Annotated in this window: 55 protein-coding genes and 1 riboswitch; of the genes, 24 read left to right on the top strand and 31 right to left on the bottom strand. The window is 63.0% G+C overall.

Annotated elements, in window-relative coordinates; all coding sequences use genetic code 11:
* Window positions 1-53 precede the first annotated feature (53 nt).
* Window positions 54-683 carry an NAD(P)H-dependent oxidoreductase gene (locus PXK01_RS14245; protein WP_274860610.1) on the bottom strand — a complete coding sequence of 210 codons (630 nt, stop codon included), beginning with the start codon at window positions 681-683 and terminating at the stop codon, window positions 54-56.
* Between the two features lie 305 nt (window positions 684-988).
* On the bottom strand, window positions 989-1,186 hold the full coding sequence (locus PXK01_RS21955) for a hypothetical protein (protein ID WP_342456198.1): 198 nt from the start codon (window positions 1,184-1,186) through the stop codon (window positions 989-991).
* Window positions 1,187-1,210: 24 nt separating this feature from the next.
* A riboswitch (cobalamin riboswitch) is annotated at window positions 1,211-1,418 on the top strand.
* 157 nt (window positions 1,419-1,575) lie between these two features.
* Here PXK01_RS21955 and PXK01_RS14235 point away from each other — a divergent pair.
* The 5 genes from PXK01_RS14235 (at window position 1,576) to PXK01_RS14215 (ending at window position 6,694) form a co-directional block, all read left to right on the top strand.
* Window positions 1,576-3,441, top strand: coding sequence for a TonB-dependent receptor plug domain-containing protein (locus PXK01_RS14235; protein ID WP_274860608.1), 1,866 nt, complete (start codon window positions 1,576-1,578; stop codon window positions 3,439-3,441).
* A 76-nt stretch (window positions 3,442-3,517) separates the two neighbouring features.
* The gene (locus PXK01_RS14230; protein ID WP_274860607.1) at window positions 3,518-4,300 is read left to right on the top strand and encodes an ABC transporter substrate-binding protein; all 783 of its coding nucleotides are present in this window, start codon (window positions 3,518-3,520) and stop codon (window positions 4,298-4,300) included.
* Window positions 4,300-5,280, top strand: coding sequence for a FecCD family ABC transporter permease (locus PXK01_RS14225; protein WP_274860606.1), 981 nt, complete (start codon window positions 4,300-4,302; stop codon window positions 5,278-5,280). The genes PXK01_RS14230 and PXK01_RS14225 overlap by 1 nt, the downstream gene beginning before the upstream one ends.
* Window positions 5,277-6,035, top strand: coding sequence for an ABC transporter ATP-binding protein (locus PXK01_RS14220; protein ID WP_274860605.1), 759 nt, complete (start codon window positions 5,277-5,279; stop codon window positions 6,033-6,035). Before PXK01_RS14225 ends, PXK01_RS14220 begins: the two co-directional genes overlap by 4 nt.
* A complete protein-coding gene (locus PXK01_RS14215; RefSeq protein ID WP_274848084.1) occupies window positions 6,032-6,694 on the top strand; it encodes an adenosylcobinamide amidohydrolase in 663 nt (220 codons plus the stop codon). Before PXK01_RS14220 ends, PXK01_RS14215 begins: the two co-directional genes overlap by 4 nt.
* 21 nt (window positions 6,695-6,715) lie before the next feature.
* On the opposite strand, the gene PXK01_RS14210 is transcribed toward PXK01_RS14215, so the two are convergent.
* From PXK01_RS14210 to fghA, 6 genes are all read right to left on the bottom strand, one after another.
* Window positions 6,716-7,633: an ornithine cyclodeaminase family protein gene (locus PXK01_RS14210; RefSeq protein ID WP_274860604.1), complete on the bottom strand. Its 918-nt coding sequence runs from the start codon at window positions 7,631-7,633 to the stop codon at window positions 6,716-6,718.
* Complete coding sequence (locus PXK01_RS14205; RefSeq protein ID WP_274860603.1) at window positions 7,630-8,250, bottom strand: HAD family hydrolase; 621 nt, start codon at window positions 8,248-8,250, stop codon at window positions 7,630-7,632. Before PXK01_RS14205 ends, PXK01_RS14210 begins: the two co-directional genes overlap by 4 nt.
* Before the next feature lie 26 nt (window positions 8,251-8,276).
* On the bottom strand, window positions 8,277-9,239 hold the full coding sequence (locus PXK01_RS14200) for a DMT family transporter (RefSeq protein WP_274848087.1): 963 nt from the start codon (window positions 9,237-9,239) through the stop codon (window positions 8,277-8,279).
* A gap of 92 nt (window positions 9,240-9,331) precedes the next feature.
* The gene (locus PXK01_RS14195; protein WP_274860602.1) at window positions 9,332-9,787 is read right to left on the bottom strand and encodes a YaiI/YqxD family protein; all 456 of its coding nucleotides are present in this window, start codon (window positions 9,785-9,787) and stop codon (window positions 9,332-9,334) included.
* On the bottom strand, window positions 9,784-11,247 hold the full coding sequence (gene sthA, locus PXK01_RS14190) for a Si-specific NAD(P)(+) transhydrogenase (RefSeq protein WP_274860601.1): 1,464 nt from the start codon (window positions 11,245-11,247) through the stop codon (window positions 9,784-9,786). The genes PXK01_RS14195 and sthA overlap by 4 nt, the downstream gene beginning before the upstream one ends.
* A 21-nt stretch (window positions 11,248-11,268) precedes the next feature.
* Window positions 11,269-12,102 carry an S-formylglutathione hydrolase gene (gene fghA / locus PXK01_RS14185; RefSeq protein WP_274848090.1) on the bottom strand — a complete coding sequence of 278 codons (834 nt, stop codon included), beginning with the start codon at window positions 12,100-12,102 and terminating at the stop codon, window positions 11,269-11,271.
* A gap of 227 nt (window positions 12,103-12,329) precedes the next feature.
* Between fghA and PXK01_RS14180 the strand changes: the two genes are divergently transcribed.
* A complete protein-coding gene (locus PXK01_RS14180) occupies window positions 12,330-12,671 on the top strand; it encodes a cupin domain-containing protein (RefSeq protein ID WP_274848091.1) in 342 nt (113 codons plus the stop codon).
* A 24-nt stretch (window positions 12,672-12,695) separates the two neighbouring features.
* Here the strand turns inward: PXK01_RS14180 and PXK01_RS14175 are convergent, their stop codons facing one another.
* From PXK01_RS14175 to mbfA, 3 genes are all read right to left on the bottom strand, one after another.
* Window positions 12,696-13,619 carry an AEC family transporter gene (locus tag PXK01_RS14175; protein WP_274848092.1) on the bottom strand — a complete coding sequence of 308 codons (924 nt, stop codon included), beginning with the start codon at window positions 13,617-13,619 and terminating at the stop codon, window positions 12,696-12,698.
* A gap of 258 nt (window positions 13,620-13,877) precedes the next feature.
* Complete coding sequence (locus PXK01_RS14170) at window positions 13,878-14,354, bottom strand: hypothetical protein (RefSeq protein ID WP_274860600.1); 477 nt, start codon at window positions 14,352-14,354, stop codon at window positions 13,878-13,880.
* Between the two features lie 215 nt (window positions 14,355-14,569).
* Window positions 14,570-15,544, bottom strand: a complete 975-nt coding sequence (gene mbfA, locus PXK01_RS14165) for an iron exporter MbfA (RefSeq protein WP_274848094.1) — start codon at window positions 15,542-15,544, stop codon at window positions 14,570-14,572.
* Between the two features lie 166 nt (window positions 15,545-15,710).
* On the opposite strand from mbfA, the gene PXK01_RS14160 reads away from it, so the two are divergent.
* On the top strand, window positions 15,711-16,328 hold the full coding sequence (locus tag PXK01_RS14160) for a TetR/AcrR family transcriptional regulator (RefSeq protein ID WP_274848095.1): 618 nt from the start codon (window positions 15,711-15,713) through the stop codon (window positions 16,326-16,328).
* Between the two features lie 51 nt (window positions 16,329-16,379).
* Here the strand turns inward: PXK01_RS14160 and PXK01_RS14155 are convergent, their stop codons facing one another.
* On the bottom strand, window positions 16,380-16,865 hold the full coding sequence (locus tag PXK01_RS14155) for a c-type cytochrome (protein WP_274848096.1): 486 nt from the start codon (window positions 16,863-16,865) through the stop codon (window positions 16,380-16,382).
* Window positions 16,866-17,038: 173 nt separating this feature from the next.
* On the opposite strand from PXK01_RS14155, the gene PXK01_RS14150 reads away from it, so the two are divergent.
* From PXK01_RS14150 to PXK01_RS14135, 4 genes are all read left to right on the top strand, one after another.
* Window positions 17,039-18,730, top strand: coding sequence for a Y-family DNA polymerase (locus PXK01_RS14150; RefSeq protein ID WP_274860598.1), 1,692 nt, complete (start codon window positions 17,039-17,041; stop codon window positions 18,728-18,730).
* Between the two features lie 88 nt (window positions 18,731-18,818).
* Complete coding sequence (locus PXK01_RS14145; protein WP_274860596.1) at window positions 18,819-19,553, top strand: ArsR/SmtB family transcription factor; 735 nt, start codon at window positions 18,819-18,821, stop codon at window positions 19,551-19,553.
* Window positions 19,546-20,013 (top strand): hypothetical protein, encoded by a 468-nt coding sequence (locus tag PXK01_RS14140; protein ID WP_274860595.1) that lies wholly within the window; start codon window positions 19,546-19,548, stop codon window positions 20,011-20,013. Before PXK01_RS14145 ends, PXK01_RS14140 begins: the two co-directional genes overlap by 8 nt.
* 31 nt (window positions 20,014-20,044) lie before the next feature.
* Complete coding sequence (locus tag PXK01_RS14135; protein WP_274860594.1) at window positions 20,045-20,389, top strand: DUF2794 domain-containing protein; 345 nt, start codon at window positions 20,045-20,047, stop codon at window positions 20,387-20,389.
* Window positions 20,390-20,399: 10 nt separating this feature from the next.
* Here PXK01_RS14135 and PXK01_RS14130 read toward each other — a convergent pair whose 3' ends face one another.
* From PXK01_RS14130 to PXK01_RS14120, 3 genes are all read right to left on the bottom strand, one after another.
* Window positions 20,400-21,143, bottom strand: coding sequence for a C40 family peptidase (locus tag PXK01_RS14130; RefSeq protein WP_274848101.1), 744 nt, complete (start codon window positions 21,141-21,143; stop codon window positions 20,400-20,402).
* The gene (locus tag PXK01_RS14125) at window positions 21,140-22,540 is read right to left on the bottom strand and encodes a leucyl aminopeptidase family protein (protein ID WP_274848102.1); all 1,401 of its coding nucleotides are present in this window, start codon (window positions 22,538-22,540) and stop codon (window positions 21,140-21,142) included. The genes PXK01_RS14130 and PXK01_RS14125 overlap by 4 nt, the downstream gene beginning before the upstream one ends.
* Before the next feature lie 142 nt (window positions 22,541-22,682).
* Complete coding sequence (locus tag PXK01_RS14120) at window positions 22,683-23,042, bottom strand: hypothetical protein (protein WP_274848147.1); 360 nt, start codon at window positions 23,040-23,042, stop codon at window positions 22,683-22,685.
* Window positions 23,043-23,219: 177 nt separating this feature from the next.
* Here PXK01_RS14120 and PXK01_RS14115 point away from each other — a divergent pair, with 177 nt between their 5' ends.
* From PXK01_RS14115 to PXK01_RS14100, 4 genes are all read left to right on the top strand, one after another.
* Window positions 23,220-23,870, top strand: a complete 651-nt coding sequence (locus tag PXK01_RS14115) for a carbonic anhydrase (protein WP_274848103.1) — start codon at window positions 23,220-23,222, stop codon at window positions 23,868-23,870.
* A gap of 143 nt (window positions 23,871-24,013) precedes the next feature.
* Window positions 24,014-25,198, top strand: a complete 1,185-nt coding sequence (locus PXK01_RS14110) for an MFS transporter (protein ID WP_274860593.1) — start codon at window positions 24,014-24,016, stop codon at window positions 25,196-25,198.
* A 112-nt stretch (window positions 25,199-25,310) separates the two neighbouring features.
* Window positions 25,311-26,333 carry an aspartate-semialdehyde dehydrogenase gene (locus tag PXK01_RS14105; protein ID WP_274848105.1) on the top strand — a complete coding sequence of 341 codons (1,023 nt, stop codon included), beginning with the start codon at window positions 25,311-25,313 and terminating at the stop codon, window positions 26,331-26,333.
* A gap of 141 nt (window positions 26,334-26,474) precedes the next feature.
* Window positions 26,475-26,834: an aspartate-semialdehyde dehydrogenase gene (locus tag PXK01_RS14100; RefSeq protein ID WP_274860592.1), complete on the top strand. Its 360-nt coding sequence runs from the start codon at window positions 26,475-26,477 to the stop codon at window positions 26,832-26,834.
* A 799-nt stretch (window positions 26,835-27,633) separates the two neighbouring features.
* On the opposite strand, the gene PXK01_RS14095 is transcribed toward PXK01_RS14100, so the two are convergent.
* From PXK01_RS14095 to PXK01_RS14035, 13 genes are all read right to left on the bottom strand, one after another.
* The gene (locus PXK01_RS14095) at window positions 27,634-28,704 is read right to left on the bottom strand and encodes a branched-chain amino acid ABC transporter permease (protein ID WP_274860591.1); all 1,071 of its coding nucleotides are present in this window, start codon (window positions 28,702-28,704) and stop codon (window positions 27,634-27,636) included.
* The gene (locus PXK01_RS14090) at window positions 28,701-29,732 is read right to left on the bottom strand and encodes a branched-chain amino acid ABC transporter permease (RefSeq protein WP_274848148.1); all 1,032 of its coding nucleotides are present in this window, start codon (window positions 29,730-29,732) and stop codon (window positions 28,701-28,703) included. The genes PXK01_RS14095 and PXK01_RS14090 overlap by 4 nt, the downstream gene beginning before the upstream one ends.
* Window positions 29,733-29,801: 69 nt before the next feature.
* Entirely contained in the window at window positions 29,802-30,524 is a 723-nt protein-coding gene (locus PXK01_RS14085; protein ID WP_274848108.1) for an ABC transporter ATP-binding protein, read from the bottom strand.
* Entirely contained in the window at window positions 30,517-31,296 is a 780-nt protein-coding gene (locus PXK01_RS14080) for an ABC transporter ATP-binding protein (RefSeq protein WP_274848109.1), read from the bottom strand. Before PXK01_RS14080 ends, PXK01_RS14085 begins: the two co-directional genes overlap by 8 nt.
* Before the next feature lie 125 nt (window positions 31,297-31,421).
* Window positions 31,422-32,594, bottom strand: a complete 1,173-nt coding sequence (locus PXK01_RS14075) for a substrate-binding domain-containing protein (protein ID WP_274848110.1) — start codon at window positions 32,592-32,594, stop codon at window positions 31,422-31,424.
* Between the two features lie 176 nt (window positions 32,595-32,770).
* Entirely contained in the window at window positions 32,771-33,541 is a 771-nt protein-coding gene (locus tag PXK01_RS14070; protein WP_274848111.1) for an HpcH/HpaI aldolase family protein, read from the bottom strand.
* A 28-nt stretch (window positions 33,542-33,569) separates the two neighbouring features.
* The gene (hpaH, locus tag PXK01_RS14065; protein ID WP_274860589.1) at window positions 33,570-34,370 is read right to left on the bottom strand and encodes a 2-oxo-hept-4-ene-1,7-dioate hydratase; all 801 of its coding nucleotides are present in this window, start codon (window positions 34,368-34,370) and stop codon (window positions 33,570-33,572) included.
* Entirely contained in the window at window positions 34,367-35,224 is an 858-nt protein-coding gene (locus tag PXK01_RS14060) for a fumarylacetoacetate hydrolase family protein (RefSeq protein WP_274860588.1), read from the bottom strand. Before PXK01_RS14060 ends, hpaH begins: the two co-directional genes overlap by 4 nt.
* The gene (locus tag PXK01_RS14055) at window positions 35,224-36,660 is read right to left on the bottom strand and encodes a pyridoxal phosphate-dependent decarboxylase family protein (protein ID WP_274860587.1); all 1,437 of its coding nucleotides are present in this window, start codon (window positions 36,658-36,660) and stop codon (window positions 35,224-35,226) included. Before PXK01_RS14055 ends, PXK01_RS14060 begins: the two co-directional genes overlap by 1 nt.
* A gap of 104 nt (window positions 36,661-36,764) precedes the next feature.
* Window positions 36,765-37,745, bottom strand: a complete 981-nt coding sequence (hpaD, locus tag PXK01_RS14050) for a 3,4-dihydroxyphenylacetate 2,3-dioxygenase (protein WP_274848115.1) — start codon at window positions 37,743-37,745, stop codon at window positions 36,765-36,767.
* Window positions 37,746-37,771: 26 nt separating this feature from the next.
* Window positions 37,772-38,623 carry a 3,4-dihydroxyphenylacetate 2,3-dioxygenase gene (gene hpaD / locus PXK01_RS14045; RefSeq protein WP_274848116.1) on the bottom strand — a complete coding sequence of 284 codons (852 nt, stop codon included), beginning with the start codon at window positions 38,621-38,623 and terminating at the stop codon, window positions 37,772-37,774.
* A gap of 46 nt (window positions 38,624-38,669) precedes the next feature.
* Window positions 38,670-40,178, bottom strand: coding sequence for a 5-carboxymethyl-2-hydroxymuconate semialdehyde dehydrogenase (hpaE, locus tag PXK01_RS14040; protein ID WP_274860585.1), 1,509 nt, complete (start codon window positions 40,176-40,178; stop codon window positions 38,670-38,672).
* Complete coding sequence (locus PXK01_RS14035) at window positions 40,178-40,570, bottom strand: 5-carboxymethyl-2-hydroxymuconate isomerase (RefSeq protein WP_274860584.1); 393 nt, start codon at window positions 40,568-40,570, stop codon at window positions 40,178-40,180. Before PXK01_RS14035 ends, hpaE begins: the two co-directional genes overlap by 1 nt.
* A gap of 116 nt (window positions 40,571-40,686) precedes the next feature.
* On the opposite strand from PXK01_RS14035, the gene hpaR reads away from it, so the two are divergent.
* Complete coding sequence (gene hpaR, locus PXK01_RS14030; RefSeq protein WP_274860583.1) at window positions 40,687-41,121, top strand: homoprotocatechuate degradation operon regulator HpaR; 435 nt, start codon at window positions 40,687-40,689, stop codon at window positions 41,119-41,121.
* Here hpaR and PXK01_RS14025 read toward each other — a convergent pair.
* Both PXK01_RS14025 and PXK01_RS14020 read right to left on the bottom strand, forming a co-directional pair.
* Window positions 41,118-42,374, bottom strand: a complete 1,257-nt coding sequence (locus PXK01_RS14025) for a glycerate kinase type-2 family protein (RefSeq protein ID WP_274860582.1) — start codon at window positions 42,372-42,374, stop codon at window positions 41,118-41,120. The genes hpaR and PXK01_RS14025 overlap by 4 nt on opposite strands.
* Before the next feature lie 93 nt (window positions 42,375-42,467).
* Entirely contained in the window at window positions 42,468-44,015 is a 1,548-nt protein-coding gene (locus tag PXK01_RS14020; RefSeq protein ID WP_274860581.1) for a sulfatase-like hydrolase/transferase, read from the bottom strand.
* Window positions 44,016-44,201: 186 nt separating this feature from the next.
* Between PXK01_RS14020 and PXK01_RS14015 the strand changes: the two genes are divergently transcribed.
* From PXK01_RS14015 to PXK01_RS13980, 8 genes are all read left to right on the top strand, one after another.
* Window positions 44,202-44,999 (top strand): DeoR/GlpR family DNA-binding transcription regulator, encoded by a 798-nt coding sequence (locus tag PXK01_RS14015; RefSeq protein WP_274860579.1) that lies wholly within the window; start codon window positions 44,202-44,204, stop codon window positions 44,997-44,999.
* Between the two features lie 12 nt (window positions 45,000-45,011).
* Window positions 45,012-46,688 (top strand): Na/Pi cotransporter family protein, encoded by a 1,677-nt coding sequence (locus PXK01_RS14010; RefSeq protein ID WP_274860578.1) that lies wholly within the window; start codon window positions 45,012-45,014, stop codon window positions 46,686-46,688.
* 70 nt (window positions 46,689-46,758) lie between these two features.
* Window positions 46,759-47,598, top strand: a complete 840-nt coding sequence (locus PXK01_RS14005; protein WP_274860577.1) for a DMT family transporter — start codon at window positions 46,759-46,761, stop codon at window positions 47,596-47,598.
* A 289-nt stretch (window positions 47,599-47,887) separates the two neighbouring features.
* On the top strand, window positions 47,888-49,012 hold the full coding sequence (locus PXK01_RS14000; protein ID WP_274848125.1) for an extracellular solute-binding protein: 1,125 nt from the start codon (window positions 47,888-47,890) through the stop codon (window positions 49,010-49,012).
* 158 nt (window positions 49,013-49,170) lie between these two features.
* On the top strand, window positions 49,171-50,283 hold the full coding sequence (locus PXK01_RS13995; RefSeq protein WP_274848126.1) for an ABC transporter ATP-binding protein: 1,113 nt from the start codon (window positions 49,171-49,173) through the stop codon (window positions 50,281-50,283).
* 12 nt (window positions 50,284-50,295) lie between these two features.
* A complete protein-coding gene (locus PXK01_RS13990; protein ID WP_274860575.1) occupies window positions 50,296-51,216 on the top strand; it encodes an ABC transporter permease in 921 nt (306 codons plus the stop codon).
* Window positions 51,213-52,484 carry an ABC transporter permease gene (locus PXK01_RS13985; RefSeq protein WP_274848128.1) on the top strand — a complete coding sequence of 424 codons (1,272 nt, stop codon included), beginning with the start codon at window positions 51,213-51,215 and terminating at the stop codon, window positions 52,482-52,484. The genes PXK01_RS13990 and PXK01_RS13985 overlap by 4 nt, the downstream gene beginning before the upstream one ends.
* A gap of 114 nt (window positions 52,485-52,598) precedes the next feature.
* Window positions 52,599-53,018 carry a VOC family protein gene (locus PXK01_RS13980; RefSeq protein ID WP_274848129.1) on the top strand — a complete coding sequence of 140 codons (420 nt, stop codon included), beginning with the start codon at window positions 52,599-52,601 and terminating at the stop codon, window positions 53,016-53,018.
* Window positions 53,019-53,169: 151 nt separating this feature from the next.
* Here the strand turns inward: PXK01_RS13980 and PXK01_RS13975 are convergent.
* Window positions 53,170-55,479, bottom strand: a 2,310-nt coding sequence (locus tag PXK01_RS13975; protein ID WP_274860574.1) for an Ig-like domain-containing protein, incomplete at its 5' end; no start/stop codon positions are given.

The raw sequence follows: 55,479 nt of genomic DNA, 5'->3' as shown, positions 1-55,479 counted from the left end.
AACGGGCAGCAGGTTCCCCTGCTGCACGCGTCGTTTGACCAAATCTGCGGCGATCAGTTGATTTCAGTGACCAGTGTCTCTTTGGCCTTGCGCACTTTCTTTAGCGGCAGAAGCCAGTCGCCTTCCTCAGCGCGGTAGCCTAGCGGCAGAATCACGACGGATTTGAGGCCCTTTTCACTCAGGCCCAGGATCTCGTCGAATTTGGCTGGATCGAACCCTTCCATCGGGGTGCAGTCCACCTCAAGCTCCGCAGCGGCGATCATAGCAAAGCCCAGCGCGATATAGGCCTGGCGCGCGGCGTGCTCAAAGTTCACCTGAGGATCACGCGGCAGATAGGCCGCCTTCAGATTCTCATAATAGGTGGTCAGCAGCTCATTGGTGCCGCCCCGCTCCTCGGCCATCTGGGTGACCACGGCGTCGATGCGTTCGGCCGTATAGTTGTCCCAGGCCGCAAAAACCAACAGATGCGAGCCATCGGTGAGCTGCGCCTGATTCCACGCATGGGGCTGCAGTTTGGCGCGCAGTTCCTTGTTGCGGATGACAAACAGTTCGAAAGGCTGCGTCCCGCTTGAGGTCGGCGCAAGGCGCACCGCCTCCACAATCTTTGCGACCTTGTCTTCGGGGACCGATTTTGCGGGGTCCATTTTCTTGGTGGCATATCGCCAATTCAGCTTATCCAGCATTTCAGCCATCCTTCCAGTGATGGGAGAGTCCATTGCCAGCACAGAAAGCAAACTAAACGGTTCAGTTCAAGTGCGGAAAGTCGATGAAGCCAAGAGTTACGCGGCGTTCAAACGGTTTCGCACAGCGCAAAAGCAAGTCCAAGCCCAAGACATAGCCAAACCGCACACAGCCACCGTGCAGACATGCAAGCTTTTGCCGCCCACACAGGGCAGCAGACTCAGTCTTGATTTTCCTTGATTGCGCCGATGGCTGCTGCAGCGGCGGCCTTGATGCTCAGATCGCTGGTGTCGATGCCAACCGCATCTTAGGCTGGTTTCAATGGCGCTTCATGACCGGCGGGCAATAAGCTGCGCTGGAAATCGACCAGAGCCTTCCGAACCTCACCGATCACCGCCACCTTGGAGGCCAGCTGGGCAACCTCGGCTATACGCAGGACATCGACCTGCAGACCCTCGGCCACCAGGGACGGCATGTTTTCCCGGCGGCTCCCTTGAATATTCAAGATTGACTTCTACGGGCGGCTCAGTCTTTTTCGGTGCGACCTGGTTTGGATGGGATTCCATCCAGCAAAAAGGGAACGGGGTACGGCACCGGCTGTCAAATCCCCGACTGCCCCCGCAACTGTAGGCGGCGAGCGAATTCGGAAGATGCCACTGTCCCGGCAAAAGGGATGGGAAGGCCCGCATGAGCTATGACCCGCAAGTCAGGAGACCTGCCAGGTTGTTCACCCTGTCCGGACGCGGGGCGCGTCACGGACAACGGACCTTCCGGAGTGGTGGCATATGCTTCACCGTCTGCGGAGACAGCCTCTCCAAGGACAATCTAGAATGGACGGCCTGACAGGGGCCTGTTTTGGGGAGTCGCAAGACCGGCTTCCGCGAAGGATCGAAAATGAAAACCACTCTACTGCGCGCCACCAGTGCGTTCGCGCTCCTGGTTGCACACCCCGCCCTGGCGGAGGACATCGTATATCTGGACGACATCATCGTCAGCGGCGGTCTGACCCCGATTGCGGAATCGGAATACGGGCGCTCGGCCAGTGTAATTACCGCAGCAGAGATCGAGGAGCGTGGCATTCTCACCGTGCAGGACGCCCTGCGTGCGGTCCCCGGCGTTTCGGTGAGTGGCGCGGGCGACAGCTTTACCCAGGTGCGCATTCGCGGCGGCGAGGGCAACAACACTTTGATTCTGATCGACGGTGTTCCGGCGGCTGCGGGCAACGACGAGTATTTTTTCTCGGGCCTGGAGACTGCCAATATCGAACGGATCGAGGTTTTGCGTGGTCCGCAATCGGCCTTTTACGGCTCCAGCGCCTCGTCCGGGGTTGTCAGTATCATCACCAAGAAGGGCGACATTGGCCAGGAGGTCTTTGGCAAGATCGAGGGTGGAGATGCCAATTCCGTGTCGGCGCGCTACTCCACCCGGACGCAACGCGGCGGGCTGGCGCTTGGTCTCTCCTATCTTGATGACGAAGGCTATGACTTCTCCGGCAGTGGCGGCGAAAAGGATGGTATCCGGCGCAAGACCATCAACCTGACCGGTGACTACCTGCTGACGGATGATCTGAAGTTGGGTTTCACCTTCCGCCACTCCGATGAGGATTACGACACGGATACGCAGAACTACGCTGCAACCACGGTGCAGCAATCGGTGACTGATGATCCCACCGGCACCGTCGACCGGTCCGAACGTTTGGGCAGTCTCTATGCGGAATACCTGATGATGGGGGGCCGCATGAAGCACCGGCTGACCTTTGAAAACAGCGATTTCGAAAGCACCCCCGGCGGCGGAGCCACCTCGCAGGCGGACCGCAAGACCGGGCGCTACCTGCTCAGCTATGCGCTGGACGGTGCCATGCTGGAGGATGCCGATCACATCGTGAACGTGATTGCGGAACATACGCGCAAACGCTCGAACACAAATGCAGGCTATCGGCCGGATCGCGACTCCTACGCCGTGGAGTATCGCGGATCCCTTGCAAACGGTCTGAACCTGCAAGCGGGCCTGCGCCGGGACAACAACAGCACATTCGAGGATGACACCACCTGGAACATCAGCGGCGCCTATACCCTGGCCAACGGTGTGCGGCTGCATGGCTCTGCCGGGGAAGGCAGCGTCGATCCCTCGTTCTTTGAACTGTTCGGAAGTTCCTTTGGCACTTTTGGCAACCCCAACCTGACGCCTGAAAAGAACAGGAGCATCGATTTCGGGGTCGAAGTCCCCTTCCTGCAGGGACGCGGTATTGTGGATGTCACGCTCTTTTCCGAAGAGCTGACCGACGAGATCGAATGGTATTTCGATGGGGCGCTTGGCTATAGCACCTATCGCAACCGGGCGGAGAAATCGAAACGCGAAGGGGTGGAGATCTCGGCAACCCTGGAGGCCACTGACAGCCTGGATCTGCGCCTTGCCTATACCTATCTGAACGCCTCAAACGCCAATGGATCGGTTGAGGTGCGCCGCCCGGAACACGAGCTGCTGCTGAGCGCACGCCAGGCATTCCTGAACGGGCGCGGCAGCGTGAATGCGGATCTGCGCTATGTGGCGGGCAACTATGACACCCAGTCCTTCGGCACCTTCCCGGTGGTGCAACTGCCCGATTACACGACCGTCGATGTCGCCGCACGCTATGCGCTGTCGGATCGCGTGACTCTGACCGGGCGCGTCACCAACCTGTTCGACAAGGACTATTCCGATGTCTGGGGCTTCGCCAAGCGCGGACGCGCCTTCTACGTCGGCCTGGAATCGACCTTCTGAGGTGCGTCGCGCTTTCTGGATAGCTTTTGCAGCGGCCCTGTCTTTGTGCGGGGCCGCTGTCGGGAAGGAGAGGCCGGTGCCACCTGCGCCGCCCGCCCGTGTGGTGTCGATGAACCTCTGCACCGATCAGCTGTCGATGTTGCTTGCGGGCGCGGATCAATTGGTGTCGGTCTCCTTCCTGGCGCGGGATCCACGCAGTTCGGCGATGAGCGAGGAGGCCGAGAGCTACATCATCAACCATGGGCGCGCGGAAGAGATCTACCTGCTTCAGCCCGACCTGGTGATTGCCAGCGCCCATAGTCGGCAAGCCACGGTCTCTATGCTGCGCCGGTTGGATATTCCGGTGGCTGTGGTGGAACCGGCGCGCTCCCTCGAAGAGGTCAGCGAGCGGATTGCCGAGGTCGGCGCCCTGCTGGGCCGCGAGAGGGCGGCGCAGGCGATGATCACCCAGTACGAGCGCGACCTGACCCTCTTGCGCGCAACCGGCACTCGCAGCGTTCGAGGCGTTCTTTATGCAGCGCAGGGATGGACCGCTGGTGATGCAACGCTTGCAGGCCAGATCCTTCGGGCGGCCGGTCTGCAGAACGTGGCGGATGAGTTGGGCTATGACTATGGCGGCGCCCTGCCGTTGGAGCAGCTGGTCATGGTGGCCCCCGATATGATCGTGCCCTCCACCCCCTATGCCGGACATTCCCGCGCTGAGGAAATCCTGCTACACCCCGTGATCGACGCCTATCGTCACGGCGGCGCAAGTGCCGCCATGCGCGACGCCGACTGGGTTTGCGGAACGCCGCATGTGCTGCGCGCGGTGGCGCGTCTGAGCGACGATCGCAAACGGTTCGAAACGGGAGACAAGTGATGCGCCTGGAACTGGGCCTGCTGGGCGTGATGCTTGGGCTTTTTGCGCTTTCGCTCACGGTGGGGCCCGCCGATGTGACCGCCATCGACAGCCTGCGGGCACTGTTTGATGACAGCTATGGCCCGCTGACGCTGGTGATGCAGGAGATCCGCCTGCCGCGCGCCCTTCTGGCGATCATCATAGGGGCGGGGCTGGGGATGGCCGGGGCGGCTATGCAGGGCTATCTGCGCAACCCCTTGGCGGAACCGGGGCTGATCGGGGTCTCCGGCTCGGCGGCGCTGGGGGCGGTGCTGGCGCTGGCAACCGGGTTTGCCGCCAGCCTGTCGCTGGGCCTGCCGATTGCGGCCCTGGCAGGCGCCTTGGTTGGCGTGTTCCTGGTGATGACATTGGCCGGGCCGCGTGGCGGATCTCTGACCCTGATCCTCGCGGGCATTGCGATTTCGGCGCTGGCGGCAGCCTTGACGTCCCTGGTGCTCAACCTCTCTTCCAATCCCTTTGCCGCCAATGAGATCGTGTTCTGGATGATGGGATCCCTGTCGGATCGCTCGATGGTGCATGTCTGGCTGTGCCTGCCCTTTGTCCTGATCGGGGCTGCGGCCCTTGCGGTCACCGCGCGGGGGCTGGATGCGCTGACCCTGGGGGAGGATGCCGCTCAGACCATGGGGGTCGACCTTGGCCGCCTGCGGCTGCTGGTGGTGTTTGGCACCGCGGCGATTGTCGGCGGATCAACGGCCGTGGCCGGGGCCATCGGCTTTGTCGGGCTGGTGGTGCCGCATATCCTGCGCCCGCTGGTGGGCGCGCGCCCGTCGCGGCTGTTGTGGAGCTCGGCCATTGGCGGGGCGATCATGGTGCAGCTGGCGGATATCGCCGTGCGCCTGATCCTGCCCGAACGCGATCTGAAGCTGGGGGTGGTCACCGCCATCGTCGGCGCGCCCTTGTTCCTGCACCTGATCTACAAGACCCGGAAGGAACTGCCATGAGCCTTCTTTCCGTAACAGACATGAGCGTGACCCTGCGCCAGCGCGAGGTGTTTAAGGGCCTCTCCTTTGACGTGGAGCCGGGTGAGGTGATTGGCCTGATCGGTGCGAATGGGGCAGGCAAAACCACCCTGATGCGGGCCTGCCTCGGGCTGTTGCCCCACACGGGCCGCAGTACGCTGGCCGAACTTGGCGCAGGCGCGCGGGCCCGCGCGGTGGCCTGGATGCCTCAGGCGCGGGAAATCGCCTGGCCGATCTCTGTCGAACGCCTGGTGGCGCTGGGCCGTTTGCCGCATCTGGCGATGGGGCAGAAGATGCCGCCGCAGGATCAGGCCCATGTGGATGCAGCCATCGCTCGGCTGGATCTCGACGCCTTTCGCGAGCGCGCCGCCTCGCGCCTGTCCGGTGGCGAGCAGGCCCGCGCCCTGATTGCCCGGGCCCTGGCGCAGGACACGCCGCTCCTGATGGCGGACGAGCCGATTGCGGGCCTCGATCCCGCGCATCAGATCGCGACCATGAAGGTCTTTGGCGACCTGGCGGCAGAGGGGCGGTCGGTGATGGTCTCGCTCCACGATCTGGGCCTTGCGGCGCGTCACTGTTCGCGGGTGATGCTCTTGGCAAAAGGCAGGCTTCTGGCGGACGGGGCGCCGCGGGATGTGCTGACCCCGCCGCTGATGGCAGAGGCCTTCGGGATCTCTGTCTGGCACCAGGATACCGATCAGGGACCGGTGTTTCAGGCCATGGAGGTGGTGTCTTGAGCGCGGTCCAGCTGGATGCGCCCTGGCTGAGTTTCGATCTTGGCGCCGAGATGCAGGTGCTGAGCTGGTCGATCAATGCACCGGGATTGACCCGCGCATCGCGGATCCTTTGGCGGGAGGTTCACAACAGCGACCTGCCGCCTGACCTGGATGTGGGGGAATGGGTCGACCGGGAGCTGGCCGCAAAAGGGGCGGCGCAGACCGTGCTCATGCTGACCTCGCGGGATGTGCGCCGTTTCGAACATCGGCGCAGGCAAGTGGGCGCGGTGACGGTAGAGGCCCTGGCCACGGTGGGCCTGGCCAATGCCGAACGGGTCGGCAGCCGGGTGGATTACGCGGGACGGGACTGGGGCACCATCAATATCGGCGTTCGCATTGATCAAGGGCTGACCCAGGCGGGCCTCTTGGAAGCCATGAGCATTGCCGTGCAGGCGCGCACCGCCGCAGTCATGGACGCGCGGGTGCAATTGCCCACGGGGATAGCGACCGGCACCGGAACCGATTGCGTGGCGATCGCCGCGCCCGAGGGCAGCGCCATGTATTCCGGTCTTCATACTGAGCTGGGCGAGGCTATCGGAGGTGCCGTCTATGATGCGGTTCTTGCCGGTGCCCAGGTCTGGATCCGCGAAAACCAGCACAGGCTGCTGGGCAGGGCGTGATCCCCTTGGCTCAGGCCTGGGTCAGCTCCCGGCGCGCCATTTTTCAAGGATGTGGCGGCTGGTCATCAGGTCGAGATGGGCGCCGCCGCCGTTCTTGAACAGGGTGATGGCGGCTGGATCATAGGCGGGGAAGGCGTCCAGCTTGTAGAAATCCGCCAGCACATCGCCGCGCTGGATGATGCCCTCGGCCAGCGGGATCTTGAATTCGCCGATGTGATCCAGCGTGGTGTCGAAACTGTCGCAGTAAAGGCGGGCACGGCACAGCGCCTCGTCATCGGTTTCGCGCATGTCGGGGCGGTAGGCGCCAATGAGGTTCAGGTGCTGGCCGGGCTTGAGCCAGGCGCCCTTGACCACCGGGGTCGAGGACATGGTGGAGGTCACGATGATATCGGCCGACCGGACCGCGCGCTCCAGATCGTGGGCGACTTCGATCTGCGGGTAGGGGACCTTCATGTCCTCTGCCTTGGACTGGGTGCGGTTCCAGACCCGGATCTGGGCGCTGGGGTAGGCGGCGCCAAAGGCCTCGACCAGGGATCCGGCAACCGTCCCGGCGCCTACGATCAGGATGTCGCGACTGTCCGGGTTCGCGAGCCGCATGGCACCAAGCAGGCTGTCGCCCGCCGTCTTCCACTTGGTCACCAGATGGAAATCCACCAGCGCATCCAGGGTGCCGTCCTGGTCGGAGTACAGACAGACCCCGCCGTTGACCATCGGCTTGCCTGCCTCTGGGTTGTCGGGAAAGATCGTTGCGGTTTTCACGGCCAGCCCCAAGCCATCAATCCAGGCCGAACGGCTGAGCAGCGTGTCGGGATCGCGGTAGAGGAAGGTATCGCCGATCTCGGCCTTGGGCAGGTCATGCCCCTTGGCCAGCGCTTCGGTGAAGTCGATCCAGTTTAGCAGGGCCTCGCCTTCGGCAAATCCGATGGATGGAATGGTCATGCGGCCTCCTTGGGGGTCAACAGCCCCTCTGCCACCAGGCGCTTGGCCCAGGTTTCGGGTGTGGTGAAAAGATGGGTGTTCCAGCCGCGCTGGGCGGCGGCCTCGATGTTTTCCGGGCGATCGTCGGTGAACAGCAGCCGATCCGGCGCCACGCCGGTGTCGCGCTCCAGATGATCGTAGATCGCAGGCTCGGGCTTGATGGTGCGCAAATGTCCCGACACGAAGGCACGGTCGAATTCATCGAAGAAGGGATAGGTCTTGCGAGCAACCTCGAAGGTGCCGATGCCGAAATTCGTGAGCGCGAAGACCGGCGTGCCCCGGGCCTGCAGGGCGCGCATCAGGCGCACCGAATGGGGGATCTCCGGAGAGGCCATCTTGATCCAGCTGTCGTGCCAGTGGCGGATCTCCTCGGCCCAGTCCGGGTGGCGCTCGGCCAGGGCATAGACCGAGGCGCGGAAATCATCGCCGCGATCCACGCCCAGGTTCATCTCGTGAAGATCCACCTCAGCGAACAGCTGCTTGCGCCGTTCCGGGCCAAGGCGGGCGTCGAAGAACCCTTCTGGGTTCCATTCGATCAGCACGCGGCCAATGTCGAATACGACGGCGTCGATGGGCATCTTGTCGGTCCCTGTCCTGTCTTCGTTCACCCGGCCGAGCGGGGGCGCGGGCGGGGCACCGGGCGGCTGCGCCGGGTTTCCCGCCAGACTGAAACAAGGCCCGCGCCAATGATCAAGGCCGAACCGGCCCAGACCGGCACATCAGGCCATTCATCGAAGACAAGAACGCCCCAAAGCACCGCCATGGGCATGGCGACATATTCAAAGGGCGCGGCCAGACCCGCCTCGTTCAGCCGATAGGCCTGGCTGACCAGGTAGCCGCCGATGGATCCGGCAAGGCCGACGCCGACGAACAGTCCCCAATCCTGCGGCGCGGGCCAGACCCAGGCGCGCAGGATGTAGTCAACGGCTGCGCTGTCACCACTGGCAAAGCGCCCGTCGCCGGTGGTGAGGCCGACCAGCGCGCTGACCACCAGAAAGCCAAGCGTGGGATAGAAGGACAGGGTGGAAGCTTTCTCGGCGCCGCCTGCCCGCCGGGTCAGCACATGCAGCGTGGCATAGCCGCAGGCGCCCAGAAAGGGCAGGATCGCGGCGGCCTGAAAACTGCCGGGGCCAGGGCGCATGATGATCAGAACACCCAGGAACCCCGCCGCCACCGCGCCCCAGCGCCAGGGGCCGACGCGTTCCTTCAGCACCACCACCGACAGGGCGGTGACGATCAGCGGCGTGGCAAAGGCGATGGCGACCGCCTCGGCAATCGGCATGATGGCAAGGCCGGTGAAAAAGCAGATATTGGCAAAGAGCACCGCGCAGCAGCGCATCAGATGCAGTTTCGGCTGCCGGGTGCGCAGGATGTGAAAGCCGCCCTCCAAGGGGATGATCACAGCGCCCAGCACCACGAGGGCAACGATCGAGCGCACCATGACCACCTGATACAGCGGGTAGTCGCCGGACAGGAACTTGAAGATCACGTCGATGACGGAGAAACAGACGGCAGACCCCGCAGCGGCCATCAGCCCCAGAACACTGACTTTGATTTCCTGGCTCATGGGCACCTCTTCACGCTTGACCGATCAGTGACGCAGTTGCTCCGCTTTCGCAAGGCTCGGAGTGAGACAGAACTGCCCGAAGCGGATTGCGCTCAGGCCTGCTTTGCCGCCCTGATTTCCCGTTCCAGCGCATCCAGAAACCGCGAGCGGTCCGCCTTGGTGAAGCCCTTGCCGCTGCCACCTGCGCCAAGCGGGTTGGCGGCGCGCAGGTCCGCCATCAGGTCGCGCATGGCCAGTTGCTGGCCGATATTGGCTTCGGTGAAGCGCTCGCCGTTGTGGCGCAGCACGCGGGCGCCCGCTTCGATGCATTTCGCGGCCAGCGGGATATCGCCCGTCACCACCACATCGCCGACGCCGCAGCGCTCGGCGATCCACATATCCGCCACATCGGCCCCTTCGGAGACGATCACCGTTTCCACCAGCGGGTTCTGGGAGGGGCGCAGGCCGCCGTTGGAGACCACGAACATCTTGATCCCATGCCGGGTGGCGACCCGCTCGGCCTCGGCCTTTACCGGGCAGGCATCGGCATCGATGTAGAGCGCGCTCACTTCGCCGCCTTTTTCGTGTCAGGTTTTCGCACCTTCTTTGCCGGGTGTTTCACCTTGAACTCTTCCGGAATCGGCATCCGGTTGAAGGCATCGAGACCTGCGATCTTATAGGCTTCGGCCAGGGTCGGGTAGTTGAAGGTGTTTTGCACGAAGTATTCCACCGTGCCTTTGAGGTTCAGCACCGCCTGTGCAATGTGAATGAGCTCGGTGGCGCCTTCGCCGACGATCTGCACGCCCAGCACCCGGCGGGTCTTGAGGGAGAACAGCATCTTCAGCATGCCATGTTCCAGCCCCATGATATGCCCGCGCGAGGTTTCGCGGAAGCGGGCGATGCCCACCTCGTAAGGTACGCCGCGCTCCTGCAGCTCCTCTTCGGACATGCCACAGGTGGAGATTTCCGGAACCGAATAGATGCCATAGGGGAACCAGGGGCTTTCGGGCACGGTTGGGGTTTCCAGCGCGTGACAGGCGGCGACGCGGCCCTGCTGCAGCGATGTCGAGGCGAGCGAAGGGTGCCCGATCACATCGCCGGTGGCATAGACGTGCGGCACGGCGGTTTGATAGGTCTTGCGCTCGACGCTGATGCGGCCGCGGTGATCGGTCTCCAGCCCGACCGCCTTGAGGTTCAGGCTGTCGGTATTGCCCATGCGCCCGGCGGCGAACAGCAGCATTTCCCCGCGCACGTGGCGGCCATTGGCCATGCTGACCTCGATATGGCTGCCTTCGTCTTCGATCTTCTCGATGGCCGAACCCAGCCGCAGATCGACGCCGTTCTCGCGGATCTGGTGGGTGAAATCCTGGATGATGGTCCTGTCGATGAAATCGAGGAAGGTTTCGCGCGGCTCGATCAGGGTGACGCGCACATCCAGCGCCGAGAACATGGTGGCATATTCCACGCCGATGACGCCGGCGCCCACCACGATCAGCGAGCGCGGGATCTCTTCCATTTCCAGGAATTCATCGCCATCCACCACGGTCTTGCCGTTGAAGGGCACGTCATCCGGGCGATAGGTGCGGGTGCCGGTGGCGATCAGGAATTTCTCGGCCGTCACGCGGGTGGTATCGCCCGCCTCGGTTGCGACCTCGACCTCGTTCGGGCCGGTGAAGCGCGCCAGCCCCGCCAGCCACTCCACGTGGTTGCGGTTGAACTGATGCTCCAGCACGTCGACCTCGTGATCCAGCGTCATATGCAGGCGCGCCTTCAGATCCTCGGCATCGATCTGGTCCTTCACCCGGTAGGCGCGGCCATAGAAACTGCGCTCGCGCCAGCCGGTGAGGTTCAGCACGGTTTCCCGCAGGGTTTTCGAGGGCACCGTGCCGGTATGCACCGAAACGCCGCCCAGCCGGTCCTTGCGGTCGATCACCAGCACGCGGCGCTTGAGCTTTCCGGCCTGGATGGCGGCGGTGCGCCCCGAGGGGCCGGATCCGATGATAACGAGGTCGTAATCGTACTGGCTCATGGTGGTTTGGTCCTTTCGGGATCAGTCGCGGTAGAGCGCCTCGGCGTGGAAGGAGACGTGATCTTCCATGAAGGTGGAGATGAAGAAATAGCTGTGATCATAGCCCGGCTGCAGGCGCAGGGTGGCCTGCTGGCGGCGCTCGTTCACGGCCTGTGCCAGCGCTTCGGGGCGCAGAAGGTCGATGAACTGGTCCGCAGTGCCGGTGTCCACCAGAACGGGGCCGTCAAAGCCTTTTTCGCGCATCATCAGCGTGGCGTCATGCTTGGCCCAGGTCGTTTCATCGCTGCCCAGATAGGCGGTCAGCTGCTTGCGGCCCCAGTCGCTGGCGGTCGGGTTGCAGATCGGCGCGAAGGCAGAGACCGAACGGAAGCGCCCCGGCAGGTTCATCGCCAGCGTCAGCGCGCCATGTCCGCCCATGGAGTGACCGCAGATCGCCTGCCGCTCCAGGTCCACGGCAAAGTTTTCGCCCAGAAAGGCGGGGAGTTCCTCGGCGATATAGCCCCACATCTGGTAGTGCGGCGCCCAAGGCGCTTCGGTGGCATTCACGTAAAACCCGGCACCCTTGCCAAGGTCGTAGTTGTCGTCGTCGGCCACATCATCGCCGCGCGGCGAGGTGTCGGGAAAGACGATCGCGATACCCTGTTCGGCGCACCAGGCCTGCGCACCCGCCTTGGTCATGGCGTTTTCATGGGTGCAGGTGAGGCCCGACAGGAACCACAAGAGCGGCACCGGGCCGTCCTTGGCCTCTTCCGGCAGGAACAGGCCAAAGGTCATCTCGCAATTTGTTGCGCTGCTCTTATGCCGGTAGACGCCCTGTACGCCGCCAAAGCATGTGTTCTCGGAAACGGTTTCCATGGTGAGGCTCCCTTTTTTGTGGTTGGCCTATCAGCTACCCGTCGGCGCAAGGCGGGTCCAGTGTTGCGGCGCCCTGTCGCAGCCTTTTTGCGCCAGAAGGCTTGAGAAATGGCAAATAGGGGCGGGATCGGGCTGGTCCCCGGCGCCGCGTTGTGGCGTGTCGGGGGTAGACTTGGCCTGCGAAACGGGGGACAGATTGCGCCACGACATGCAGCGAAGGACAGCCGATGACCACGTTCCAAAGACTGACACCCGAAGCCGCCGAACCAGAGATCGAGCGCCCCGATCCGGCAAAGGTCATTTCCGGTGACCCCGTCTTCACCACCTGGAATGCGGAAGAGGTGGACGGGCTCTACTGCGGGATCTGGCAGTCGACGCCCGGCAAGTGGCGGATTTCCTACGATGAATGGGAATACTGCCGGATCCTTGAAGGGCGTTCGGTGATCACTGCGGAGGATGGCACCGAATATCCGCTGGCGGCAGGGGACAGCTTCATCCTGCGCCCGGGCTTTTCCGGCACCTGGGAGGTGATCGAGACCACCCGCAAGGATTACGTGATCCGGCTCTAGGTTCAGGCCTCATTCATCCTGTGCCTAGGAAACCCAGGCGATCGCCAGCGGCACCGTCAGGATCGACACCGCGGTCGAGATCAGGATCGCGGCCGAGACGCGCTGCGGGGCGATGCCGTAATGCTGCGCCAGCATATAGACGTTGCCTGCCACCGGCAGCGAAGCCGCCGCAATCGCGACCGAGGCCGGGAAACTGGCAACCGGCACCAGCCACAGGACCCCGATGGCGACAAACAGCGGGTGCAGCACCAGCTTGGCAAAGCTGAGCCAGGCGGCCACTTCGATGCGCTCGGCGGATTTGGAGGCGAGCGAGGCGCCGATGGCGAACAGCGCGCCGGGCGTGGCCGCCCCGCCCAGGATCGACAGGAAGTCATTGACCGGCGCCGGGATCGGCTGCGTCGAGGCCGACCAGGCAAGCCCCGCCACGATGGCCACGATCATCGGGTTACGCAGCAGGCCGAGCGTAACCATTTTCAGGGTCTGCAGCCCCAATCCCGAACCACGCCCGGCGTTGATCAGGATGACGATGAGCGAGGAAAAGACCACGAGGTCCACGCTCAGCACCACCATCATCGGCCCGATCGAGGCTTCACCGAACAGGATCGCCATCATCGGCAGGCCCAGGAAACCCACGTTGCCGATGGCCGCGCATTGCGCCTCGACCGCAGCTGTGGGCACATCCAGCCCCCTCAGCGCCGCGACCGCCGTGGCGACAAGGTAAACCGCCACGGTTCCGGCCAGGTAGCCGAGGATCAGGTTCGGATCAAAGACCTCCGCGAAGGAGAGATTGGCCGCAAAGCGGAAGATCATCGCCGAAAGCGGGAAGAAGAACACGAATTTCGTGAGATAGGCGGTTGCCTCATCAGTAAAGAACCGCGTGCGACCGGCCCAGTATCCTAGGCCGATGATTGCAAAGAAGGGCAGGGTTCTGAAGAAAATGTCAGCCATCGCAGGATTGGTAACCTGATTTGACCAAAACGAAAAGCCTGATTGCGCGGGGTTCTAGAAAGCGATGTCCTCCCGCCCGTCGCCGCTGCATGATACATGCAGGGCTCCCGTTGGGCCGGGCCGCGCTGGCGCGCGGCGGGCGCATGGCGCAGCCTTTCAGCTTTCCCTGCAGGCTGTGCCGAGTGGTTTCCAGCAGAATACAGGTTCTGGTTCTTGGAGGGGCCTCAGCAGAGAGGCCCAACGCCAAGCGCTATGCCGCTAAAGATCGCCCAGCATCTGAGACGCCTGAGTTTTAAGATGCTCAACCCGTTTCTGTGCCTGATCCGCATAGCCGCCCAGTTTCAGGATCTCTTCCCGAAGAACGGTCAAACGCTCACCACTTGCGGTGGGGAGTTCTTCTAGAAGGTCGAAAAGCAGGTTGCTGGCGAGCCGCGCTTCCTTCCTGCGGTTTTCCATTTCGCTTTCGGTGCCGACCAGCTGAATGACGGCTCGGAAGGCTTCGTAGTCGCTGCCCTCCAGAGGGATTTGCTCGGCGTCCGACATTGCGAACAGGGAATGCAGCGCGTCTTTGCGGCTGAGATGCTGCACGCTGTCATAAAGCGCCCGTGCCTTGGAGGAAGGGGCTGTCGCCACATCCCGATCCGAGGGGAGCCTGCTTGTTTGCGGGATCTCTGGTGCCGCGAGGTTTCGGGCCGCAGCGGCGGATTGCCCGACATTCTGTTGGGGGGAAATCATCTTGGCCTGGTCCTTTCTGGTTACAGGCGCAGTGTCGCACTGAGAGGTGTGTATTGCGTAAATACCCTCGCCTCGGCTGTCCTATCGCGCGCTAACGCTTTGTCCCCGCCGCGCGTCAGCGCGGCGCCAGGCCCAACGGGAGGGGGTGGTTCCTTGAACCGCCGCCGACGGGCGGGAGCGCTCCTAGTCACGGAACCCCGTCAAAGACGCAGAGATCAACCGCTGCCGATCAGGGCGCCGGCCCCCAGCACCAGCGCGCCGCCTAGGACCACCTGCAGCGTGGCGCGCCAGAACGGCGTCTCCATGTATTTGTTCTGGATCCAGGCAATCGCCCAGAGCTCCACAAAGACGATGAGGAAGGCCAGCGTCGTCGCCGTCCAGAACTCAGGGATCAGATAGGGCAGCGCATGGCCCAGCCCGCCAAGGGTGGTCATCACCCCCGAGGCCACGCCCCGTTTCATCGGCGAGCCGCGCCCGGACAGTTCCCCGTCGTCCGAGGCGGCCTCGGTGAAGCCCATCGAGATCCCGGCGCCGACAGAGGCGGCGACGCCCACCAGGAAGGTGGTCCAGGTGTCCTGGGTGGCAAAAGCGGTGGCAAAGATCGGCGCCAGGGTTGACACGGACCCGTCCATCAGCCCTGCCAGCCCCGGCTGCACCCAGGTCAGCACGAACTGGCGATGGGCGGTGCGGTCTTCCTCGGATCGGGCATCGCCGGTGAGATGCGCCTCTTCCAACTCGGCGGCGGTGTCGCGGTGGCCGGCCTCTGCGGCGGCGAGATCGCCCAGCAGCTTGCGGGTCTCGGCGTCCTTGGTGCGGGCGGCGGCAGCCAGGTAGAACCGTTCGGCATCCGCCTCCATCGCCTTGGCCTCTTCGCGGATACGCTCCAGGCTCAGGTTTTCCATCAGCCAGATCGGGCGGCGCGCATAATAGCCCGCCACATGTTCGCGCCGGATCAGTGGAATGGCGGGGCCAAAGCGTTTCTCATGCAGAGCGATCAGCCGGGCGCGATGGGTGTCTTCCTCGGCGGCCATACCGTCGAACATCGCGGCTGTCGCCGGGAAATCATCCTGCAGCCGAGCCGCATAGCCGCGATAGATGCGCGCATCGTCCTCTTCCGAGGAAATCGCCAGGGCCAGGATTTCCTGGCCTGTGAGATCGGAAAACCGTTTCCGCTGAGTGAGAAAGCGCATGTGGATTCCTACATATTTAGAATAGTTCTAAACTATACTCTTCGGGCAAAAGTGCAAGGCCATTGTCCATGGCAGCGACGGCAAGGGCCATAGCAGTTGTTGAATGCAGCGGCGGTAGGCTAGGGTGGCACGGTCATCCAGATAGCCAGCGCCATGAGGACGGATCATGAACCAGCAAGCCACTATCCTCAGGACCGGACGGAAGTTCGATCAGGTTCTGACGGGCGCACGCGAGGTGTTCATGGCGGATGGCTTCGAAGGCGCGAGCGTCGATGATATCGCCCGTGCGGCCGAGGTCTCCAAGGCGACGCTTTACAGCTATTTTCCGGACAAGCGGCTGTTGTTCCTGGAGGTGATCCGGAACGAATGCGCGCGACAAGCGGATGCGCCGATGGATCTGTCCGGGGCCTGCTGCACGCCGCGTGATGTGTTGACGGCAGCCGGTGGTCATATCCTGTCGGTCAGCCTGTCGGAATTTGGCCGCCGCATGTTCCGCATCTGCGTGGCAGAGGCGGACCGTTTCCCGGATCTCGGCCGCCAGTTCTATGAAAGTGGGCCCATGGTGGTGCGCGCTCGGCTGCGTGAGTATCTGCGGGACGCGGTCGGGCGGGGAGAGCTGCAAATCGAGGATTTCGATCTCGCGGCGGACCAGTTTGCTGAACTCTGCCGAGCGGATCTGGTGCCGCGCCTGGTGTTCAATATCGACACTGATTTTTCCCAAGAAGAGCGCGCGCGGGTGATCGCGGGGGCCGTGGAGATGTTCCTGGCCCGCTACGGTGTCTGATCCGGCGCGGCGGCAACGCGGGGCGCGAAGACGGGGTGCCCCAGCCTGCGCTCAATGGGTGATGAAGTCGTTGGGCGTGTCGCGATAGGTCTCGTGACAGCTGAGACAGGCCTGCATCATGTTGGGCACCGTGCGCAACAGGCCGTTCATCGTATGAGCGCTCAGCCCCTTGGCGGCATCTTTGGCCCGGGCGGCGCGGGTTTCGAAATCCCGCCACTGTTGCCAGATCAGTGGCCGCGCGTGTGAATTGGGGTCCATGCGCGGTTTCTTGAACCGCTTGCGGATGTCTCCGGTGCTTTTGATCAGGGTGCGCCGGGCCGCCTTGGCCTTGGACGCGTCAAACACGATGCGCCCGGCCATCATGTCGGCCAGGGTTGTGAGGGCCGCCTTTTGGGTCGCCATCAGTTCCACCCGCCGTTTGACATGCTTGTCTGCGATCGGAGCGGCGGCATCCAGCTGTGCGCCCACAAGGGCCAGGATCAGCACCAGAAGCGCGGGCAGAAGGCGCAGATGGCGCAAGGAGATCAGGGATGTCATGCGTGTGCTCCCGTCATGGACAGAGGTATGGCCAGAGATATGGACCGAGCCAGTGGCAGGGTCTGTGCGGGCAATAGGATTGACCGAATCGAAGAGTTGGAACAAATATAGAACATCGGTAGTGCTGGCTGCTGGTTTCCAAAAATTTTCAGGCCTTCGAATCGGATCGCGCCATGTCCCATCGCCGCATATTGTCGCTATGGTTTCCACGTCTGGGCGCGGAGCGGGTGATACGCGCGGGGCAGGGCAGCCTGTCCGAACCTCTGGCCATTGTGGAGGAAGTTTCCAACACGCAGGTTATTTCTGCGTTAAATACGGCGGCCGAGGATGCGGGACTTTTTGTCGGCCAGCCGCTGCGCGATGCGCATGTCCTTTGTGCCAATCTGGTGACCCGTGGTCGTAGCCCCCCGGCCGAGACCGCCTTTCTGGCCGCGCTTGGGCGCTGGGCCGGGCAGTTCAGCCCCTGGGTCGCGCCCGAGCCGCCGGACAGCGTCACCCTGGACATGACCGGTTCGGCGCATCTGTTTGGCGGAGAAGAGATGCTTTTGCAGCGGATCGAGGAGGAGTGCGCGCGGATGGGGCTCACCGTGCGGATGGGGCTGGCCGATACATTGGGCGCGGCCTGGGCGCTGGCGCGTTACGCGGGGGAGCAGGCGCAGCTACCGCCCGCGCGCTCTGGCGACGCCATCGATCAGGAGGCCCGCGCCACCCGCGCCCGCGCGGCCCGAGTTCAGCAGAAGGGCCGCGCGGGGCGCAGGCACTGGACGCGGGGCGGGGCGGCGCCGCAGCCCATGGGCGCAGAGCGGGTTGCGGCGCGGATCGCAGCTGTGGGGCAGACCCGTGCGCTCCTGGCGCCTCTGCCGGTGGCCGCGCTGCGGCTGGAGCCGGGAACCGTGGCGCAACTGGGCCGTCTTGGCCTGCGGCAGATCGGCGATCTCCTGGAGCAGCCCCGCGCCAGCCTGGCGCGACGCTTCGGGCGCGGGCTGATACTGCGTCTGGATCAGGCCATGGGCAGCACGCCCGAGCCGGTCTCTCCCGCCGGGGAGGACGACCGTTTCGCAGTGCGCCTGACCCTGCCGGAGCCGATCGGATTGCTGGAGGATCTCATGGCTGGGATCGACCGGATGCTGCCCCGGCTTTGCGCCCGGCTGGAAGAGCGCGGCAAGGGCGCGCGGCTTTTGCGGCTGGAGACGCACCGGGTGGATCAGGCGGCGCAGAGCGTCAGTGTGGGTCTGGCCCGGGCCAGTCGCGACCCGGACCGCATGCGCCCGCTACTGGAAATGAAGCTGGAAGGGATCGATGCCGGTTTCGGGATCGAGATGCTGCGCCTTGAGGTGCTTCGGGCGGAACCGATCCATGCCCGCACCCAGGCCGGGCATCTGGAGGCCAGCACTGCGGCCCGCGCCCGGCAGGCGGGGGGGCAGAATGTGGTCCTGGAGGATCTGATCGGGCGGATCGGTGCCCGCATCGGCCTTGAGGCGATCACCCGGCGCCACCCGGTCGACACCCATATCCCGGAAAAGACGGCCAAGGTGCTGGCGGCGGCCTGGTCGGATGCGGCGCGGGATTGGCCGCCCGCGCCGCATCCGCGCCCCTTGCTGATGTGGCGGCCCGAACTGGTGACGGCGCCGGATGTCCCCAGCGTGCCGGAACGGTTCCGCTGGCGGGGCCGCGACTGGCAGCTGGCCGAGGCCGAAGGCCCCGAACGCATTGCCCCGGAATGGTGGCTGGAGGATCCCAATTGGCGCAGCGGGGTGCGCGATTACTGGGTGGTGGTCACCGACTGCGGTGCGCGGCTGTGGCTGTTCTTTGCCCATGGCGCGGCGCTGTCGCGGGGCTGGTTCTGCCATGGCAGCTTTGCGTGACGCCCATGCCGGAGGTAGACGCAACCCTTCGCTCCGTGGCGAAGTCTTTCCCCTATGGCGCGCCGCTGACAGGGCCTAGGATCGGCATATGACTATATCTCATCCCCACGGACCGCCCTGCACCCCGCGCTTTGACATTCTGGGCCAGGCTATCGGCGATGCCAGCCGCACCCGCATGCTGTGCGAATTGATGGAGGGGCGTGCCTATACCAACAAGGAACTTGCCTCGGCTGCCGGGATCACACCGCAGACCGCCACCGCGCATCTGCGCCTGTTGTGCGATGCCGGGATGGTTGTGCCCGAAAAGCGCGGGCGCTGCGTCTATCACCGATTGGCGGGCTCGGAGGTGGCGCAGGCGCTGGAACAACTGGCGGCGATTGCGCCCATGGACAGCCTCTACCTGGCGCAGCGTCGCAAGGCGGGCGGGCTGGCCGAGGTGCGCAGCTGCTATGATCACCTGGCGGGCCCCCTGGCTGTGGCGATGACGGATGCCTTTGTGCAAAAGGGCATGCTGGTCGAGCGTGACGGCGGCTTTCACGCGACCCCGTCCGATCAGTGGCAAAAGTTGGGCGTTCGCCTGCCCGACCTCGGCACACCGAGCCGACAGCCCTTTGCGCGCCCCTGCCTGGATTGGACCGAACGGCGCCTGCATGTGGCGGGCCCGATGGGGCGGCAGCTGCTGACCCACGCGTTGGAGCGCGGCTGGATGCAGCGCCGCCAGCACAAACGCGGCCTGACCCTGACTGCACCGGGGCGCAGGGCACTGGAGCAGATCCTGGGGCTGGAGATCTCGCGCATCACACAGGAGACAGATCATGCCTGAAACAGCTTCCCCTCGATATACCACCCAAGCCGGTACCCGGCTGCTGATCCAGGTGCCCCAGACCGAGGCCGACAGGGTGCTGGCGGCGATCCTGTCCGTCACGTCTCTGCCCTGGGGCGATTACGACCAGGTGGCCTTTTGGACAGCCCCCGGTGTGCAGCAGTTTCGCTCCTGCCCCGGCGGGGTCAATCGGGCCAGCGAGAGGGCGGTGGAGGTTCCTTGTGTCGAATTGCAGGTCTTTATCGGTGCCAGCGCCGAGGACCTTGATCCCGTTTTGCGCGCGATCTACGACAGCCACCCCTATGAGGAACCGGTGATTCAGATGATCCCGGCAGTTCGCAGCCTGCATATCCGGGGGCTGGATGAGGGCAATCCAAACCGCTTCTGGAACAGGCCCGCCGCAGATTGGGTGCCCGCCATCCATCGGGACACTGCGGGCGCGGGAAGCGAAACCGCTTGATTCGCGCGCGGTTTGGCGCGAACCTTGATCCATGACATTCCAGAACTCCGCGTCTTTCCCCGGCTCCGGCATTCCCGAACAGGTCTCCTTCCATCGCACGGAGCTGTCGGTGATCCTGTCCCTATACGGTCGCATGGTGGCGGCGGGGGAATGGCGGGACTACGGGATCTCCTCGCTGCGGGATATGGCGGTTTTCTCGGTCTTTCGCCGCACCGCCGAACATCCGCTCTACCGGATCGAAAAACACCCCAAGCTGCGCAACCGGCAGGGGCAGTATTCGGTTGTCGGCATGGACGGGCAGATCCTCAAGCGCGGGCACGATCTGAAGACCGTGCTGCGGGTGCTGGAGCGCAAGCTGATCCGCGCGGTGGAGTGAGCGCCCGCGCCTAGCCCAGCCTTTTGTGTGCGGTGACCGGGCCATCGCCTTGTTCGAGAATACGGAGAATGGCGGCTTCCAACGGCTCGATTGCCACGGCCATGTCATGGGCATTGGCATGGATGATGTGGTCTGGATCACGGACCAGCGCCACATGGCCCTTCCAGAACAGAAGATCGCCGCGCTCATAGCCGCTGGCTGCGGGCAGGGCGGTGCCGAGCTCCCGTTCCTGCGGGCCGCTGTCGCCGGGGCAGGGAATGCCGCAGGCCAGAAGTGCGGCCTGTACCAGTCCCGAACAATCGATGCCAAAGCGGCTGTTGCCCCCCCACAGGTAGGGCGTGCCCAGGAATTTCTCGGCAACGGTCACCGGATCGTTCAAGCCTGTGCCGATGGGGGAGAGATGCACCTTCGGGATATGGCCCAACTCGGTTTCGGCAAAGCGACCCGTTTGCGCGCTGACCTGCAGCCGACTGCCAAAGCTGAGCGCGCAAAGGTCGCGCGATTTGAAATCGGCGGCCTCATAGGCGTGGGTGGCAGGCGCGCTGACCCAATGGGTGGCCTCCAGCGGTGCGGCCAGCGCTTGCGTCGCAACATGGCCGGTGTAGCCGTCCTTGCTGGCGCGGATCTCTGCCCAGTCCGAATCGCGGCTCAGAACCGCGACGCTCTCTCCGTAAAGAAGCTGTCGCTCCCGCGTGCCGCCCGGCGCGCGCAGCAAGTCCACGACGGGATGAGCGATCCGTGCGGCCCCGCTCATAGGTCCAGCAGCCCTGGCAGGGCGGCAAAGATCGCACGCGCGCCCTGGCCGACGCCGCCCTTGGGCCGGGCAGGGGCGGCATTGGGCGTCCAGCCGTAGATGTCGAAATGCATGTAGCGGGTCTCGCCCGCGAACCGGCGCAGGAACAGCGCGGCGGTGATCGAGCCCGCAAAGCCGCCCGAGGGCGCATTGTCGAGATCAGCGATACCGGGTTCGATCATCTCCTCGTAGGGGGCGTGGAAGGGCATGCGCCAGACTGGATCCGCCATCCGGGCCGCGCCGCCCGCGATTGCGGCGGCATCCGCATCGGAGCCAGCATAGAAGGGCGCCAGATCCGGCCCCACCGCCACCCGCGCCGCCCCGGTGAGGGTCGCCATGGAGATCAGGAGGTCCGGGTCGTCCTCGCTCGCCAACGTCAGCGCATCGGCCAGCACCAGGCGTCCCTCGGCATCAGTATTGTTGATCTCCACCGTCAGCCCCTTGCGCGAGGTCAGGATATCGCCGGGACGGAAGGCATTGCCGGAGACCGCATTTTCCACCGCCGGGATCAACACGCGCAGCTGCACCGGCAGACCTGCGGCCATGATCATCCGCGCCAGACCCAGCACCGTGGCCGAGCCGCCCATGTCCTTTTTCATCAGCCCCATGCTGGCGCCGGGTTTGAGGTTCAGCCCGCCGGTATCAAAGCAGACACCCTTGCCCACCAGGGTCAGCTTCGGCCCGGTGTCGCCCCAGCGCATGTCGATCAGCCGCGGGCGTGCCGCGGCGGCGCGTCCCACCGCGTGGATCATCGGAAAGTTCCCGGACAGAAGCGCCTCGTCCAGCGTCACCTCGGTGCGAGCGCCGAAGTCTTGCGCCAGCCCCTCGGCGGCAGCCTGCAGCTGATCCGGGCCCATGTCGGCGGCGGGCGTGTTGATCAGATCGCGGGTCAGGCATTCGGCCGCGACCAGCGATTCGATGGCCGTCGCATCAATGCCTTCGGGGGCGATCAAGGCCGCGCCGGAGCCTTTGACCTCCTTGTAGCGGTCAAAGCGATAGTCGCTCATCAGCCAGCCGAAACACTCCTGTGCCAGCTGATCTTGGGGAATGGTGTTTTCGCCGGTCTGCCCTGCCAGCCGGTAGGTGCCTTCGGGCAGTTTCTCGGCGGCGGCAGCCAGCACAAAGCGCCGACGCGCGCGTTGCAGAGCCGTGCCGTATCCTGCCAGCGCCATGGCCGGTGCCGCCGTGTCTTCGCCGGGCACGATCAAGACCTGACCGATGGCGCCCCTGAACCCATTTGCCTGCGCCCATTGCGCCACCCTGGCAGGCTGGCTTTGCAGCCAGTCGGCGCAGCTGTCCTGATCGACAATGTGAAGGGAAAGCGCAAGATCACAGGGCGCAGCAAAAACGGGGGGCATCGGGATACTCCGGCAAATGGGGCGTCTTCAGCCACCAGAGTATCCACCCCCACGTTGCCTGCAAGCCCTGTGTGAAGCAGAAAAAAGTCAGATCGCGGATGCGGGATCCTCAGCAGGATCCTGCGTGTGGTCCAGGCCCGGATCAGATGGACAGATCCTGCTGCTCCCAGACGGCAGTCAGAGAACGTTCGCCAACCCGCAACAGGCGGAACACGGTCGCTGCCACGGCGGGAGCGTCCTCGCTGTCCACCGCGCCGGTCACATCCTGTGCGATGGAGGCCATCGCGGTCATGCCGATCTGATCGGAGATCGCGATCAGTGAGCGCGCGTTCTTGCGCAGGTTTTCCATATCGTTCTGGCGCCACAATCGCTCACAATGCGACAGGCGGACCGCCAGTTCCTCAATTGCACGGCAGACGACATCTTCGGCTCCGGTCTCGCCCAGCTGCGAATACAGCTCGGACAATTTCCCCGGGTCGAGATGCACGTTTTCCTTATGCATGACAGTGATTATATTCGTCACCACATTCACCCCAAAATTCTTCATGCCCCCACGGCACGCTGCCCAATTTGCACCGCACTGGTTGTCAAAAGGTTTCCACGCCTGTGGTCAAATCACTCGAATTTACTGACAATGCAGGGTATCAGCTTTGCCAAGAACAAATCAGGGATCGCATGAATGGAATACGCCAAGCCGCTGCCAGGGTATCTGGTGAAACGTTACCACGGATGGAAAGCAACGTCTTATCAGGAAAACCAGGGCTGGTACCGACGTCTGGCCAGTGAAGGGCAGCGCCCGCGCGCCATGGTGATTTCCTGCTGTGACAGCCGCGTGCATGTCACCTCGATCTTCGGTGCGGACCAGGGCGAATTCTTCATTCACCGCAATATCGCCAATCTGGTGCCGCCCTATGCGCCGGATGGCGATCACCACGGCACCAGTGCCACCATTGAATATGCGGTGACTGTCCTGAAGGTGTCGCATCTGATCGTTCTGGGCCATTCGCAATGCGGCGGAGTGCAGGGCTGCATCGACATGTGCAAGGGCGAGGCCCCCGCATTGGAGGAAAAAAGCAGCTTTGTCGGGCGGTGGATGGATATTCTGAAGCCCAAGTTCACATCGGTGGCGGATATCGAGGATCCGGACGCCCAGGCGCGCCAGTTCGAACGCCATGCGGTGGTGGCTTCGCTCGAAAACCTGATGACCTTCCCCTTCATCGAGAGCGCCGTGAAGGAAGGCGCGCTCAGCCTGCATGGGTTGTGGACGGATATCGGCGAAGGCGGATTGGAATGTTTCGACGCCAAGACCGGGGCGTTCCAGCAGGTCTGAGCCTGGAGCGCTAGACTACAGCTTCTATCAACGCGAATCGCTCGCGGTAATAGAAGCTGTTGTGCCGGTCTATCAAATATGCATATGCATGAGTGGAGGGGCGTGCCACCCGCCGAGGGTGGCGCGATATCTGGGGGACGATCATGCAGTTGGGATTGATCCTGCTGTGCTTGGCCTATGTGCTCAGCCAGTTTTTTCGCGCGTTTCTGGCGGTTCTTTCCGGCGTTCTGGCGACGGATGTCGGGGCCGGGCCGGACGATCTCGCGCTGGCGTCGGGGATGTGGTTCCTGGCCTTTGCCGCCATGCAATTGCCGGTGGGCTGGGCGCTGGATCACATCGGGCCTCGGCGCAGTGCTGCGCTGTTGCTGCTGGCGGGCGGTGGCGGCGGTGCGCTGGTCTTTGCCCTGGCAAGCAGCCCTGTTCACATTACGATTGCGATGCTTCTGATCGGGGTGGGCTGTTCGCCTGTTCTGATGGCCTCTTACTATATCTTCGCGCGGCAATACCCGCCGACACGTTTTGCTACCCTAGCGGCGCTGATGCTTGGGGTGGGATCGCTGGGCAACCTGGTTGCCTCCTATCCCACGGCGCTAGCGGTGGAACTGGTCGGCTGGCGGATGACCCTGGTGGGGCTTGCCGCGATATCGGCAGCGGTGGCGGTTGGGATCTGGCTGACGGTCAGGGATCCGGCGCCGGTTGTCGGCGAGCAGAAGGGATCGGTACTCGACCTTCTGAGGATGCCGCTGCTGTGGGCGATCTTTCCGATCATGCTGGTGAGCTATGCGCCGGTTGCGGCCATCCGCGGCCTGTGGATCGGACCCTATTTCAGCGATGTGCATGGTTTGGACACGGGCCAGATTGGCCTTGTGACCCTGGCCATGGGGGCGGCGATGATTCTCGGCACCTTTGCCTACGGGCCGCTGGACCGGATCCTTGGCACCCGCAAATGGCTGATCTGGGGCGGCAGCATGGCAGTGGTTGTGGCGCTGATCGCTCTGATCCTGCTTCCGGGCGCGCCGGTTTGGGTGCCAATCACCCTGATGGCGGTGATCGGCTTCTTCGGAGCCTCTTTCCCGGTGCTGATTGCACATGGGCGCGCCTTTGTGCCGCCGCATCTGGTGGGGCGCGGGGTAACGCTGTTGAATTTCTTCGGTATTGGCGGCGTTGGCCTGATGCAGTTTGCCAGCGGCCGCATCCACGCGGCACTGACCCAAGGCACGGCGGCGCCGGATCCCACGGCCCCCTATCTGGCCCTGTTCGGCTTCTTCGCTGCCGCGCTGCTTCTGGGCTGCGTGATCTATCTGTTCAGCCGCGACAGCATGGATTGAGTGGCGCGGGGCGCATCGGCGCCCTTTGACGACAGGAACCCTTTAAATCCTGCGCTATTGCCTATAAGACACCGCAGCCGGCCACGAGGCCGGGCCAACTGGAGAAACGATTATGGGTTATCGCGTCGTCGTCGCAGGCGCCACGGGCAATGTGGGCCGCGAAATGCTGAACATCCTGGCTGAACGCCAGTTCCCTGCGGATGAGGTTGCCGTTCTGGCCAGCCGTAAATCCCTGGGCACCGAGGTCACATTCGGCGACAAGACCCTCACCACCCAGGACCTGGACACCTTCGATTTCACCGGCTGGGACATGGCGTTGTTCGCCATCGGCTCGGACGCGACCAAGAAATATGCGCCCAAGGCGGCCGCAGCGGGTTGCGTGGTGATCGATAACTCCTCGCTTTATCGCTACGATCCGGAGATCCCGCTGATCGTGCCGGAGGTGAACCCCGAGGCGGTGCATGGCTATGCCAAGAAGAACATCATCGCCAACCCGAACTGTTCGACCGCGCAGATGGTCGTCGCGCTGAAGCCGCTGCATGATCGCGCCAAGATCAAGCGCGTCGTGGTCTCGACCTATCAGTCGGTGTCGGGCTCCGGTAAGGAGGCCATCGACGAGCTGTGGGATCAGACCAAGGCAGTCTACAACCCCACCCAGGATGTGCCGCCGAAGGTCTACACCAAGCAGATCGCCTTCAACGTCATTCCCCATATCGACGTCTTCATGGAAGACGGTTCGACCAAGGAAGAGTGGAAGATGGTCGCCGAGACCAAGAAGATCGTCGATCCCGCCATCAAGGTCACCGCGACCTGCGTGCGGGTGCCGGTCTTCGTCGGCCACTCGGAATCGCTCAACATCGAGTTCGAAGACCACCTGGACGAAGACGAGGCCCGCGACATCCTGCGCGAGGCGCCGGGCATCATGGTGATCGACAAGCGCGAAGACGGTGGCTACGTGACGCCTGTGGAATGCGTCGGCGATTATGCCACCTTCATCAGCCGGATCCGTCAGGACAGCACCATCGACAACGGTCTGAACCTGTGGTGCGTCAGCGACAACCTGCGCAAGGGCGCCGCGCTGAACGCCGTTCAGATCGCCGAACTCCTGGGCCGTGAGGTCTTGAAGAAAGGGTAAGTTGCCGCGCAACTTGCACCAAATGCCAATAAAACTGGGGCCATTTCGCAAGAAGTGGCCCCATTTGCGTCTCCTGAGGCCCCATTCTGGTCACAAACAAGCTCATGCTGAGACGGGTCAGAGATATCGAGGAACGCTGCCATGTACTCTCAGGATTTTGAACGCGAAACAATGACAACCGGCGATGCGGCCATGGCCCAGACCGCCTGGTCCAGCGCCTGCGACCAAAGCAGGCTGGACACGGAAATGGTGATCCAGCTGCGCATCTCCCTGACCCCGATCTTTGAAACGGCCACCTGCTGGTCCGATCTGCGCAGCGCCTTGCAGGCCAAGGGATTCTACATGAAACGCGCCAAGGGCCATATGCATCTTTACGACGGCCACAGCCATGTGAAGATCTGCACCTGCAGTTCCCTGGGTTACCCCTCGGAAGAGCTGGAACAACGATTCAAGAAGTCGGCGCCCACCCGCAAGGTGCGCAAGCTGCCGGTACGCAACTGATTTCACCCGGATCTAGCACGGATCGATGCCGGGCACCTCGCACGACGGGGTGCCCGGTTTGCTTTTTGCAGACCGGCGGCAACCGAGGGGGGCAAGTATCCTTTTGGTCAGATCAAAGCGGAAAAGATCTGCTGTTCAGTCCCTTCGGGCAGATAGGCAGCAACGATTTGGAACGGTAACTTAGTCCTACTCCAGAGGGATCGTGTGATCCCCACCTGTCCAAGAAGCCGCTGCCCTCCGGGTCAGCTTCCGCAAGATCCGTATGTTGCTGTCCCCCCCCCTGGCAATCGCGGATCGCCCATCCCTACTCTGGATCGGGCGGCAGCGGCTTCGCAGGCAGACGGACTTGGAATTTGCAAGTTTGAAACAGGGTGCCGCTCTCTCTCGGCACCCTGTTGTCGTTTCAGGATGGCGGTGGGCGCATGATTGATCCGTGCCGGGTGTTTTGCCGGGCGCGGGATCCATGCCGCTGGGGAAGGTGCTCCCGCCCGAAGGTGCCGGATCAAAGATCCATCCCCTTCGGTTGGGCGTGGCGCCGCTGACGCGGCGCAGGGGACGCTGAGAGGCGCCTTGAGGGGCATGTCTGCCTCCTCAAGACGCCAGATCAATTGTGAGTCTTCTTTCGTGTAAAGGGCAAGCCGCACCAAAGGTGCGGCGGCTGCGCCGCCCTTGACACGAGGTTGCTATTGAAGAGGCAGCGCCGCGTCAGCGGCGCCGGGCCCAAGGCCGTTGCGGGTGTGGTGGCGCAGCCACCGCATTAGGCGGGCGCGGGAGGGTCTCCCCTCCCTTGCAGGCGCTCCTATCCGCTGTTGCGCAGGCGACCCACGATGCCGGTCGGGAAGAAATAGACGCTGAGGATGAACAGGACGCCAAGCCACAGCAGCCAGCGATCCGCATTGAGCAGCTCTGGCAGCAACGGCAGGGCGCTGGTCAGCTCGGCTGCGGCGCCCATCAGGTTCTGCAGGTAGTTCTGCGCCAGCACGAACAGCGTCGCGCCGATCACCGCGCCATACATGGTCCCCATGCCGCCGATCACCACCATCAAGAGGATGTCGATCATGATCTCCATCGACAGCGATGTATCGGGGCCGACATAGCGCAGCCAGACCGCATAAAGCGACCCGGCCAGGGCGGCGATAGCCGCCGACAGGCAGGTGGCGGCAACGCGGTAGTAGACCACCCGGTAGCCGATCGCCTCGGCCCGGAAATCGTTTTCGCGGATCGCTTGCAAAACCCGGCCAAAGGGAGAGTTCACCACCCGCAGCAGGCCAAGGAACAGCACCAGCGCCCCGAGGAAGACAAAGTAATAGGCCAGGAGTTTGCCGTTCAGCTTCACGCCGAAAAGCGTGCCGTCAAAGGCCTCCTTGCCGAACTTGAAGGCCGGACCCAACTCGCGCGGGGTCTTGAACGTCAGACCGTCCTCGCCGCCGGTCAGGCCCGACAGCTGGCTGACCAGGACCGCCACGGCAGAGGCGACGGCAAGCGTGATCATGGCAAAGAAGATTGCCCGCACCCTGAGAGAGAAGAGACCGATCACCAGCGCCAGGGCAGCAGCCAGCAGGGCGCCCGCCACGGCGCCAAACGCGATGGCATCGAACCCGCGCCCCATGTGGGTCGAGGCCAGCGCCACACCATAGGCGCCGATGCCGAAGAACATCGTATGGGCAAAGCTGACGATGCCGCCATAGCCCAAGAGCAGGTCATAGCTCGCCACCAGCACGATGAAGACGCAGATCCGCGCCGCCGTATCCACCGTGCGTACGCCGGGAAACAGGAAGGGGGCGAGCGCAAGGCAGATCAGGATCCCGCCAAGGATCAGCGCCAGTGGAAGGGAACGGGGCGTATCGCCCGAAAGAAGGGAGCGTATCATTTTGCTTTTACCACCGGAATCATGCCCATGGGGCGCCACATCAGGATCGTGACCATCAGGGCGATGTTGGAAATCAGCGCGGCCTTGGGCTCGATGAAGGCGATGTAATTCTGCAAGAGCCCCACCAGAAGCGCGCCGATGAAGCAGCCTTCGACCGAGCCGAGCCCGCCGATGATCACCACGATGAAGATCAGGATCATCGCGTGATTGCCCATATGGGCGGTGATTACCTCCTGGTAGAGACCCCACATCACCCCGCCGAGGCCCGCAAGGGCGGAGCCTGCGATGAAGACGCCGACGAAGACCAGCCGCAGCCGATAGCCAAGCGCCTGCACCATCTCGCCGTTCTCGACCCCGGCCCGCACGATCAGGCCGATCTTGGTGCGCCGCAGCACCCAGCGCATCGCCAGGAAGACCACAAGGCCGACGCCCACCGCCACTAGGCGGTACTTCTCGATGGCGGCACCGGCAAAGGTGATCGCGCCCTTCAGGGCCTCGGGGCGCAGGATGTAGATCTCCTCTGGCCCCCACAGGACGATGATCAGCTGTTCCACGACGATCAGCCCGCCCATGGTGACAAGGATCTGTTTCAGGTGATGGCCATAGACAGGTTCAACGATCACCTTTTCAAAGGCCCAGCCCATCAGACCGGTGGCCAGCATGGCGCCGATCACGGCGAGCAAGATGGCGCCGAGGTTCAGCATCAAGGAGGGCGCTTCGGTCATATGGCCCAGCAGCATCAGCACCGAGATGCCGATAAAGGCCCCGACCGAGACAAAGGCACCATGGCCGAAATTGATCACATCCATCAGGCCAAAGACCAGCGTCAGGCCCGAGGCCATGATGAAGATCATCATCCCCATGGCAAGGCCGGATACCGTCAGCGTCAGCCAGCTGGAGGGGTTCTGGATGGCGATGAACCCGGCAATGGCGATGAGCGGGACCAGCAGGATCGGCATATGCGGCGCGATACGGTCGCGAAAGGTGACCTCTGCCATCTTGGGGGCGTGTTCAGGTGCGGCAGTCATCTTGGGCCTCACGAAGTGCGGTTGCGGGCAGGGCAGAAGGAATGCCCTCAGCAATTGGGAATGTCGTCATCAATGCGCCTCCAGACTGAGGCCCATCAGGCGTTCCTGCAGGGCGGCATCGGTCGCCAGCTCCTGCATCTGGCCGGACCAGATCATCCGTCCGTCGTCCATCACATTGGCGCTGTCTCCCAGCGCCTTGGCGACGGCAAAGTTCTGTTCCACCAGCAGCACCGAGGCGCCCTGATCCTTCAGGTCCTTCAGCGCGCGGGCCATGGTGGAGATGATCGCGGGCGCCAGCCCCTTGGTCGGTTCGTCGATGAGGTAGAGCTTGCGTTCCTCGACCATGGCGCGGGCAATCGACAGCATCTGTTTCTGTCCGCCCGACAGGGTGCCTGCATCCGATTTCCAGAAGGTCTTCAAGGGCGGGAAGGCGGCGAAGATCCAGTCGAGCCGGGCCGAGTTGATGGGGCCCGACGCGGCGGCCAGGACCATGTTTTCCTCGACCGTGAGATCGGCAAAGATGCCCATATCCTCGGGCACAAATCCCAGCCCCATGCGTGCAATCGCCGGGGTGGGCATCTTCGTGATGTCCTCGCCATCAAACAGGATTTTGCCCTGATGGGCGCGCCAGTGGCCGATCACCGTGCGCAGGGTCGTGGTCTTGCCCACGCCATTGCGCCCCAGAAGCATGGTCACGGCACCGCGGGGCACCTCAAGGTCGACCCCTTGCAGGATGTGGTACTGGGCGATGTTGGTGTAGACACCTTCGAGTTTCAGGATCGCATCAGACATCTGCCAGCACTCCTTCCAGGCCGCGGCCCATATAGGCCTCTTGCACAACGTCCGAGGCCATCACTTCGGCAGGCGGACCATCGGCGGCCAGCGCGCCGTTGTGCAGCACGATGATGCGGTCGGCGAGGGTGCGGATCACGTCCATCTTGTGTTCCACCAGAAGGATCGTGCGGTCGCGTTGGTCCTTCAGTTCCTCGATCAGATCCAGCACCACGGGCGCCTCATCGACGCTCATGCCGGCGGTGGGTTCATCGAACATGTAGACGGCAGGATCCAGCGCGATCAGCAGGGCCACCTCCAGCTTGCGCTGGTTGCCGTGGGAGAGTTCCGACACCACTTGGTGGCGCTGCTCCAACAGGCGCACCCGGCGCAGGATCGCCTCGGCCTGATCGGTCAGGTCCTGATGGCGCGAAACCATGGACCAGAGGTTGAAGCTGCGCCCGGATTTGGCCTGCACCACAAGGCGCACGTTCTCCAGTACCGAAAGGTTGGGGAAAAGATTGGTGAGCTGGAAGGCGCGGCCGATCCCGGCGCGGGTGCGGGCGGAAACCGACATACCGCCGATATCGCGCCCTTTGAGAAAGACGCGCCCGGCGCTGGCGGGGATCTGGCCTGAGATCAGGTTGAAATAGGTCGTCTTGCCCGCGCCATTGGGGCCGACGATGGCAGTGAGTTCCCCTGCGCTGAAATCGCAGGTCACCGCATCGACGGCTACATGGCCGCCGAACCGAACCGTCAGGTTCTCGGTGCTGAGGATGGGAGAGGTGGTCATGTCAGTCTCTGGTCTGTCCGCGTGCAGGATAATCCCTGTATCGCGGAAATGGGCCATCTCGGGATGGCCAGGCCGAACAGGAACGGCCCGAGGGAATGCCCCGGACCGCCCGTAATCTCAGGAGCTTAGTTGCGGACCGGGATCGGCAGATCTTCGATCTTCAACTCACGCACCAGTTCCGGGATCGCCCAGTCGACACCGTCTTCGACCTTGATCTTGAAGTGGTACATGGGCTGCAGCGCCTGGTGGTCTTCGGCGCGGAACGTCATGGTGCCCTTGGGGCTTTCCCAGGACATGCCTTCCATGGCGCTGATCAGCTCTTCGGTGTCTGTCGATCCTGCTTTCTTGATCGCCTCGACCGCTGCGATACCGGCTGTCATGCCGCCTGCGGTGAAGAAATCGGGCGGAGTGCCAAAGCGGGCCTGGTGTTCCTTCACCAGCCAGTCGTTCACTGGGTTCTGCGGGATCTCGTAGTAGTAATAGGTGGCGCCTTCCATGCCGGGGAATTCCTTGTAGCCCTTCATGGCTGCCAGGATGTTGCCGCCGGTTGCCAGTTCGATGCCGAACCGGCTGGGGTCCATGGCGTTGATCTTGCTCATCGGGTTGCCGCCGCCGGCCCAGATCACAAAGAGCTTTTTCTCGCCGTCCAGATCCTTCATCGCGTTGAAGATCCGCTCGGCCGCCGCGGTGAAGTCGGTGGTGTCGGTGGGCACGTATTCCTCGTGGGTGACACCGCTGCCGACGCTTTCCAGCGCTTCCTTGAAGGCGGCGATACCGTCGCGGCCAAAGGCGTAATCCTGCGCCAATGTGGCGATATGCACGTTCTCACCGGCCAGGGCGATGGCGTTCGACACCGCGTCCTGGGACGAGTTGCGCGAGGTGCGGAAGATGTAGCGGTTCCAGTTGGAGCCGGTGATGCTGTCGGCCACGGCGGGCTCGACGATCAGCAGCTTTTCGTATTCCTCGGCCACCGGCAGCATCGCCAGCGCCACGCCCGAACTGACCGGGCCGATCGCCAGGTCCACCTCGTCGTCGCCATAGGCCTCTTCCAAGAGGGCCTTGCCGTTTTCCGGCTTCAGCTGGGTGTCCTTTTCGATCACGACGATCTTTTCGCCGTTGATCTCCATGGTGCCGCCGGTGGCATATTCCAGCCCCAGCATCAGCCCGTCATGGGATTGTTTTGCATAGGCCTCGAAGGGGCCGGTTTTGCCGTAGATATGGGCAATCTTGATGTCTGCCGCCGCGGCCGAAGCCAAGGCAAGCGCTGACACCATACCCGCAAGAATTGCGCGTTTCATCGCTGTCCTCCCTGATGCCGCGCCGGTCTGTTCCGGGGTCTCCCTAAGGACCGTTTGCGCGGGGTCACTCCTGTGCGCTCAAGCTATCGGGGAGGGGTGAATTCGGTCAATTGCAGGGAAATACGTATCGCCCCGCGCCGCCCATATGGCAGCGGCGCAGGGCGGTTTCCGGTGCGTCAGCGCGCCTTCCAGTCGGCGGCCAGCTTGCGGGCGTTCTGGGCCAGGATCAGCACGTCCAGACCCACGGCGAGGAACTGTGCCCCCATGTCGAAATAGGCCTGTGTAGCCTCTTCGGTGACGCCCAGGATGCCCGGTGCCTTGCCTGCGGCGCGGATGTGTTCCAGCGCGCCCTTGATCACCGCGCGCACCTCGGGGTGGGCGGCATTGCCCTGATGGCCCATGTCGGTCGAAAGGTCCGCCGGGCCGATGAAGACGCCGTCGATGCCCTCGACCTTGAGGATGTCATCCAGCGCCGCGATACCGGCGCGGTTTTCCACCTGCACCAGCAGGCAGATCTCCTGATCCGCGGTCTGGATGTAGTCGCTGACCGAGCCGAACCGGCTGGCCCGCGCGCCCGCAGCCCCCACACCGCGGGTGCCATGCGGCGGGTATTTGCAGGCGCGCACCAGCTCCTCGGCCTGTTCGGCGCTTTCGACGATGGGCACCAGCACGGTCTGCGCGCCCGCATCCAGCACCTGCTTGATGATCCAGGTCTCGCCAATCGGCACGCGCACGACCGGGTGGCTGTCCGAGGCTTCGAGCGCGATCAGTTGGTCCCGGATCGAGCGGATGTCGTTGGGGGCATGTTCGCCGTCGACCACCAGCCAGTCAAAGCCGCAGCTGCCCATGATCTCGGCCACGGCGGGTTCGGCAAAGCTCATCCAGCAGCCGATCTGGCGTTTGCCGTCAGCGAGGGCCTGTTTGAAGCTGTTCTTGGGTGCGGGCATGGGAAACCTCGTTTGTCAGGTAGGGTGGTCAGGCAAAGGCGATGGCGACCTGGCCGAAGGGGCCGAAATCGGCGGTGATCTCGCTGCCGGATGGGCATTCGATGGGCCGGATGAACGAGCCCGACAGGACGATATCCCCGGCTTCGATCTGTTGTCCATATTCCGCCATGCGCCGCGCCAGCCACAGCACGGATGTGACGGGATCGTTCAGCACCCCGGCACCCAGACCTGTTTCCTCGACCGTGCCGTCGCGGGCGACGATGGCACCAACCCAGCGCAGATCCTGCGCTTCGATGGCATGGCGCTCGGTCCCCAATACGACGCCCGCATTGGCGGCATTGTCGCTGATGGTGTCGGTGATGATGCGGGCCTGCCCGGTGGCGGGATCTGCGCGCAGGATGCGGGTGTCGAGGATCTCAAGCGAGGGCGCCACATAGTCGGTGGCGGCGATCACGTCTTCGCGCGTGCAGTCGGCACCTGCGAGCGGCGCTTTCATCACAAATGCGATCTCCGCCTCGACGCGGGGCTGGATGAAGCGCCCGGCGGGCACGGTGCTGCCCGTCTCAAAGGCCATATCATCGAGCAGCACGCCGCTGTCGGGGGTGGTGATGTTCAGCGCCTGCTGCATGGCGCGGCTGGTCAGGCCGATCTTCCAGCCGATCTTGCGGCGCCCCTGCGCCAGCTTTTGCGCGACCAGCGCCTTTTGCACCGCGTAGGCATCCTCCAGCGTCATGCCCGGATAGGCGAGGGACAAGAGCCCGCATTGCTGGCCGGTTTCTTCGGCCTTCAGCAGGGTTGCTGCGGCCTCTGCGTGCTGATCCGGGGTCATGCCTCGTCCTCTACGCTGTTGGTCAACTTGCCGATACCTTCGGCCTCGACCTCGATCACGTCGCCGGGTTTCAGGAAGCGGGGCGGATCAAAGCGCGCGCCGGCGCCGGTGGGGGTGCCGGTGACGATCACATCGCCGGGCACCAGCGTGGTGAAGGTGGAGATATATTCGATCTGGCGGCGGATCGGGAAGAGCATGCGGCTGGTGCGGTCGTCCTGGCGCAGCTCTCCATTCACATGGGTGGTCAGGCGCACATCATCCAGCTGCGCCGCTGCGGTAAAGGGCACCAGCCAAGGCCCCATGGCGCCGGAATTGTCCCAGTTCTTGCCTTGCGTCACGTTGAATTTCGCATGGCGCACCCAGTCGCGCAGGGTGCCCTCGTTACACAGGGTGACGGCGGCGATGTGGTCATAGGCGTCCTCGGCCTTGATGCGGCGGCCACCCTTGCCGATGACGATGGCGATCTCTCCCTCGTAATCCAGCTGCGGCGTTTCCGGCGGGCGGATCAGCGGCTGCCCCTGCCCGGTAAAAGAACGCGGAAAGCGGATGAACAGTGACATGTTCGGCGGCGCGTCCTGCCCGTCCTTGTATTCGGCATTACGGTCGGGAAAGTTGACGCCGACGCAGATGATCTTTTCCGGGTTTGGCACCGGGATCTGGTAGGTGAATGTGCCGGTTGGATGCGTCACCGGATGGTTTCTGGCCGCCACCGCCAGATCGTGCAGGCCATCCGCGGCAATCACATCGCGCAACGTGGGCCAATGGGGAAAACCGGGCGACAGGGCCGCCATGCCTTCCTCGGTGACGGCGCCATAATAGGTTTCACCATTTGCGGAATAGGTGGCAAAGCGCATCAGTTGGCTCCTTCTATCAGGCTGGTTTTCAGGCCGGCGGCGATTTCGGTGATGACATCATGGGCCATCATCACGTCCCCCTCGGTGGTTTCGAACTGCCCTGCCTGGAAGCGGATCACCAGATCGCCATCGACGCGGGTCTGCGTGAGGTAAATCCGTCCATCGTCGTTGATTGCATTCACCAGCGCGAGGTTCAGCGCGTCCAGATCCTCTGCGCCTTGGGGCGCATAGCGGAAGGTCCAGAGCGACCACATCGGCGGGGTGACGATTTCGAAATTCGGGGTCGCGGCGAGCTTGTCATGCAGCTGGTTTGACCAGTTGACATGGTTGCGCAGGCGGGTGCGCAGCCCTTCAAGGCCGTAGGTGCGGATCAGGAACCAGATCTTCAGCGCGCGGAAGCGGCGGCCCAAGGGAACCGACCATTCGGAATAGTTGATGATCCCGTCCTTGCCGTGGGTCTTCAGATACTCGGGGCTGATCGCCAGCGTCTGCACCAGATCGTCGGGGTTCTTCAGGAAGTGGGCCGAGCAGTCGAACTGCGCACCCAGCCATTTGTGCGGATTGAAGACGATGCTGTCGGCGCGCTCGATGCCGGGCCAGTAGTGGCGATACTCGGGGCATATCATCGCCGATCCCGCCCAGGCCGCATCCACATGGGTATAAAGCCCGTATTTCACGGCCACATCCATCACCCGGTCCACGGGATCGGTGGCGCCGGTGCCGGTGCCGCCGACGCAGAGGATCACGCCCGCAGGCTGGAGGCCCGCCTCGATATCGGCCTTGATCGCGGTCTCTAGCGCCTCGGGGTCCATGCCGCGCCAATCGCCCTTGATCGGCACCCGCACCAGGTTCTGCTGGCCGATACCGGCAACCCAGATGGCGCGGTCGATGGAGGTATGCACCTCGGAAGAGCAATAGACCCGCAGGGGCTTCTGGCTGAACAGACCGTCCTGATTGCCTTTCCAGTTCAGCGCCTTTTCCCGCATGGTCAGCACCGCGGCAAGGGTGGCTGAAGAGGCGCTGTCCTGAATGACGCCCTGAAACGGTTCCGGCAGGTCCAGCGCCTGGCGCAGCCAGTCCATCATCCGGGTTTCCATTTCGGTCGCCGCCGGAGAGGTCTGCCAGAGCATGCATTGCGGCGCGATGGCCGAGGTCAGGAACTCCGCCAGTACGGAAGGTGCTGCGGCATTCGAGGTGAAATAGGCAAAGAAACGCGGGTGCTGCCAATGGGTGATGCCGGGCATCACGATCTCTTCGAAATCGGCAAAGATCGCCTCCATGCCGGTCCCGGTCTCGGGTGGAGCGCTGGGCAGGGCGTTCAACACCTCGCCCGGTTCGGTGCGGGCGCGCACGGGGCGTTCGCCCACGGTCAGGTGATAGTCCTGCGCCCAGTCGGCGACCTTGCGGCCCCAGTCTGAGAATTCATCCCATTTCATGTTTCAATATCCTTCGTTCGGGCTTGTGCCCGGACAGCGCCTGACCTTCCCCCCGGGAAGGCGCTTCTCGCCTCCCCAAGGTCAGGCGCCGTCCTCATGTTGTGTCACGGTGCAATGATCGGCTGCGCGGTCAGGGCGCTGGGCTGCGGCTCTACCCCTTCGAAGGTTGAGCCTTCCTCGAACCAGCTGCGCGGGGCTGCGGCGCCCCAAAGGGTCTGGCGTTGCGGATCGGTGAGCGACCATTTGATCGGCTCCAGATCCGGATCGCAGGTCTGGTAATCCGAGCAGTAGATCTCGATCCGGTGCCCATCCGGGTCGCGCACATAAAGGAAAAACGCATTGGAAATCCCGTGCCGTCCGGGGCCGCGCTCGATATTGTCCACGTAGCCGGTGGTGGACATCAGATCCAAGAGATCGATGATGTTGAGCGGGGTCGGCACCCAGAAGGCGGTGTGGTGCAGACGCGGACCCAGACCATTGGTAAAGGCCACATCATGCACGCCGCCCTTGCGGTGCATCCAGGCGGCCCAGACTTTGCCGCTGTCGTCATCTTCGGTGTATTCGGTGACGCGGAACCCGATCTCGTTATAGAAGGCGACGCTGGCGTCCACATCGGCCGAGAACATGTTGAAATGGTCGATGCGGAGCGGTTTCACCCCGTTATAGAGCCTGTATTTCTGGTGGATCGGCTCCAGCCGCTCCATCTTGACGTAGAACTCCAGCGGGATGCCCCAGGGATCACGGGTGCGCAGGGTGCGCCCCATATGCGGGCGCTCGACCCATTCTACCGGCAGCCCCTTGGCGGCAAAGAAGTCGGCGGCCTTGTCGAGGTCGGGTTCGTCGAACAGCTTGAAGCCAAGGACCGCCACCGACGGCGCGTCTGCCTGCACCAGCACGATGCAATGATGGCCGCGTTCCTCCATCGCGCGCAGATAGATGCGGGTCTCGTCCTCATGGGTGGCCTGCAGGCCGAGCGTGTCCACGTAAAAGGCGCGGCTGGCGGCAAGGTCCGTCACCGCATATTCCACATGACTGAGGCGGAGGATGTTGAAGGGCGGATAGAGTACGGGGGCGGGAACGGGCATTGGTGCCTCCTTGTTTGAACCGGTGCCTAGACCGGGAAAATCACGTTTGTCTGGCCGGTGCCGGAGCTGGGGAAATAGGGTGTCACCACCTCGCATTTGCCATCATAGGCATCCCATCCCAGCGCGCCATAAAGCATCGCCGTGTCATGCATCGACCCTTCGCCGCAGCAGAACTGCGCATATTCGCTGAGCATCTTGAGAAAGGTGGCGTGATCGCCGTTCTTCCACATTTCCAGCACATGCAGGTCCATTTGGCGGTTGAATTCGGAACTGATGGTGAAGGTGCCGTTGTTGGCGGCGTAATCCTTGTTGGCCCAGATCTTGTGTGAGAGCGAGCCGGATGCGACCAGAAGCACCTTGCTGTCCGAAGCCTCCACCGCGGCGCGGATCGCCTCGCCCACGATACGGCTTTCGTCATGGCCATGCACCGTGGCCCAGGCCGCGACGGAAACGACTTTCATGTCGTGCTCGCGGCTCATGAAGCGCATCGGCACCAGGGTTCCATATTCCAGTTCCAGACTGTCCAGATGATGCGCCAGCGTATAGGCGCCCCGGTCCGAAGCCTCCTTGGCAATGGCGTCACCCAGTTCCGGGTTGCCGTCATAGCCATAGGGCAGATCCTGGATGAACTGCGGGAACTCGTTCGAGGTGAACAGCCCCTCGAAACGTTTATTGGCGTTGATGTGAAAGCCCGCGTTGATCACCCAATGGGTGTCGCAGATCACCACGGTATCGGCACCCAGCGCCTTGGCCCGGCGGGCGATTTCACGGTGCCCGTCGATGGCGGGCTGGCGGGTGCCCTTGATGGGCCCCTCCTGCTCGGACATCAGCATGGTGGGCACGTGGGTCATCTTGGCGGCGAGAACGATCTCTCCCATGTCTCTTTCCTCCCGAAAGGGTCTATTGCGCGTTTCCGAAAGGGGATCAGGCGCCCAGGCGCGTGATCTTGTGCTGGCCGGTGGCAAAGCCGACGTGTTTCTGCTCCATGTAGAACTCGAAACTCCAATCGCCGCCGTCGCGGCCGATGCCGGAGGCCTTGACCCCGCCAAAGGGTGTGGGCAGGTGGCGCACGTTTTCGCTGTTCACCCAGATCATCCCCGCCTCCAAGCGGTCGGTAAAGCGCAGCGCGCGGGTCAGATCATTGGTCCAGACATAGCCGGTCAGACCGTAGGGCGTGTCATTGGCGATCTCCAGCGCCTCTTCCTCGGTCGCAAAGGGGATCGAGGTCAGCACCGGGCCAAAGATTTCCTCCCGTGCGATGCGCATCTGGTTGCTGGCGCCGGTGAACAGGGTGGGGCGCACGAAATAGCCCTCATCCCCGACAGTCTCACCCCCCGCAGCCACGGTGGCGCCATCTTCCCGGGCGATGTCGAAATAGGAGGTCACCTTGTCAAAATGGTCCTTGCTGATCAGCGGGCCGATCTCGCTGGTGGGATCCAGCGGGTGGCCGACCTTGATGCGATTGACGCGCTCGACCAGCTTGGCCTCGAATTCGGCGCGTATGCTGTCCTGCACCAGCAGGCGCGAGGAGGAGGTGCAGCGCTCGCCGTTGATCGAGTAGATCATGAAGATCACCGCATCCAGCGCCCGGTCCAGGTCGGCATCATCAAAGACGATCACCGGGTTCTTGCCGCCCAGCTCCAGATGCACTCGCTTCAGCGTATCGGCGCCCTGTTTGGTGATGAGAGACCCGGTGCGGCTTTCGCCGACAAAGGCGATGGCCTTGATGTCGGGATGTTCTGTCAGGCGCTTGCCCGCGTCCTCGCCATAGCCGTTGACGGTATTGAGAACACCCGGCGGCAGGCCCGCCTCTTCGGCGATCTCCACCAAGAGGCGCGCGGTCAGCGGCGAATCTTCGGCCGGTTTGTGCACCACGGTGCAGCCCGCCGCCAGCGCCGGAGCGATCTTCCAGGTGGATAGCATGAAGGGCGTGTTCCAGGGCGTGATCACCCCCACCGGGCCGATCGGCACGCGGGTGGTGATGTTCATCAGGGTGGGCGATTTCAGGTGCTGGCCATCGCGCGCCTGTACCACCTGGTCTGCGAAATAGCGGAAATTCTCGGCGCCGCGCAGGGCTGCCTTGGACATGAAGCGCAGGGTCTGGCCGGTGTCCCAGCATTCACACAGGGCGATTTCCTCGGCCCGGGCTTCGATGGCATCGGCAATGCGGATCAGGATCTTGCGCCGCTCGGTGGCGGGCATGTCGCGCCAGGCCGGGAAGGCGGCCTCGGCTGCGGCGGCTGCGCTATCCACGTCGGCCTCGGTGCCGCGCGCCACATCGCAGATCACGCTCTTGTCCACCGGAGAGGTCGATTGGAACACACCGCCGGATCCGGCCACGTCCTGCCCTGCGATGCGGTTTTGGATACCGGTGTCCTTGAACCGCGCCAGAAAGCCGCTGAGTTTCTCGATATTGCTGGCCAGATCGCTCATCACTGCTCTGCCTTCTTCATGTGGTCGCGGATGGTGCCGCATTTGGGGGAAAGGTCGGGGTCGATGTCGCGCATCTCAAACGACAGCGCGAGGGAGTGTGTCTGCATCGCGGGTTCCAGGTAGAGCCGCGCGGCCTCGAAGATTTCAGCTGTGGCGCGTTTGCGGGTCTCCAGATCCCGGCCACCGCGCAGCCGCACGGCGATATCCACGTATCCGTGCTGAGGATCTCCATCGGCAATCGAGACATGGGTGGCCGCAAAGGCGCGCACGCGGATGCCTGCCAGCGGCAGCACGCCGGTTTTGGCTGCCGCCACGCGCAAGACGTTGCACAGGCCCGCGATATCGGCATAGCCTTCGACATTCGGTGAGTAGTCCACCGTGATATGGGGCATCGGATGTGCTCCTCCTCATTTCGTTAACATGTTTATCAAATGGGGCGGCAGGCGTCAATACGCGGGGCTTGTGCATTCCAATTGCGTTTTATGCGTGTTTAAGGTGATAAACGCGCATGACAAAATCACTGCCATCCACCGACCGTTCACTGCCGATTGCCCTGTTGCGGGCGCGTGAACGTGTCATGGGTCCGATTCGAGCGCTCTTGACCGATGCCAACCTGACCGAACAGCAATGGCGTGTGTTGCGCGTTGTGCAGGAAAGCGGGCCGACGGATCCGACCCAGATCTCGGAAGAGGCCTGCCTTCTGTTGCCCAGCCTGACCCGCATCCTGCAAAAGCTGGAAGAGAAAGAGCTGATCAGTCGCAGCCGGGATCAGGTCGACCGGCGCCGTCAGGTGGTGACGATCACCCCGGCGGGCGAGCAGATCATCGATGACAATATCGATGCCAGCATGGCGTTGGTCGAGCGGACCCGCCAGAAGATGGGCGAAGAACGCTACGAGGCGCTGCTGGACCTGCTGAACGATCTGGACAAGATCGAACTTTAATCCGGTTTGCGCAGGAAGACCTGCACATCGGCCACATTGGTGCCGGTGCCCCCGGTCATCACCAGGGCATCCGCAGCCTTCAGGGCGGCGTAGCTGTCGTTATTGGCCAGTAGCGCCTCGGGATCCTGCCCGGCGTCGCTGACTGCGGCCCAGGTTTCAGGGGTGACGATCCCTCCTGCCGCATCGGTCGGGCCATCGCGCCCGTCGGTGCCACCCGACAGGAAGACCCAATCCCCGGTCAGGCGTTCAGTGCCAAGCTGTGCCACCCGCAAAGCCAATTCCTGATTGCGCCCGCCAAGGCCAGTGCCGGTCAGCCGCACGGTGGTTTCGCCGCCAAAGATCAGCGCCACGGGTCGATCCGACGGGGCTTTGTGTGCGGCCTCGATCACCGCTTGGGCGGCCTCTGCCACATCGCCGGTCAGGTGGTCGCTGACAATCTGCGCGTCCCACCCGCTGGCTGCGTCTTCCATGGCGGCAAGGCTGTGGCGGTTCGACCCGATCAGGATGTTTTCTGCACTCGGCAAATCGACGGGTTCTTCGCGGGCAGACAGGTGAGCCTTTACCGCTTCTGGAGCGGCTTCCCAGATGCCGACGCGCTCCATCACGGCGCGGGCCTCTGACCTTGTGCCGATGGGCGACACCGTGGGCCCCGAGGCGATGGCGCGCAGGTCATCGCCGATCACATCAGACAACAGATAGGCGGTGACCGGTGCCGGTGCTGCATGGCGCAACAGCCCGCCACCCTTCAGATCCGACAGCTGCTGGCGGATCAGGTTCATCTCGTTGATTTCAAGCCCCGAGGCCAGCAGTAGCCGCCCCACCTCGGCCTTGTCCTCTAGTGTCAGCCCCGATGCAGGCGCGACCATCAGCGCCGATCCCCCACCCGAGATCAGCGCGATCACCCGGTCCTGCGCTGTGGCACCTGCCAGGAAGTCGACCACGGCCCGCCCGGCGGCGGCGCTGGCCTCGTCCGGGACGGGATGACTGCCTGCGATCACCTGCGCTCCGGGAAGGGTGCAGAGGTTTTCCGGGTTGGTCACCACAAGGGCCGCGCGCGGCTCGGGGATCTGAGCCAAGGCTTCGCGCATCATCGGGATGGCGGCCTTGCCCACCGCAAGGATCAGGCTGCGGCCGCCTTCGGGCAGGGGCGCAAGGGGCGCCTCGGCAAGCTGACGGCGCAGCGCAAGGGCCGGATCTGCGCGCTCCACGGCGGCGGCAAACAGCGCAAGCGCGGTTTTGCGAAGGTCACTCATGTCTCTTTCCCCCGGCTGGCAGCGTGACCCGATCAATGCCGGGATGTTATCGCTAAACTTGGTGGGTCTTCTGCCTGAAAGACGCGGGCAAGGTCAACCGCCGGGGCGGGGGCGGAGATACCTTTGCGGTCCTCCGGTGGTGATCTGATCCAGCGACAGGGTGTGATCGGCGTTCTTCATCCGGTGGCGCAGCATGGTGCGTGTGAGGCGGGCAAGATCTGCCTGCAGGGCGGGATCACCGGCCACATTCGCCATCTCCCCGGCACCGTGATGATCGAACAGCAGGGGCGGCAGGTTGGCGGCGAATTCCACCAGGGTGAAGCGATCATCGCGCAGGATCGCGAGCGCGGAATTCGACAGATCAAGGCCAGGCATATCGCCCGGCGCATCGGGCTGGGCGAAATCGAGTTCGGAATAGGCATGGCTGCGCCAGCCATCAGGTGTTTCGCCGCGCAACAGCGGCAGCAGCGAGGCGCCGTCCATCGCATTGGGGATCTCCTGCCCGACCCAGTCCAGAATGGTGGGGGTAAGATCAATGGATTCGGTGAAGGCATCGACCTGGGATCCGGCGCGTGCGGCGTTGCCAGGCAGGCGGATCATCAGCGGCGTGCGATAGGCCGCATCATAGACCGAGAACTTGCCCCAACTGTGCCGGTCGCCCAGCATCTCGCCGTGGTCGGCGCTGATGATGACGAGCGTGTCGTTCTCCTGGCCGCTGTCCTTCAGGAACTGAAGAACACGTCCGATATGGGTATCGACCTCAGATGCAAGGCCCAGATAGATCGCGCGCAGGCTCTGTACCACGTCGTCGCTGGCCTCCAGATCCGGGAAGCCCATCACGGTTGAGGCGGGCGTGACCGCATCCATCATCGGGCCAAAGAACGGGTGCATTGCGCGCTCGGCCTGCGGCTGCTCCAGGCGGCTGGGCAAGGGCAGGGCGGCCGGATCATACATATCGTTGTAGGGCGCGGGCGCCACCAGCGGCGGATGCGGGCGAATATAGGTGAGATGGGCAAACCAGCTTTGATCGGCGTAGGCGGGCATGGTGGCCAGGAAACGATCGGTCAGGAAGGCGGTGTCGCTGTCCTCGGCCCGGTAGGGGGCGGGATCGTTGAGGCGGGCGGGACCGCCGGTGGGAGAGACCGGCCTGTAGAGATCCCAGTAGTCCTCGAAGGCATAGCCCTTGCTCATCAGGTACGAGCGCCACGGGTAGGACATCTCCAGCCGCATCTCCAGCATCTCGTGGAAATCGGCCATGTGGTATTCATAGGTCTGCACCGCCGGATCATTGGGGTGGTGCACGCGCGGATCTCGGGAGGTGTCGGTATAGCCGAACAGCATCGGCAGGTAGCCGCATTTGCGCATCTCGCCCGCCAGGGTCGGGGCATCATGGCGCAGGGGCGTGCCATTGCGCACCGATCGGTGGTTCATCGCATATTGCCCGGTCAGGATCGAGGCGCGCGAGGGTCCGCAGGGGTTCACCACCGTGTAATTACGGTCAAACGTCACGGCGGTTTCCATGAAGCGGCGCAGGTTGGGCAGCTCCACATGCGCCGCCAGCGCGCCGCTCAGGCAATCGGCTCTCAACTGATCGATGAGGATGAACAGAACGTTCTTGCGGGGGCGGGGGGATGAGGCCATGGCGCATCTCGTTTTGACTGTCTGTCGCCAGATAATCTTGCCGCGTCGGCTTTGGGAAGGCTTTTCTCGACCACACAATCCTGTGAGATATGACCGGTTATCTGTGGGTTTTTGTGGAAAGGTGTGGAATCTTCCCCCATATTGAAGCATCAAACCCGTCTTCTTGCCCTGTCGAGGTCGAATTCCGTGTCGTCCACTCCCCGATTGTCCCGCCGTGAAGGTGAGCTTGTCGAAGCCCTGCAACGCCTTGGCGGATCGGGACGCAGTGCCGAATTGGCGCGGGTGCTGGATGTCTCCGAGGAGACGGTGCGCCGCACGGTCAAATCCCTGGCCAAGGCGGGGCTGGTCGAGCGCGTGCATGGCGGTGCTCATCTGACCGGCGGCCAGGCGGGGCAGAGCTTCTTTCGCCGCATTGGGGAAAACCGGGCAGAAAAGCAGCGCATCGCGCAGGCGGCGATCGGTCGGATCAGGGATGGCATGACGGTCTTTCTGGACGTCGGCTCCACCACTGCCTTTGTGGCAGAGGCGCTGAGGCAAAGGCGGGACCTGACGGTGGTGACCAATTCCATCGGCGTGGCGCAGACACTGGCAAGCCACAATGGCAACCGGGTGCATCTCCTGGGCGGGGAAATGCAGAGCGACGAGCGCGGAACCTTCGGCCCCGTGGCCGAACAGCAGGCGGGGCGGTTTGCCTTTGATGTGGCGGTGCTTTCTGCCGATGCGCTGTCGGCCAAACACGGGGTTCTCTACCACAGCGCGCCCGAGGCACATCTGGCTCGGGTGATCGCCGAGGGGGCCGAGGAGGTGCTGCTGGTGTCGACCCATGGCAAGGTCGGCAGGACCGCCCCGCATCGCGGACCTGTGCCGCAGATGCTGGATCTTCTGCTGATCGATCAGCCCCCGGGCAAGAAGCTGGCAAAATCCCTGGCCGATTGGGGGGTCGCGACAGAGATCGCCCCTGAGGCAGATCAACAGACCCCATAAAGGAAGGCAGAGATGGCGATATTGACCTTTCTGATCAGCCTGGCGGGGGCGACCATGCTGCTGCTTTTTGCGGTGCGTATGGTGCGCACCGGGATCGAGCGCAGTTACGGTGCCTCCTTCCAGCGGCTCCTGACCGGGGCGCGCAGCCCTGTTCAGGCGGGCGCGGCGGGCGTTGGCCTGGCGCTGGTGCTGCAAAGTTCGACTGCGGTGGCGCTTTTGGTGACCGGGTTTGCCGCCAGCGGCTATCTGACCTTTCCGACCGGTCTGGCCATCGTGCTGGGCGGTGATCTTGGGTCGGCGCTGATCGTGCAGCTCTTGTCCTTCCGGCTGGATTGGCTGGTGCCGGTGCTTTTGGCGGTGGGCGGCTACCTTTTCGTCAAGACGGAGGCGAAGAAGCCGCGCCAGTTGGGGCGCATCCTGCTGGGCGTTGCCTTCATCCTGATTTCATTGCGGTTCCTGCGCGAGGCGATGGACCCGATCCGCGACAGCGCCTTCCTGCCCGCGATCGCCGGGTATCTGGCGCGCGATTACATCACCGCCTTCCTGGTGGGGGGCGCGCTGGCCTTTGTGATGCATTCCTCGGTGGCGGCGATCCTGATGTGCGTCACATTGGTGCAGATCGGAGCGCTGCCCTTTGCCGCCGGCCTGTCGCTGGTGCTGGGCGCCAATTTCGGATCTGCCTTCATTCCCGTCTGGCTCAGCCGGGGCATGGCAATCGGCGCCCGCCGCATTCCCTTTGCCAACCTGTTCCTGCGTGGCAGCTGGGCGGTGGTCTGCCTCTTTGCCTCCCATGCCGTCATGGGGGCTGGTCTGCTGGGCGATCCGCAAGGCGGGCAGATGCTGGTTTATGCCCACCTGGCCTTCAATGCATCGCTTCTGATCGCGGCACTGCCTGTCTACCGGCCGGTGCAGGCCATGATGGCGCGCCTGTTGCCGGAACCCGCAGCTCCGGAGACGGAGGGTCCTGGGCGTCCGGCCTCTGCGCTGGTGCCGGGCGATTATGCCTCTCCCACCCTGGCGCTGACCAATCTCAAACGAGAGCTGCTGCGCATGATCGATCTGATCGACACTATGTTCCGCCCCCTGCCGGATCTTTACCGCAGCGGTGATGCGGCGCAGATCAAGGCGGTTCAGGCGCTGGATCAGGAGGTGAACGCCTGCCTCTCCGGCATCCGTGCCTATGTGGCGGGCATCCCGGAAGAGGCGTTTTCGCGCGCCCAGCTGAAAACGGCGCGGGACCTGGTGGAATATGCGATCCGCCTGGAGACCGCCGGTGATGTGGCCGCCGCGCGGCTGTCGGCGCTCGCCGGGGAGCTGAATAAGAAGGGGCTCAGGTTCTCGAAGGATGGCTGGTCAGAGATCGTCTGCCTGCATGAGGCGATCGCAGACAACCTGCGGCTGGCCTCCAACGTGCTGATCTCGGACGATCTGGAAAGCGCGCGCCTGTTGAACCTGGAAAAAACCGAGGTGAAACGCATGGAGCGCGACAGCCGCAAACGCCATCTCAAGCGCCTGCAACGGGGGGTGAGCGAGAGTTTCGAGTCCTCCGATATCCATCTCGAAACCCTGCGGGCGCTCAGAGAGTTCAACAGCCATATTGCGGCGGTCTCCTATCCGGTACTCTATCAAAACGGCCAGCTGTTGGAGACACGGCTGATCGAAAAGATGAAGCCGGAGCCGGTGAGCTGACCCGAATGGCCGCAACGCCCGCTTTTGGATCCCCGTTCTACCCCATCGTCCTGAAAGGCATTGAACCGCAGTGAGCCCCTTTGTCATTGTTATCGTTCTCATGGCGGCGATGCTGCACGCGGTGTGGAACGCCATCGTTAAAACGGCCGAGGACCGCACCACCATGCTGGGGCTGGTGGCGCTGGGCCATGTGATCCCGGGCGCGGTCATGGTGGCCCTGCTGCCACTGCCCGCAGTGGAAAGCCTGCCCTATGTGGCGGCCTCCACCTTGGTGCATTTCGGCTATTTCTACATGCTGGGGCGCGCCTATGCCCATGGCGACCTCAGCGTGGTCTACCCCATAGCCCGGGGCATCGTGCCGGCATTGGTGGCGCTATGGGCGATGCTATTTGCAGGGGAGGTTCTGCCGCCCCAGGCCTGGGGCGGGATTGCGCTCATTGCCTGCGGTATCCAGCTCAGCAGCTGGCAGGCGCTGAGATCCGGTGTGGGGCGCGCAGCGCTGGGCTATGCTGTGGGGACCGGGATCTGCATCTCGGCCTATTCGCTGATCGATGGGCTTGGCGTGCGCCTGTCCGGGAATACCCTCAGCTATTGGGCCTGGGGCGCGTTTCTTCACTTGTTTGTGGCTTCGTTCATCGGGCTGCGCAAAAAGGCCAGTCTGGGTGCAGTGCGCCCGCGCAGCTGGATTATTGGTATCGGCGGCGGGTTCGTGTCGATGACGGCCTATGGGCTGGTTCTATACGCCAAGACCTTTGCTCCCCTGGGGGCGGTGTCGGCCTTGCGCGAAACCTCGGTCATCTTTGCGGCGCTGATTGGATTCGTTTTCCTGCATGAAGGCAACTGGATGCGCCGATTGGGGGCTGCTGTGCTGATGGCAGGTGGGGTGGCTCTGATCGGAACGTCTTTGTGATGGGCATCACGGCACCATCAATGCCTAATCTGTGGGCAGGGGCGTTGACGCAGGCCAGAGCGGCGCGCAAACTGCTGGCTGTCACGGGTCTGCCGTGGCGAATTCAAATCAAGGTAAACTTGGGCTTTCGGGAGATTTTGGACCGATCCGGCCGCCGTGGTGCGGCATTCTGGCCTTATCAAAATTTGAAACTGTCACTGTCGGCCAAGATAGACCGACCGCAAGCTTTTGTTACGTAAGACAACGAAAATAAAAACACGATCAATAACCCCATAGGGAGAACCATACCATGACTGCAAAACAAAACGTTACCCGGCGTTCCGTGCTGAAGACGGCGGGCGCCGCCGCGCTGGCCGCGCCGCTCTATTCCAAAAGCGCGCTGGCCTCGTCGGGTGAAGTCAACATCCTGATGTGGTCGGACTACCTGCCGCCCTCTTTCCTTGAGGCCTTTGAGGCCGAGACCGGCATCAAGGTGAATTACACCGGTATCGGCTCGAACGAGGAAATCATCAACAAGATGAAAGCGACCAAGGGGCAGGGGTTCGACATCGTGTCTCCCACCAACAACCGCTCGCTGCAGTGGGGTCCGCTGGAGCTGTTGCAGCCCTTCGACATGAGCAAGGTCAACATCGACGCCGTGAACCCGGCAATGGCCAAGATCGGCACCGACGCCTGGAACTTTGCTGGCAAGGGGTCGCACTGGCTGCCGCATATCTGGGGCACCGAAGGTATCGCTTACCGCACCGACAAATGGCTGCCCGCGGGCGATGCGCCCTCTTATGGCGATGTCTGGAGCGAAGAGAACGCCGGCAAGACCATGGGCCGTGCCCATTCGATGATGCTGGGCGCCGGTCTTTACATGGAAGCCTCGGGCGAGATGGAGCCGGGCTCGGTCTGGGCCGCCTATGAGAACGAAGAGACCATGCGCAAGGTCTGGGGCCAGATCACCGACTGGTGCGTGGCGCGCAAGGACCGGATCAAGCTGATCTGGAATGATGCAGACACCCAGAAGAACGGTCTGCTGAACGAAGGCGTCGTGGTTGGTCAGACCTGGGACGGCCCGCCGCTGGCGCTGAAATCCGCAGGCGAGCCGGTGCACTATCAGGCCCCCGTCGAAGGTGCCATGGCCTGGGTCGACGGCATGTCGATGCCGGTTGGTGCGCAGAACGTCGAGCAGGTCTATGCCTTCATCGAATTCGCCTACCGCAAGGAGCCCGCGGGCGTTGCCATCGACAGCCACGGCTACAACTCGCCGGTTCTGGGCGCCGATGCCTATTCGGGCGATACCTACAAGAAGAACTTCGCCGAAGCCTATCCCGGCGACAGCCTGGCCAATCTGAACCCCTGGCCGGCCGAGGCGCCCTGGTACGCAGACGTGCGCACCGAGTTCGTCAACAAGTTCAAGAGCGCCTGATCCGCGCGCCTGACACCGAACTGGCTTCCCGGTGACACCGGGGAGCCAGCCACGCGCCTCAAGCGGCGCAGGATGCAAACATCAATTGAACGGGTGCAGCGGGCACCGGCCAGTGGCGTGCCACCGGGCTGGGAGATTGCGCCCCGGGGAGTGACCACATGACTGCTGGGGTCGGCGTAGATCTGGAAAACCTCTGGATCCGATTTGGGGATTTCGTCGCGGTGCGCGACGCGAACGTAAAGATCAACGGGGGCGATTTCTTTTCCTTTCTCGGCCCCTCGGGCTGCGGCAAGACCACGATCCTGCGGGCGGTCTCGGGGTTTCTTGACCCCAGCGAGGGCCGTGTGCTGATCGGCGGCAACGACATGAAGGGCATCGGCCCCAACAAGCGCCCCACGGCGCTGATCTTTCAGAACCTTGCGCTGTTCCCGCTGATGAAGGTCTGGGAGAACATCACCTTCTCGATGGAGATCAAGGGCGCCTCTGCCCGTGAACGCCGCAAGCGCGCCGATGAGCTCCTGGACATGATCGCGCTGCCGGGGCAGGGGGACAAGCTGCCGTCGGAACTCTCGGGCGGTCAACGCCAGCGGGTCGCGATTGCCCGTGCCCTATGCGCCGAGCCGGACGTGCTGCTGCTGGACGAACCCCTGTCGGCGCTGGATCTGAAGCTGCGCCAACACATGCGCACCGAGCTGCGCGAGATCCAGCAACGGGTCGGCATTACCTTCATCTACATCACCCACGATCAGGGCGAGGCGCTGACCATGTCCGACAATATTGCGGTAATGCGTGCGGGCGTCATTGACCAGATCGGCGATGGCAAGACCGTCTACAACGATCCCTCCACCGCCTTTGCGGCGTCCTTTGTCGGGGAAAACAACGTCTTTCGCGGCAAGGTCAAGCAGGTCTCGGGTGACACCGCCCTGATCGCCACCAACCGTTCGGGCGAGCTGTTGGCGCGGATTTCCACCGCCAATCAGGGCAAGATGCAGCCCGGTGACGATGCCATGCTGTTCATCCGCCCCGAGGCCTTTGCCCTGGCGCCTGCGGGCACCACCGGCGATCATTTTGTCACCGCCACCGTCACCAACGAGGAATTCGAAGGCAATGTCTTCAACATCTTCATGGAGGGCGAAGGCGGCAAAGAGCTGAAGGTGTCCCTGCCTAATCTTGGCCAGTCTTTCGACAGCCACAAGGGCCAGCCGATGACCCTGCAATACGATGTCCAGAACGCCGTGGCCCTGCCCGCAGGCGAACTGGCGACGGAATAGGGGGCGGATGTCATGCCTCGTTTCCTGAGGGAATTCTTCAATCGCAACGGCGTCGGCATGGGGTCTTTTATGCTGGGGCTGGTCCTGTTCTGGACCATTGGCCTGATCATCCTGCCGCAACTGTCGATGCTCGACTTCTCGTTTAGGCCCAACCTGCCGCCGCCAGAGATTGGCGGGCCAAAGGATGTCTATACGGTCGAGAACTACAAATACCTGATCTTCGGGCCCGAGGGCGGCAGCCAGGACTATAACGCGGTCGATCTGCGGGTGTTCTACCGGACCCTGATCGCAGCCGTCTTCGTCACGCTGTTCAACCTGATCCTGTGCTACCCGATCGCCTATTACCTGGCGCAGACCAAGGGCAATCACATCCGCATCTTTGCGCTGATGCTGATCATCCCCTACTGGATCAACGAGATCCTGCGCGCCTTTGCCCTGCGGATCATCTTTGGCGAAACCGGGGTTCTGAACAACGCGCTGGTGGGCCTCGGGATCTTCGACACGCCCTTTGACTTCATCCGCAACGACATCGCGCTCTATGCGGGGCTTGGCTATGCCTATATCCTGTTGATGATCTTCCCGATCTACAACGTGATCGAAAGCCTGGATCGCAACCAGATCGAGGCGGCCCGCGACATGGGCGCCAGTTGGCCGATGATCCACCGCCGCGTGGTGATCCCCTATGCCAAACCCGGTATCAGCTCGGGCTGTACCATGGTCTTCATGCTGTCGGCGGGGGCCCTGGCGCCGCCGCAGATCCTGGGTGGTCCGTCCTCCTTGTGGTTCACGCAGCTGATCTATCAGCAGTTCAATGACAACAGCGACTGGCCACAGGGCGCGGCCTATGCGGTGGTGCTCTTGGTGACCTGTATCCTCTTGGTTCTGGCGGTGATGCGCCTCTTCAAGGTGAACATGGGGGATATCGGCAAATGACCTCCTTCTCCTTCATGCGCGTCAGCATCTGGGTCTATCTGGCGATCTTCTTTGCCTATCTCCTGGGTCCCCTGGTGATCATGTCGATCACCGCCTTCAACAGCCCCGAGTTCCCCCGCGCCACCCCGTGGGAGTGCCTGACCTTCGAGTGGTTCTCGGCGCTGTTTCAGGACGAGCGGATCCTGAACGGGATCAAGAACTCGATCCTGGTCGGGGCGGGCACGGTGGTGCTGTCGGTGGCAATGGGTCTGGCGGGGGCGCTGATGCTCACCCAGATCTGGCCGAAACTGCGCGCGACCTATTACACCATCATCATCGCGCCGATCCTGATCCCCGGCGTGGTCATCGGTATTTCGACGCTGGTGTTCTGGGACCGCATCAACCGGATGGTGGGCCTGGGGGCTGACAGCTTCCTGTCGAACGGGCTGTTCCTGACGGTGATCGGCCAGTCCACCTTCATCGCCAGCTATTGCATGCTGGTGCTGGTGGCACGTCTGCAGCGCTATGACACGGCGCTGACCGAGGCGGCGCTGGACCTGGGTGCCACCCATGCGCAGGCCTTCCGCAAGGTGCTCTTGCCGTTCATGAAACCGGCGATTGCCTCGGCCGCAGTTCTGGCCTTCCTCGCCAGTTTCGAGAACTACAACACCACCACCTTTACCTTTGGCGAATACCCGACCCTGACCATCGAGCTGGCGCAGAAGGTCCGCTATGGCATCACGCCCGCGATCTCGGCTCTGGCCTTCATCATCGTGGTGCTGACCGTCTTTGCCGCGCTGTTCAACGAGGCGAACCTGCGCCGCAAGGATCTGGTCGCGGCGGCCCGCAAGGACGCCACGGTCGAGGAACTCGAAAGCGGCAAGTTCCGCGTTCCGGGCTTCCTCAGCTCCAACTGGGCGGCGGTCGCGCTGGTGGTGATGGGGTGCGCCACGGTTGTGGTTGTGGGCACCGCCACGGTCTACAGCCCCGCGCAGTGCATCGCCAACGTGCAGGAGCAAAAGCGCATCGAGACCGAGTTGCGCATCCAGGAGCTGCGCCAGCGCCGCGCCGAGGAAGCCGCCCGCAAGGCTGCGGAAGAGGCCGAAACCGCGCCGAAACCGCAGGCAGCACCTTCGGGCAACAACTCCGGCTTTGGCGGGGTCTTCAGCCCCAACGCCCTGACCGGTGGCAGCGAGGCAGAAGAGGACAGCAAGGCGCCCGAGGCGGAGGACAAGAGCAACTCCGGCTTTGGCAATGTCTTTGCCCCCAGCAGCCTGAGCGGTGATTGATCCCGGGTTATGAGGCTGGAACAAGGCGGCCCAAATGGGCCGCCTTTTCATATGCAGATCCCAGTCAGTGTCCGTGCTACAGGCTGATGGCAGTCCCAAAAAGGAGCGCTTGCCATGATTGCCTATGTGACCGTCGGTGCCGATGACATTGCGCGCGCCAAACGGTTCTACTCTGCTGTCCTGCCAGCCCTTGGCTATATCTTGAAGGAGGGGCCGGAGGGATTGAGCTATGCGCTGCCCGTCGCGCCGGGCCAATCGCCGACCTTGCCTGATTTCTATGTCAAACCGCCCTTCGACGGCAGACCGGCCTCGGCTGGCAACGGCTCTATGGTTGCCTTTGAGGCAGAGAGCCAGCAACAGGTGCGCGCCCTCCACGCCGCGGCCCTAGCTGCAGGTGGCTCTGACGAGGGGCAGCCAGGTTTTCGCGCATCCTATGGCCCTCGGTTCTATGTCGGCTACCTGCGCGATCCGCAGGGCAACAAGATCGCGTTGTTTTCCAGCAACCCGGCTGAGCCCGGGCGGGATGGCAAGTGAATCTCTGCGGGCGCCACCGAGGACATGCGCTTCCGCGTGATCTCTGCGCCCTCCACCCGGGGAGATCGGGACGACGTCCGGGGCGCGATATATGTCAGAACAGGGGAACGGAGGGTGCCCGATCGGCACGCTCCGCCCATGACTACGTGTCTCAGCTCAGGAACTCGTCCAAGCCGCCGACGACCAGCGTGACTGTCGCCTCTGATGTGGCGCCTTCGGCGTCGGTGATGCTGTAGACGAAACTATCCTCCAGCACATCCCCATCGTTCAGCGCCTGGATGTCCGCCGCTGCGGTGGGATCATAGGTGATCAGCCCGGTGTCGGCGTCATAGGACAGGCTGGCGCCATTGGCGCTGACGGCTCCGTCGAGTGAGAAGACAAAGCTATCGCCATCAAAACCCGTGTCATTCGACAGAAGGTCCGATATCTTGATCGTGGCTATGCTGTCCTCTGTCGCATAGGGGTGATTGCCCCCAAAGATCTGAGCTTTGATGCCAATAGTGCTGTCTTCATTGCTGTACCAGCTAATGATGAAGCGTCCATCATTGAGAGGAGCAATAGAACTATAGATTTGATGGTAGTGTTCGCTTTCGTTAACGAGAACGCTTTCTGTCGCGGGGGTTCCGTCTGCATTGTAGACTTGGGCGTAGGTACCCCCTCTTGATGAGTCTGGCGCCGACCAAGTCACCACAAACTGTTCCGCAGATACCCAGGTTACATCGCCATTGTCGGCGTAGTCTGTTGTGCCTGCAACAACAGGTCTATAGAACGTAAATTCTTCTGAAGCTGCGGAGCCATCGGGGTTGAAAACCCTTCCAACCATCCGTGCTTCAATGCCTGCATCGGTGGAGATTTCTCGCCAAGTGACAACAAAAGATCCGTTTTCATTGGCGGAAACCTGGACATTGGACAGGGCTCCCAGATTCGCATCTATTGTTCGAGTGGTAAGTTCGAGATTGGTTACGACTTCCTGACCGCTATTGTCGAAGATTTCGGCCTGAACAACGGTTGTTGATCGTCCTGCTCCGATAGTACCCGTAGCCCGTAGTGTTATGAATCCACCGGTCTCAAGCGCTTCAACAGAGACGCCCTGCAGAGCTCCTTGGCCAGGAAAGTCATCAAGATCCATTGCGAATGACTGTCCCAACATATCGCCATTTGGGCTGTAGATCCTGCCGTCAAATCCAGAACGCGTCTCGTGGGCACCTGATGGGTAAGTAGTGCCAATAGAGGTGACCAAGATATTGCCGTTGCTCAATCCGGTGACCCTGAAGCTGGCAAAATCATCCCCCTCAGAGTTGACCAAGGAGATTTCACCGGTTCGGGGAGATCCGTCTGCGTTGAAGATCCGCATTGTTGAACGGGTATCCACATCGGGGTTATTGGAGCCGTTCGTTCGCCAGGCCAACGCAAAGCCGCCATCTTCAAGTTCGGTCAACTCGAATTCATCCAGTCTCCCACCTGCGTCCTCATTGGCGAGGAACAGCGATCTGACATCGTTCCCTTTTGCATCCACGACACGGACAGCGACGCCAGTTTGGCCGCCACTATTGGCTTTCCAGGCGGAAACAAAGCCGCCGTCTTTACGCGCGACAACCTGTGGGTGAGGCGAGGTGGCAACCCCGATCCCAGACAGCGTGAACTCACCTTCTCCCTCAATAGCTTGTAAATTTGAGGGAGCCCCGGTCAGGCGATCATCGATTGCATTGGGGACGGTGATAGGAACTCCATCTGTTCCACCGACCGTCAACGTCACCGATGCGGTATCCGTGTTTCCGTTGGCGTCGGTCACCGTGTAGGTGAAACTGTCCTCCAGGGTCTCGCCCGTCCCAAGGGCCTGCACCTCGGCGGAGGCGGTCGGGTCATAGAGAACCTCGCCGGTTTCCGCGTTGAAGGTGATTTCGGCGCCAAAGGCGCTGGTGGCGGACACATCCGTCACGGTCAGCTCGGCACCGGTGTCATTGGCAAGCAGCTGGTCAATCGAAATCAGCGAAGCGGTGTTTTGATCCGTAAAGGCTCTTTCGGCCAATTCGCCATTCCCGTCGAAGATGCGAATGGTTGTGTCATGGTCACCGGTCTCTGGATTGAGGTCTTGTGAGATGATGGCGAAACCACCCTCCGGCAACGCAACGATTTCAATCTCTCTATGGTGCCCGCGCTCACCGTCCGGGTCGATTGCGATCTTGTCCGTCAGCGGCTGCCCCTCGGCATCAAAGATGATCACATAGGGAAAGCTGATGTACTCGTAGGTTCCCGGCACCTTTTCCGCTTCATTCCAGATCACAGCGAAACGCCCATCATCAAGCCATACCTGTTGCAGATCCTTGAAGTAATTGTGTTCAAGATGTCCCGTCAGAGCCTCTTCTGGCATGGTGTCGACGATCTGTGAACGGCGGAGCAATACTCGGCCACGGTAGCGACGGCATAGTGTTGTCGCGGGCGGCGTAAAAGTCGTCCACTT

Source organism: Phaeobacter sp. PT47_59 (assembly GCF_028890025.1).
In the GTDB taxonomy this organism is placed as follows: Bacteria; Pseudomonadota; Alphaproteobacteria; order Rhodobacterales; family Rhodobacteraceae; genus Phycobacter.
The sequence above is the reverse complement of the archived record's forward strand: the minus strand, read 5'-3'. Positions and strand labels throughout refer to the sequence as shown.

Excerpts from the sequence above, each read along its gene's own strand:
- PXK01_RS14245 (WP_274860610.1), bottom strand. The coding sequence starts at position 683 with ATGCTGGATAAGCTGAATTGGCGATATGCCACCAAGAAAATGGACCCC.
- PXK01_RS14235 (WP_274860608.1), top strand. The coding sequence starts at position 1,576 with ATGAAAACCACTCTACTGCGCGCCACCAGTGCGTTCGCGCTCCTGGTT.
- PXK01_RS14225 (WP_274860606.1), top strand. The coding sequence starts at position 4,300 with ATGCGCCTGGAACTGGGCCTGCTGGGCGTGATGCTTGGGCTTTTTGCG.
- PXK01_RS14220 (WP_274860605.1), top strand. The coding sequence starts at position 5,277 with ATGAGCCTTCTTTCCGTAACAGACATGAGCGTGACCCTGCGCCAGCGC.
- PXK01_RS14210 (WP_274860604.1), bottom strand. The coding sequence starts at position 7,633 with ATGACCATTCCATCCATCGGATTTGCCGAAGGCGAGGCCCTGCTAAAC.
- PXK01_RS14205 (WP_274860603.1), bottom strand. The coding sequence starts at position 8,250 with ATGCCCATCGACGCCGTCGTATTCGACATTGGCCGCGTGCTGATCGAA.
- PXK01_RS14200 (WP_274848087.1), bottom strand. The coding sequence starts at position 9,239 with ATGAGCCAGGAAATCAAAGTCAGTGTTCTGGGGCTGATGGCCGCTGCG.
- sthA (WP_274860601.1), bottom strand. The coding sequence starts at position 11,247 with ATGAGCCAGTACGATTACGACCTCGTTATCATCGGATCCGGCCCCTCG.
- fghA (WP_274848090.1), bottom strand. The coding sequence starts at position 12,102 with ATGGAAACCGTTTCCGAGAACACATGCTTTGGCGGCGTACAGGGCGTC.
- PXK01_RS14180 (WP_274848091.1), top strand. The coding sequence starts at position 12,330 with ATGACCACGTTCCAAAGACTGACACCCGAAGCCGCCGAACCAGAGATC.
- PXK01_RS14175 (WP_274848092.1), bottom strand. The coding sequence starts at position 13,619 with ATGGCTGACATTTTCTTCAGAACCCTGCCCTTCTTTGCAATCATCGGC.
- PXK01_RS14170 (WP_274860600.1), bottom strand. The coding sequence starts at position 14,354 with ATGATTTCCCCCCAACAGAATGTCGGGCAATCCGCCGCTGCGGCCCGA.
- mbfA (WP_274848094.1), bottom strand. The coding sequence starts at position 15,544 with ATGCGCTTTCTCACTCAGCGGAAACGGTTTTCCGATCTCACAGGCCAG.
- PXK01_RS14160 (WP_274848095.1), top strand. The coding sequence starts at position 15,711 with ATGAACCAGCAAGCCACTATCCTCAGGACCGGACGGAAGTTCGATCAG.
- PXK01_RS14155 (WP_274848096.1), bottom strand. The coding sequence starts at position 16,865 with ATGACATCCCTGATCTCCTTGCGCCATCTGCGCCTTCTGCCCGCGCTT.
- PXK01_RS14150 (WP_274860598.1), top strand. The coding sequence starts at position 17,039 with ATGTCCCATCGCCGCATATTGTCGCTATGGTTTCCACGTCTGGGCGCG.
- PXK01_RS14145 (WP_274860596.1), top strand. The coding sequence starts at position 18,819 with ATGACTATATCTCATCCCCACGGACCGCCCTGCACCCCGCGCTTTGAC.
- PXK01_RS14140 (WP_274860595.1), top strand. The coding sequence starts at position 19,546 with ATGCCTGAAACAGCTTCCCCTCGATATACCACCCAAGCCGGTACCCGG.
- PXK01_RS14135 (WP_274860594.1), top strand. The coding sequence starts at position 20,045 with ATGACATTCCAGAACTCCGCGTCTTTCCCCGGCTCCGGCATTCCCGAA.
- PXK01_RS14130 (WP_274848101.1), bottom strand. The coding sequence starts at position 21,143 with ATGAGCGGGGCCGCACGGATCGCTCATCCCGTCGTGGACTTGCTGCGC.
- PXK01_RS14125 (WP_274848102.1), bottom strand. The coding sequence starts at position 22,540 with ATGCCCCCCGTTTTTGCTGCGCCCTGTGATCTTGCGCTTTCCCTTCAC.
- PXK01_RS14120 (WP_274848147.1), bottom strand. The coding sequence starts at position 23,042 with ATGCATAAGGAAAACGTGCATCTCGACCCGGGGAAATTGTCCGAGCTG.
- PXK01_RS14115 (WP_274848103.1), top strand. The coding sequence starts at position 23,220 with ATGGAATACGCCAAGCCGCTGCCAGGGTATCTGGTGAAACGTTACCAC.
- PXK01_RS14110 (WP_274860593.1), top strand. The coding sequence starts at position 24,014 with ATGCAGTTGGGATTGATCCTGCTGTGCTTGGCCTATGTGCTCAGCCAG.
- PXK01_RS14105 (WP_274848105.1), top strand. The coding sequence starts at position 25,311 with ATGGGTTATCGCGTCGTCGTCGCAGGCGCCACGGGCAATGTGGGCCGC.
- PXK01_RS14100 (WP_274860592.1), top strand. The coding sequence starts at position 26,475 with ATGTACTCTCAGGATTTTGAACGCGAAACAATGACAACCGGCGATGCG.
- PXK01_RS14095 (WP_274860591.1), bottom strand. The coding sequence starts at position 28,704 with ATGATACGCTCCCTTCTTTCGGGCGATACGCCCCGTTCCCTTCCACTG.
- PXK01_RS14090 (WP_274848148.1), bottom strand. The coding sequence starts at position 29,732 with ATGACTGCCGCACCTGAACACGCCCCCAAGATGGCAGAGGTCACCTTT.
- PXK01_RS14085 (WP_274848108.1), bottom strand. The coding sequence starts at position 30,524 with ATGTCTGATGCGATCCTGAAACTCGAAGGTGTCTACACCAACATCGCC.
- PXK01_RS14080 (WP_274848109.1), bottom strand. The coding sequence starts at position 31,296 with ATGACCACCTCTCCCATCCTCAGCACCGAGAACCTGACGGTTCGGTTC.
- PXK01_RS14075 (WP_274848110.1), bottom strand. The coding sequence starts at position 32,594 with ATGAAACGCGCAATTCTTGCGGGTATGGTGTCAGCGCTTGCCTTGGCT.
- PXK01_RS14070 (WP_274848111.1), bottom strand. The coding sequence starts at position 33,541 with ATGCCCGCACCCAAGAACAGCTTCAAACAGGCCCTCGCTGACGGCAAA.
- hpaH (WP_274860589.1), bottom strand. The coding sequence starts at position 34,370 with ATGACCCCGGATCAGCACGCAGAGGCCGCAGCAACCCTGCTGAAGGCC.
- PXK01_RS14060 (WP_274860588.1), bottom strand. The coding sequence starts at position 35,224 with ATGCGCTTTGCCACCTATTCCGCAAATGGTGAAACCTATTATGGCGCC.
- PXK01_RS14055 (WP_274860587.1), bottom strand. The coding sequence starts at position 36,660 with ATGAAATGGGATGAATTCTCAGACTGGGGCCGCAAGGTCGCCGACTGG.
- hpaD (WP_274848115.1), bottom strand. The coding sequence starts at position 37,745 with ATGCCCGTTCCCGCCCCCGTACTCTATCCGCCCTTCAACATCCTCCGC.
- hpaD (WP_274848116.1), bottom strand. The coding sequence starts at position 38,623 with ATGGGAGAGATCGTTCTCGCCGCCAAGATGACCCACGTGCCCACCATG.
- hpaE (WP_274860585.1), bottom strand. The coding sequence starts at position 40,178 with ATGAGCGATCTGGCCAGCAATATCGAGAAACTCAGCGGCTTTCTGGCG.
- PXK01_RS14035 (WP_274860584.1), bottom strand. The coding sequence starts at position 40,570 with ATGCCCCATATCACGGTGGACTACTCACCGAATGTCGAAGGCTATGCC.
- hpaR (WP_274860583.1), top strand. The coding sequence starts at position 40,687 with ATGACAAAATCACTGCCATCCACCGACCGTTCACTGCCGATTGCCCTG.
- PXK01_RS14025 (WP_274860582.1), bottom strand. The coding sequence starts at position 42,374 with ATGAGTGACCTTCGCAAAACCGCGCTTGCGCTGTTTGCCGCCGCCGTG.
- PXK01_RS14020 (WP_274860581.1), bottom strand. The coding sequence starts at position 44,015 with ATGGCCTCATCCCCCCGCCCCCGCAAGAACGTTCTGTTCATCCTCATC.
- PXK01_RS14010 (WP_274860578.1), top strand. The coding sequence starts at position 45,012 with ATGGCGATATTGACCTTTCTGATCAGCCTGGCGGGGGCGACCATGCTG.
- PXK01_RS14000 (WP_274848125.1), top strand. The coding sequence starts at position 47,888 with ATGACTGCAAAACAAAACGTTACCCGGCGTTCCGTGCTGAAGACGGCG.
- PXK01_RS13995 (WP_274848126.1), top strand. The coding sequence starts at position 49,171 with ATGACTGCTGGGGTCGGCGTAGATCTGGAAAACCTCTGGATCCGATTT.
- PXK01_RS13990 (WP_274860575.1), top strand. The coding sequence starts at position 50,296 with ATGCCTCGTTTCCTGAGGGAATTCTTCAATCGCAACGGCGTCGGCATG.
- PXK01_RS13985 (WP_274848128.1), top strand. The coding sequence starts at position 51,213 with ATGACCTCCTTCTCCTTCATGCGCGTCAGCATCTGGGTCTATCTGGCG.
- PXK01_RS13980 (WP_274848129.1), top strand. The coding sequence starts at position 52,599 with ATGATTGCCTATGTGACCGTCGGTGCCGATGACATTGCGCGCGCCAAA.